The organism is Pseudovibrio sp. Ad26 (assembly GCF_001623285.1).
Lineage (GTDB): Bacteria > Pseudomonadota > Alphaproteobacteria > Rhizobiales > Stappiaceae > Pseudovibrio > Pseudovibrio ascidiaceicola.
On sequence record NZ_LMCE01000047.1, the window covers coordinates 287,745 to 344,818 of the forward strand.

The 57,074-nt window shown below is 51.7% G+C and carries 55 protein-coding genes (1 of these 55 only partly in view); 22 read left to right on the top strand and 33 right to left on the bottom strand.

Features of this window, described 5'->3' with window-relative positions; translation table 11 throughout:
- Nucleotides 1-75: 75 nt before the first annotated feature.
- From nadC to PsAD26_RS07795, 4 genes are all read right to left on the bottom strand, one after another.
- Nucleotides 76-942: a carboxylating nicotinate-nucleotide diphosphorylase gene (gene nadC, locus PsAD26_RS07780; protein ID WP_063309928.1), complete on the bottom strand. Its 867-nt coding sequence runs from the start codon at nt 940-942 to the stop codon at nt 76-78.
- Nucleotides 939-2,573 (bottom strand): L-aspartate oxidase, encoded by a 1,635-nt coding sequence (locus tag PsAD26_RS07785; RefSeq protein WP_063309929.1) that lies wholly within the window; start codon nt 2,571-2,573, stop codon nt 939-941. Before PsAD26_RS07785 ends, nadC begins: the two co-directional genes overlap by 4 nt.
- Nucleotides 2,574-2,680: 107 nt before the next feature.
- Nucleotides 2,681-3,802 carry a quinolinate synthase NadA gene (nadA, locus tag PsAD26_RS07790; protein ID WP_063309930.1) on the bottom strand — a complete coding sequence of 374 codons (1,122 nt, stop codon included), beginning with the start codon at nt 3,800-3,802 and terminating at the stop codon, nt 2,681-2,683.
- A 311-nt stretch (nt 3,803-4,113) separates the two neighbouring features.
- Nucleotides 4,114-4,806: a hypothetical protein gene (locus tag PsAD26_RS07795; RefSeq protein WP_063309931.1), complete on the bottom strand. Its 693-nt coding sequence runs from the start codon at nt 4,804-4,806 to the stop codon at nt 4,114-4,116.
- A gap of 319 nt (nt 4,807-5,125) precedes the next feature.
- Between PsAD26_RS07795 and PsAD26_RS07800 the strand changes: the two genes are divergently transcribed.
- Nucleotides 5,126-6,388 (top strand): MFS transporter, encoded by a 1,263-nt coding sequence (locus PsAD26_RS07800; protein WP_063309932.1) that lies wholly within the window; start codon nt 5,126-5,128, stop codon nt 6,386-6,388.
- Nucleotides 6,389-6,495: 107 nt separating this feature from the next.
- On the top strand, nt 6,496-7,515 hold the full coding sequence (locus PsAD26_RS07805; protein ID WP_063309933.1) for an MDR family oxidoreductase: 1,020 nt from the start codon (nt 6,496-6,498) through the stop codon (nt 7,513-7,515).
- A gap of 115 nt (nt 7,516-7,630) precedes the next feature.
- Here the strand turns inward: PsAD26_RS07805 and PsAD26_RS07810 are convergent, their stop codons facing one another.
- From PsAD26_RS07810 to PsAD26_RS07830, 5 genes are all read right to left on the bottom strand, one after another.
- The gene (locus PsAD26_RS07810) at nt 7,631-8,788 is read right to left on the bottom strand and encodes a cell wall hydrolase (protein ID WP_063309934.1); all 1,158 of its coding nucleotides are present in this window, start codon (nt 8,786-8,788) and stop codon (nt 7,631-7,633) included.
- A gap of 508 nt (nt 8,789-9,296) precedes the next feature.
- Nucleotides 9,297-10,322 (bottom strand): NAD regulator, encoded by a 1,026-nt coding sequence (locus PsAD26_RS07815; RefSeq protein ID WP_084403603.1) that lies wholly within the window; start codon nt 10,320-10,322, stop codon nt 9,297-9,299.
- 20 nt (nt 10,323-10,342) lie between these two features.
- Nucleotides 10,343-10,867: a hypothetical protein gene (locus PsAD26_RS07820; protein WP_063309935.1), complete on the bottom strand. Its 525-nt coding sequence runs from the start codon at nt 10,865-10,867 to the stop codon at nt 10,343-10,345.
- Entirely contained in the window at nt 10,867-11,508 is a 642-nt protein-coding gene (locus PsAD26_RS07825; RefSeq protein WP_063298852.1) for an HD family hydrolase, read from the bottom strand. The genes PsAD26_RS07820 and PsAD26_RS07825 overlap by 1 nt, the downstream gene beginning before the upstream one ends.
- Nucleotides 11,509-11,658: 150 nt before the next feature.
- On the bottom strand, nt 11,659-12,501 hold the full coding sequence (locus PsAD26_RS07830) for a folate-binding protein YgfZ (RefSeq protein WP_063309936.1): 843 nt from the start codon (nt 12,499-12,501) through the stop codon (nt 11,659-11,661).
- Between the two features lie 322 nt (nt 12,502-12,823).
- Between PsAD26_RS07830 and PsAD26_RS07835 the strand changes: the two genes are divergently transcribed.
- Nucleotides 12,824-14,086, top strand: a complete 1,263-nt coding sequence (locus PsAD26_RS07835; protein ID WP_063309937.1) for a DUF3419 family protein — start codon at nt 12,824-12,826, stop codon at nt 14,084-14,086.
- Between the two features lie 28 nt (nt 14,087-14,114).
- Nucleotides 14,115-14,855: a class I SAM-dependent methyltransferase gene (locus PsAD26_RS07840; protein WP_063309938.1), complete on the top strand. Its 741-nt coding sequence runs from the start codon at nt 14,115-14,117 to the stop codon at nt 14,853-14,855.
- 65 nt (nt 14,856-14,920) lie between these two features.
- Here PsAD26_RS07840 and PsAD26_RS07845 read toward each other — a convergent pair whose 3' ends face one another.
- The gene (locus tag PsAD26_RS07845; protein ID WP_208860100.1) at nt 14,921-15,586 is read right to left on the bottom strand and encodes a hypothetical protein; all 666 of its coding nucleotides are present in this window, start codon (nt 15,584-15,586) and stop codon (nt 14,921-14,923) included.
- A 170-nt stretch (nt 15,587-15,756) separates the two neighbouring features.
- On the opposite strand from PsAD26_RS07845, the gene PsAD26_RS07850 reads away from it, so the two are divergent.
- Nucleotides 15,757-16,389 (top strand): LysE family transporter, encoded by a 633-nt coding sequence (locus tag PsAD26_RS07850; protein ID WP_208860099.1) that lies wholly within the window; start codon nt 15,757-15,759, stop codon nt 16,387-16,389.
- A 107-nt stretch (nt 16,390-16,496) separates the two neighbouring features.
- On the opposite strand, the gene PsAD26_RS07855 is transcribed toward PsAD26_RS07850, so the two are convergent.
- The 4 genes from PsAD26_RS07855 to PsAD26_RS07870 all read right to left on the bottom strand — a co-directional run bounded on the left by PsAD26_RS07855 (nt 16,497) and on the right by PsAD26_RS07870 (nt 18,667).
- Entirely contained in the window at nt 16,497-16,772 is a 276-nt protein-coding gene (locus tag PsAD26_RS07855) for a hypothetical protein (protein ID WP_014284380.1), read from the bottom strand.
- 263 nt (nt 16,773-17,035) lie between these two features.
- The gene (locus PsAD26_RS07860; RefSeq protein WP_063309940.1) at nt 17,036-17,515 is read right to left on the bottom strand and encodes a TIGR02301 family protein; all 480 of its coding nucleotides are present in this window, start codon (nt 17,513-17,515) and stop codon (nt 17,036-17,038) included.
- 232 nt (nt 17,516-17,747) lie between these two features.
- The gene (locus PsAD26_RS07865) at nt 17,748-18,161 is read right to left on the bottom strand and encodes an NUDIX domain-containing protein (protein ID WP_063309941.1); all 414 of its coding nucleotides are present in this window, start codon (nt 18,159-18,161) and stop codon (nt 17,748-17,750) included.
- The gene (locus PsAD26_RS07870; RefSeq protein WP_063309942.1) at nt 18,158-18,667 is read right to left on the bottom strand and encodes a hypothetical protein; all 510 of its coding nucleotides are present in this window, start codon (nt 18,665-18,667) and stop codon (nt 18,158-18,160) included. Before PsAD26_RS07870 ends, PsAD26_RS07865 begins: the two co-directional genes overlap by 4 nt.
- A gap of 86 nt (nt 18,668-18,753) precedes the next feature.
- Here PsAD26_RS07870 and PsAD26_RS07875 point away from each other — a divergent pair, with 86 nt between their 5' ends.
- Entirely contained in the window at nt 18,754-19,521 is a 768-nt protein-coding gene (locus tag PsAD26_RS07875) for an SOS response-associated peptidase (protein WP_063309943.1), read from the top strand.
- 51 nt (nt 19,522-19,572) lie between these two features.
- Nucleotides 19,573-20,346 carry a 3-oxoacyl-ACP reductase FabG gene (gene fabG / locus PsAD26_RS07880; protein WP_063309944.1) on the top strand — a complete coding sequence of 258 codons (774 nt, stop codon included), beginning with the start codon at nt 19,573-19,575 and terminating at the stop codon, nt 20,344-20,346.
- A 3-nt stretch (nt 20,347-20,349) separates the two neighbouring features.
- On the opposite strand, the gene PsAD26_RS07885 is transcribed toward fabG, so the two are convergent.
- Nucleotides 20,350-21,762 (bottom strand): FAD-binding oxidoreductase, encoded by a 1,413-nt coding sequence (locus PsAD26_RS07885; RefSeq protein ID WP_063309945.1) that lies wholly within the window; start codon nt 21,760-21,762, stop codon nt 20,350-20,352.
- Between the two features lie 174 nt (nt 21,763-21,936).
- Between PsAD26_RS07885 and fabI the strand changes: the two genes are divergently transcribed.
- From fabI to PsAD26_RS07920, 7 genes are all read left to right on the top strand, one after another.
- Nucleotides 21,937-22,749, top strand: coding sequence for an enoyl-ACP reductase FabI (gene fabI, locus PsAD26_RS07890; protein ID WP_057464882.1), 813 nt, complete (start codon nt 21,937-21,939; stop codon nt 22,747-22,749).
- Between the two features lie 198 nt (nt 22,750-22,947).
- Nucleotides 22,948-23,574, top strand: coding sequence for a histidine phosphatase family protein (locus tag PsAD26_RS07895; RefSeq protein ID WP_057464883.1), 627 nt, complete (start codon nt 22,948-22,950; stop codon nt 23,572-23,574).
- Nucleotides 23,575-23,924: 350 nt separating this feature from the next.
- Nucleotides 23,925-25,244 (top strand): hypothetical protein, encoded by a 1,320-nt coding sequence (locus PsAD26_RS07900; protein ID WP_063309946.1) that lies wholly within the window; start codon nt 23,925-23,927, stop codon nt 25,242-25,244.
- 355 nt (nt 25,245-25,599) lie between these two features.
- Complete coding sequence (gene aroC / locus PsAD26_RS07905; RefSeq protein ID WP_057464885.1) at nt 25,600-26,691, top strand: chorismate synthase; 1,092 nt, start codon at nt 25,600-25,602, stop codon at nt 26,689-26,691.
- A 959-nt stretch (nt 26,692-27,650) separates the two neighbouring features.
- The gene (gene ribB, locus PsAD26_RS07910; protein ID WP_063309947.1) at nt 27,651-28,970 is read left to right on the top strand and encodes a 3,4-dihydroxy-2-butanone-4-phosphate synthase; all 1,320 of its coding nucleotides are present in this window, start codon (nt 27,651-27,653) and stop codon (nt 28,968-28,970) included.
- Nucleotides 28,971-29,009: 39 nt separating this feature from the next.
- On the top strand, nt 29,010-29,558 hold the full coding sequence (locus tag PsAD26_RS07915; RefSeq protein WP_208980484.1) for a hypothetical protein: 549 nt from the start codon (nt 29,010-29,012) through the stop codon (nt 29,556-29,558).
- A 155-nt stretch (nt 29,559-29,713) separates the two neighbouring features.
- On the top strand, nt 29,714-30,451 hold the full coding sequence (locus PsAD26_RS07920) for a class I SAM-dependent methyltransferase (RefSeq protein WP_063287270.1): 738 nt from the start codon (nt 29,714-29,716) through the stop codon (nt 30,449-30,451).
- A 21-nt stretch (nt 30,452-30,472) separates the two neighbouring features.
- On the opposite strand, the gene PsAD26_RS07925 is transcribed toward PsAD26_RS07920, so the two are convergent.
- The 3 genes from PsAD26_RS07925 to PsAD26_RS07935 all read right to left on the bottom strand — a co-directional run bounded on the left by PsAD26_RS07925 (nt 30,473) and on the right by PsAD26_RS07935 (nt 32,558).
- On the bottom strand, nt 30,473-30,763 hold the full coding sequence (locus PsAD26_RS07925) for a DUF1330 domain-containing protein (protein ID WP_063287271.1): 291 nt from the start codon (nt 30,761-30,763) through the stop codon (nt 30,473-30,475).
- 53 nt (nt 30,764-30,816) lie between these two features.
- Nucleotides 30,817-31,140: a hypothetical protein gene (locus PsAD26_RS07930; RefSeq protein WP_063287442.1), complete on the bottom strand. Its 324-nt coding sequence runs from the start codon at nt 31,138-31,140 to the stop codon at nt 30,817-30,819.
- A gap of 152 nt (nt 31,141-31,292) precedes the next feature.
- Nucleotides 31,293-32,558, bottom strand: coding sequence for a class I SAM-dependent RNA methyltransferase (locus tag PsAD26_RS07935; protein ID WP_063302382.1), 1,266 nt, complete (start codon nt 32,556-32,558; stop codon nt 31,293-31,295).
- A 356-nt stretch (nt 32,559-32,914) separates the two neighbouring features.
- On the opposite strand from PsAD26_RS07935, the gene PsAD26_RS07940 reads away from it, so the two are divergent.
- Nucleotides 32,915-34,981, top strand: coding sequence for a methyl-accepting chemotaxis protein (locus PsAD26_RS07940; RefSeq protein ID WP_063309948.1), 2,067 nt, complete (start codon nt 32,915-32,917; stop codon nt 34,979-34,981).
- Nucleotides 34,982-35,047: 66 nt separating this feature from the next.
- Here PsAD26_RS07940 and PsAD26_RS07945 read toward each other — a convergent pair whose 3' ends face one another.
- The 10 genes from PsAD26_RS07945 to PsAD26_RS07985 form a co-directional block, all read right to left on the bottom strand.
- Complete coding sequence (locus PsAD26_RS07945; RefSeq protein ID WP_063309949.1) at nt 35,048-35,782, bottom strand: TlyA family RNA methyltransferase; 735 nt, start codon at nt 35,780-35,782, stop codon at nt 35,048-35,050.
- 33 nt (nt 35,783-35,815) lie between these two features.
- Entirely contained in the window at nt 35,816-35,962 is a 147-nt protein-coding gene (locus tag PsAD26_RS29660; RefSeq protein WP_164845264.1) for a hypothetical protein, read from the bottom strand.
- A gap of 47 nt (nt 35,963-36,009) precedes the next feature.
- Nucleotides 36,010-36,615, bottom strand: a complete 606-nt coding sequence (locus PsAD26_RS07950) for an SCO family protein (RefSeq protein ID WP_063293796.1) — start codon at nt 36,613-36,615, stop codon at nt 36,010-36,012.
- Between the two features lie 29 nt (nt 36,616-36,644).
- A complete protein-coding gene (locus tag PsAD26_RS07955; protein ID WP_208985566.1) occupies nt 36,645-37,118 on the bottom strand; it encodes a copper chaperone PCu(A)C in 474 nt (157 codons plus the stop codon).
- A gap of 87 nt (nt 37,119-37,205) precedes the next feature.
- Nucleotides 37,206-37,619: a hypothetical protein gene (locus PsAD26_RS29310; protein ID WP_153041467.1), complete on the bottom strand. Its 414-nt coding sequence runs from the start codon at nt 37,617-37,619 to the stop codon at nt 37,206-37,208.
- Nucleotides 37,620-37,657: 38 nt separating this feature from the next.
- Entirely contained in the window at nt 37,658-39,043 is a 1,386-nt protein-coding gene (locus PsAD26_RS07965; RefSeq protein WP_063310084.1) for an MFS transporter, read from the bottom strand.
- A 128-nt stretch (nt 39,044-39,171) separates the two neighbouring features.
- The gene (gene dxs, locus PsAD26_RS07970; RefSeq protein WP_063309951.1) at nt 39,172-41,073 is read right to left on the bottom strand and encodes a 1-deoxy-D-xylulose-5-phosphate synthase; all 1,902 of its coding nucleotides are present in this window, start codon (nt 41,071-41,073) and stop codon (nt 39,172-39,174) included.
- A 779-nt stretch (nt 41,074-41,852) separates the two neighbouring features.
- Nucleotides 41,853-42,104, bottom strand: coding sequence for an exodeoxyribonuclease VII small subunit (locus PsAD26_RS07975; RefSeq protein WP_057465022.1), 252 nt, complete (start codon nt 42,102-42,104; stop codon nt 41,853-41,855).
- 40 nt (nt 42,105-42,144) lie between these two features.
- A complete protein-coding gene (locus PsAD26_RS07980; protein ID WP_057465023.1) occupies nt 42,145-43,065 on the bottom strand; it encodes a histone deacetylase family protein in 921 nt (306 codons plus the stop codon).
- A 643-nt stretch (nt 43,066-43,708) separates the two neighbouring features.
- A complete protein-coding gene (locus tag PsAD26_RS07985; protein WP_063309952.1) occupies nt 43,709-44,698 on the bottom strand; it encodes an L-threonylcarbamoyladenylate synthase in 990 nt (329 codons plus the stop codon).
- A 321-nt stretch (nt 44,699-45,019) separates the two neighbouring features.
- On the opposite strand from PsAD26_RS07985, the gene PsAD26_RS07990 reads away from it, so the two are divergent.
- From PsAD26_RS07990 to PsAD26_RS08000, 3 genes are all read left to right on the top strand, one after another.
- A complete protein-coding gene (locus PsAD26_RS07990; RefSeq protein ID WP_063309953.1) occupies nt 45,020-46,798 on the top strand; it encodes an acyl-CoA dehydrogenase in 1,779 nt (592 codons plus the stop codon).
- A gap of 71 nt (nt 46,799-46,869) precedes the next feature.
- Nucleotides 46,870-47,607: a crotonase/enoyl-CoA hydratase family protein gene (locus PsAD26_RS07995; RefSeq protein ID WP_063309954.1), complete on the top strand. Its 738-nt coding sequence runs from the start codon at nt 46,870-46,872 to the stop codon at nt 47,605-47,607.
- A 54-nt stretch (nt 47,608-47,661) separates the two neighbouring features.
- Nucleotides 47,662-48,528 (top strand): NAD(P)-dependent oxidoreductase, encoded by an 867-nt coding sequence (locus PsAD26_RS08000; RefSeq protein WP_063310085.1) that lies wholly within the window; start codon nt 47,662-47,664, stop codon nt 48,526-48,528.
- Nucleotides 48,529-48,616: 88 nt separating this feature from the next.
- Here PsAD26_RS08000 and PsAD26_RS08005 read toward each other — a convergent pair whose 3' ends face one another.
- Both PsAD26_RS08005 and PsAD26_RS08010 read right to left on the bottom strand, forming a co-directional pair.
- Nucleotides 48,617-49,606: a J domain-containing protein gene (locus tag PsAD26_RS08005; RefSeq protein ID WP_063310086.1), complete on the bottom strand. Its 990-nt coding sequence runs from the start codon at nt 49,604-49,606 to the stop codon at nt 48,617-48,619.
- Nucleotides 49,607-49,776: 170 nt separating this feature from the next.
- Nucleotides 49,777-50,175 (bottom strand): RT0821/Lpp0805 family surface protein, encoded by a 399-nt coding sequence (locus PsAD26_RS08010; RefSeq protein WP_208985568.1) that lies wholly within the window; start codon nt 50,173-50,175, stop codon nt 49,777-49,779.
- Between the two features lie 198 nt (nt 50,176-50,373).
- Between PsAD26_RS08010 and pdxH the strand changes: the two genes are divergently transcribed.
- Complete coding sequence (gene pdxH, locus PsAD26_RS08015; protein ID WP_181952034.1) at nt 50,374-50,991, top strand: pyridoxamine 5'-phosphate oxidase; 618 nt, start codon at nt 50,374-50,376, stop codon at nt 50,989-50,991.
- 369 nt (nt 50,992-51,360) lie between these two features.
- Here pdxH and PsAD26_RS29665 read toward each other — a convergent pair whose 3' ends face one another.
- Entirely contained in the window at nt 51,361-51,531 is a 171-nt protein-coding gene (locus tag PsAD26_RS29665) for a hypothetical protein (RefSeq protein WP_167550269.1), read from the bottom strand.
- Nucleotides 51,532-52,099: 568 nt separating this feature from the next.
- Between PsAD26_RS29665 and PsAD26_RS08020 the strand changes: the two genes are divergently transcribed.
- Entirely contained in the window at nt 52,100-52,825 is a 726-nt protein-coding gene (locus PsAD26_RS08020; RefSeq protein WP_208985569.1) for an HAD family hydrolase, read from the top strand.
- Nucleotides 52,826-53,017: 192 nt separating this feature from the next.
- Nucleotides 53,018-53,953 carry a DUF1499 domain-containing protein gene (locus PsAD26_RS08025; protein ID WP_063309957.1) on the top strand — a complete coding sequence of 312 codons (936 nt, stop codon included), beginning with the start codon at nt 53,018-53,020 and terminating at the stop codon, nt 53,951-53,953.
- A 306-nt stretch (nt 53,954-54,259) separates the two neighbouring features.
- Here the strand turns inward: PsAD26_RS08025 and PsAD26_RS08030 are convergent, their stop codons facing one another.
- On the bottom strand, nt 54,260-55,453 hold the full coding sequence (locus tag PsAD26_RS08030) for a MalY/PatB family protein (RefSeq protein WP_063309958.1): 1,194 nt from the start codon (nt 55,451-55,453) through the stop codon (nt 54,260-54,262).
- A gap of 62 nt (nt 55,454-55,515) precedes the next feature.
- Entirely contained in the window at nt 55,516-56,433 is a 918-nt protein-coding gene (locus PsAD26_RS08035) for an MBL fold metallo-hydrolase (RefSeq protein ID WP_063309959.1), read from the bottom strand.
- 340 nt (nt 56,434-56,773) lie between these two features.
- Between PsAD26_RS08035 and PsAD26_RS08040 the strand changes: the two genes are divergently transcribed.
- Nucleotides 56,774-57,074, top strand: the 5' portion of a protein-coding gene (locus PsAD26_RS08040) for a zinc ABC transporter substrate-binding protein (RefSeq protein WP_057464903.1). It continues 668 nt past the right edge of the window; the window shows 301 of its 969 coding nt (coding positions 1-301); the start codon lies at nt 56,774-56,776; its stop codon lies off the right edge, out of view.

Here is a 57,074-nt window from a genome sequence, read left to right on the forward strand (position 1 = left end):
TTTGGTCGGTTTTTTATCGCAAACGTTGGGCCTCTAGTGAGCAGTTGACTTTGTAGAGGCCAAACGCTCTAACGTCTAGTCGATCTCAATATCGAGCCCCAGATCCAGAATAGGAGCTGAGTGCGTGATCCAGCCGGATGAGATGATATCAACGCCAGCTTCGGCAATCGCCTGAATGGTCGAAAGCGTAATCGTGCCAGACGCTTCCAGTACGGCTTGCCCCTTGTTGATCTCAACCGCCTGCGCCAGAAGCTCAGGCCCCATATTGTCCAGCATCACCACATCAGGTTTGGCTGTGAGGGCTTCCTTCAGCTGATCGAGTGTATCCACCTCAACCTCAATGCGCACAAGGTGTCCGGCAAAGGCACGGGCACTCTCAATCGCGGGGACAACTCCACCGGCAACGGCGATGTGGTTGTCCTTAATCAGGATCGCATCATCCAGACCAAACCGGTGGTTCATACCGCCGCCACAGCGCACCGCATACTTCTCGAAACTACGCAGTCCTGGAGTCGTTTTTCGGGTGCAAACCACTTTTGCGTTGGTATGTGAAATTTTGCGTTGAAATGCGTTCGTAGCGCTCGCAATGCCTGAAAGGTGGCTCAAAAAGTTCAGGGCCACACGCTCCGCCTCCAGCAGTGCACGAGCGGGACCGTGAATGCGGGCGATAATGGTACCCGGCTCCAACTTATCCCCGTCCTGCGCCAGCACGATAACATCGAGAGTAGGATCAACCTGACGAAATGCGGATAGAGCCAGATCAATGCCAGCCAGCACGCCATCCTTACGAGCCGCAATCACACCCGTTGCAACAGCATCAGCCGGAATGGTCGCTTGCGAGGTGATGTCACCTGCGCGGCCAAAGTCCTCAAGCAGGGCAGCTTTGACAGCATCGTCGACCATGATCAACGAAAGCTCAGGCAATGAAGACGGGCGGCTCATAGCATATCTTCCTCTTCAACAGCCTGCTGGCCAACATCGCTGGCAGCAGCCTCGTTTGCCAGCTTCTCAATTTGTGCAAGCTTCACAAAGGAGCGCTTGGCAGCCTCCGCCTTCTGCGGGAAGTCAGAACGGAAATGACCGCCACGGCTTTCTTCGCGAAGCAGAGCAGACCCTGTAATCAGCTTGGCTGCAATCACCATGTTGAGAATGGAGTCGCGGCGGCACAGCGTCTCAGCGTTCTGCAATCGTGCAAGCGTCCTTGTCAGCCCTTCTGCATCACGAACCACACCAACATGGCGGGACATAGCAGAACGAACCATGGAAACAACGGCACGTTCCTGCGGATTGCGTGTGGAGGCCTGATCATCAACATCATCGATTTCAGCCCAATGATGCACCCGGTGATGCGGCATGAGGGCCTGAATGTCTTCTGCAATGCGACCTGCAAACACAACAGCTTCAAGCAAAGAGTTGGATGCCAGACGATTGGCACCATGGGCCCCCGTCGCTGCAACTTCACCTGCCGCCCAAAGGTTGTCGACAGAGGTCCGTCCAGAGGCATCGGTCAGCACACCACCCATGTGATAGTGCGCCGCCGGAGCAACAGGGATCAGACCATTGATCGGATCAATACCAGCCTTTTCGCAGGCTGCATAAACGCGGGTAAAGTGCTCAGGGAAGCTTGCCCCAATGGCCTCGCGGCAATCAAGGAAAGCACCACGGCCAGCCGCAAGTTCTGTATGGATCGCGCGCGCAACAATATCACGAGGTGCAAGTTCGAGATCAGGATGGATGCCACCCATAAAGCGGTGACCGTCATTGTTGATGAGGATCGCACCATCACCGCGGATCGCTTCACTTGCAAGCGGGGCAGGGTCCTGCTCAACATTGAGAGCTGTTGGGTGGAACTGAACAAACTCGGCATCAGAAACCAGCGCACCTGCACGGGCAGCCATCGCAAGGCCATGTCCGTTGGCTTCACCCGGATTGGTGGTTGTTGAGTAAAGATGGCCAACACCACCGGAGGCCAGCACAACAGCTTTCGCAGGAATGGTAATGCGCTGCGTCCCACCACGACGACGAGCCGTTATGCCGGTAACATAACGACCTTCTGCGATCAGCTGACAACCAATGTATCCTTCAATGATGCGGATAGACGGCGTCTTATAGGCCGCATCAACAAGCGCCTTCATAATGGCTTCACCAGCCATGTCACCACGCACACGCACCACACGGTGGCTGGAGTGGGCAGCTTCGCGGGAAAGGGCCAGCTTGCCAGCAAGGTCTTTGTCAAAGGGCACGCCATAACCCAGCAGATCGTGAATGCGGTCAGACGCTTCACGGGTCATGCCTTCAACAATGGCTTCGTCGCAAATGCCGTCACCAGCTGTCAGCGTATCCTGCGTATGGGCGGAGTGGTGATCACCCTCGGCCACAGCAGCAGCAATGCCGCCTTGTGCCCATGCAGAAGAGGTGCCACCGCCAATCGGCGCGTTGGTCACAATGGTCACTGGCCGCGGCGCAAGCTTGAGCGCGCAAAACAGGCCAGCAAGGCCACCACCTAAGATAACAACATCATCCACGCCGTTCAGGGCAACAGCAGGGGCGAGAGAAGAACCGAACTGAGACATTGCAGAGATTATTCCAGACTATGGGGACCTGATCTAAAAGGCCCGCTGTCGTTAAAGGCAGCAGGGTGCACTGAAGACTTTTCAATATGCCAGCTACACGAAAGCCTCTAGTTCTTCAAGTTGATCATGCGTTCTACGGAGGCACGAGCGCGATCCGCCACACTTTCATCAACAATCACTTCACCAGACATATCGAGTAAACAGTCCAGAATTTTGGTGAGGGTGATGCGCTTCATGTGTGGGCACAGGTTGCAGGGGCGAATGTAGTTCACACCAGGTGTGGAGGAGGCAACATTGTCCGCCATGGAGCACTCGGTGATCATCATCACCTTCTCAGGGCTGTTGTCCTTCACCCAGTCGATCATATGAGAGGTTGAACCAGCAAAGTCAGCTTCTGCAACAACTTCCGGCGGGCACTCAGGGTGCGCAATGATCTTCACATCAGGGTCAATGGCACGGTAGTCGCGCAGCTCTTCCGCCGTAAAGCGCTCATGCACTTCGCATGAACCGGCATAGGTCAACACATCAACATCAGTCTGGTTGTTCACGTTGGCTGCAAGGTACTGATCAGGGATCAGCAGCACCTTGTCAGTGCCCATGGCTTCAACAACCTGAACCGCATTGGAAGAGGTGCAGCAAATATCGCACTCAGCCTTCACATCGGCGGAGGTGTTTACATAAGTGATGATCGGAACGCCCGGATTGGCTTCGCGCAGCTTTCGTACATCCGCACCTGTGATGGATTCTGCAAGGGAGCAACCTGCATCCATATCCGGGATCAAAACGGTCTTTTCCGGAGACAGGATTTTGGAGGTCTCAGCCATGAAGTGCACACCGCACTGAACGATAACCTGAGATTCAGTCTTCGCAGCTTCTTTCGCCAGCTGCAGGCTGTCGCCAACAATATCAGCCACACCGTGGAAGATATCCGGGGTCATATAATTGTGCGCCAGAATAACGGCGTCACGCTCTTTCTTCACCTTGTTGATCGCAAAAATCAACGGAGCAAGAGCAGCCCATTCAATCGCAGGAATGAAGTCCTTTACCTTCTCATAGGCTTCTGCTGTCGCTTCTGCGACCTCAGGCGTGTAGGCAAGGTCTGGACGCTCCAAAGGGGCATACTGTTTAGGCGCTGGTGCACCAGCTCGAACAGCAGCACCATCAATGCCGGCAGTAATGTCGTTGACAGCAAGGCTGCCTGTTTCAGCGACTGTAGTCGTGGCGGACATGCGCTATCCCCTATTCTGCCGGTCAGAAACCGGATTATACTCAATGTGAGTATAAAGGGTTTATAAAAAAACACGGCCACAACGCCGATGCCAACCCTTATGCTCATTTTGAGTTTTTATAGACCTCTTCCCTCGCGTCGACAACCTATTCTTTTGCCGGATGCATATGATAGCTGCGTTTAAGCTCGATTTAGCCTTACTGAGTAATCACTTAATTTCCTAAATTTCAGGGTACAAATGAGAAAAGCCCGACATTTCCACCCATCTGGGAAAATGCCGGGCTCAAATCACTTGAGAGCAGAAAAGAGCTCTTACTTGGCTGGGACGTAGCTGGATGGGTTACCATCAGCGCCCTGATTGACCATGTAGTACTGGTTCTCACCGCTGTCGAACACGAGGAAACCATCCTGATCAGCAGGCTTGGTCTGTGTGCCCCATGGAGATTGAATGATCACTTCAGCAGCTGGGGCATAACCGATGGCAGACATGCGAACCATCTCAACAGGAACGGTCTTCAATGCACCAGTCAGGCCAGCGTCTTTTGCATTAAACAACGCAAGAACTTCTGGAGCCATATCCAGACGCTTTACAAGGCGAGTGTTTTTGGCAGCGACGTCTACCAGACCAACCATCTCATATTTGGAGGTGAACGTCTCTTTACCAATCACGTAAAAATCAGGGCCGGTCTTGCTCATCTGCAATGCAACCACAGAACCTACATTCTTGGCGATGTAAGCATCATCGTAACTGGTGGAATCCACAGAACCCAAAGGGCCACGGATCGCTTCTGGCAGGTCTGCCAGTGTGTCGCCAGTAATCTTCCAGCCGAGGATTGGGCGGTCCTTGATGTAAAGCTCTTTGGCAGGTGCATGCTTTTCAACGCGTGCAGTCAGCTCAGTCTGGCTCTGCACATCATCCTGTGCAGAGGCTGCCAAAGGTGCGCTTACAGCAAAGGCAAGCAGGCCTGCTGCGAGTGTTTTTCCGAAAGAAAATGAGTAGGTCATGGTCGGCCCCTAAATGTAGATGGGGGAATTAGGTCAGGACCCAAATCAAAGTCAAGCGTCACTGCGGGTTTCGCTAGCAATTTGAAATATATTAGTATTCTCACATATGAAGGTGTCTAACTCTGCGGTTGCATTCAAGCAAAATGCCTTAAGGATAAAAACTCATTCCAATTACTGATGGATGACCTAAGTAATTTCAATTATTGCAGAACGGAAAATTAGATTAAACCTGATTACTCCCCGCTGCTCAGCGAAAAACTGACACCATTGGTCCAGCGTCTGGTCGAAACTCTCTGCCGGATGCAGGAAAGGAAATTGCATGTCTCAAGCGACCCAGGTCGAGAACCAATCCTCTGTCCGGCGCGGCCCTAACGTCCCGCTCATTATTATCAGCGGATGTATAATCGGCATTCTCTCGTTTGGGCCACGGGCGACCCTGGGCTTGTTCCTGACGCCTATGTCCTCAGAATTTGGCTGGGGCAGGGATGTGTTTGCTTTTGCGCTGGCACTTCAAAACCTTGTTTGGGGCATGGCACAGCCTTTCGCTGGCATGATGGCAGATAAATACGGCACCGGAAGAACGCTAGTATTGGGTGCAATCATCTATGCTGCTGGTCTCTACCTTATGAGCCTGTCAGGAACACCGCTCCTATTGCAGATCTCTGCAGGTGTCTTGATCGGCTTGGGCGTCGCCTTCACGTCTTTCTCACTCGTTCTGGCCGCCTTCGCCCGGTCTGTTCAGCCCAAATACCACGGCATCGCCTTTGGCATGGGCACAGCTGCCAGCTCCTTCGGCCAGTTCCTCTTTGCTCCATTGGGCCTTGGCTTGATCGAAAGCTTTGGCTGGTCCAGTGCACTGATTTACATGGCTGCTGTCGTCGCCATCGTCCCCCTGTTCGCGTACATCCTGCGTGGCCGTTCCGCAGCTCCATCAGCAGGCAGTTCTGCCAACCCACAGGACAACATGACCTTGTCTCAGACATTGGGTCTGGCCTTCAAAACTAGAGATTACATCCTGCTGGTCTTCGGCTTTTTCGTCTGCGGCTTCCACGTGGCTTTCATCACCGTGCACATGCCGACCTTCATTGTGGATCAGGGCTTTGATGTCTCCGTCGGTGCATGGGCGCTGGCTTTGATCGGCCTGTTCAACATTGTTGGGTCCATGTCCTCCGGTGTGTTGGGGTCTCGCGTGCCGAAACAGTACCTGCTCTCCTTCATCTATCTGGCCCGCGCCATTGCCATCACGCTCTACATCACACTGCCAATCTCAGAGATGTCGACACTGATCTTCGCGGCCACCATGGGCATCCTGTGGCTCTCCACCGTGCCACCAACATCAGGGCTGGTCGCTGTGATGTTCGGTCCGCGTTACATGGGAACGCTGTTCGGCATCGTGTTCTTCTCTCACCAGATCGGGTCCTTCCTGGGAGTGTATCTGGGCGGTGTGCTCTATGAGCGCAGCGGCAACTACGATGCCATCTGGTGGCTCGGAATCGCACTTGGCATTTTCGCAGCCATCGTGCACTGGCCAATCCGTGAACAGTCTGCCACAGCAGGGCGTCTGGTCGCTAAGCCTGCGTAAGACGCCTATTGGGTGAACTAGCTAGGTTTGTCAGTGTGTTACACCGGAATATTGCCTAGCGTTATTTTCTTGCCTTATGGCCCTCCTTCTGCCAGCTTTCATGCAACATGAATTGGCGAGAAGGATTGGCCATGAGCGAGTTTGATGCCCTCTGGATTGAAGCAGATGAAAGCGGCCGCAAGCCACTGCCTGCCAAATGGAACAAGGTCAGTGTTGATCAGCTCTCTGCAGGAGACGTGACAGTCAAAGTCACGCACACCACCATCAACTACAAGGATGGGATGGCCCTTGCAGGCGCACCGGGCATCACCCGTAAATTCCCCATGGTGCCGGGTATCGATGTGGTTGGCGAAGTGCTCACTAGCGAAAGCGACCGCTTCAAACCGGGCGATCAGGTTCTCCTCAACGGCTACGGTGTCGGTGAAGTTCACACCGGTGCCTACGCGCAAGTCGCCCGCTTGAAGTCCGAATGCCTTCTGCATCGCCCGGAAGAAATCTCCGCCGCCCGTGCTGCCGCCATTGGCACCGCAGGTTACACAGCCATGCTCTGTGTGATGGCGCTGGAGAAATACGGCCTGACACCGGATCACGGTCCGATCGCGGTCTCTGGTGCATCCGGCGGTGTTGGATCAGTTGCAATCAGCCTGCTCTCCAAACTCGGCTTTGAGACCATCGCCTTCACAGGGCGCACCGAGGAAGCTGACTTTCTCAAAGGCCTCGGCGCAACAGAAGTGCTCGATCGGGCTGAGCTGGTCGAAAAAGGCAAGCCACTTGGCAAAGAACGTTGGGCTGGCGCGGTTGATGTTGCGGGCAGTCATACACTCGCAAACCTGCTGGCACAGACCAACTACGGCGGTGCTGTCGCAGCGTGTGGTCTGGCACAAGGCATGGATCTTCCAGCATCCGTCATGCCGTTTATCCTGCGCGGTGTAGCTCTGCTCGGCGTGGATTCTGTTATGGCGCCTATGGCTCTTCGCGAACAGGCTTATCGCCGTCTTGTGCAAGATCTTGACCTTGCCAAGCTGGACACCCTGTCAGAGATCATCAAACTGGCAGATGTCGAAGAACGTGCCGCCAAGCTTCTAAAAGGGCAGGTGCGCGGACGCACAATCGTGGAAGTCGAATAACGCCACAACAAGCAGATTTAGACAAAAAGAAACCCCGCATCAGCCAATCGCTGGTGCGGGGGTAAATATTGGAGCGGTCAGGCCACCAAAATTCTCTCACATACGAGGTCGTGGATTAGCTCCAGCCACCTCGATAGGTCTTGTAGAAGATGTGCTTACCAATACGCTTCTTACGCTGCATGGTCGGTGCCCAGTTCGGGTGAACATAAGTTGCATGGTAATGAGTGGAGGCATCAACAGCCGGAATGCTCACTTCACCCTTTACGATTTGCTGCGCGATCTTCTTCGCTTTGGCCCATGGACCAGCCTCAGTCACACGCTCAGGAATACCATCACACGCAAAGGAGAACTGGCAGGCGTTCTTCATGCCCTTGTTCTGATAAACCACACCACACACCGTGTTCGGGTAAGCCGGGTTCTTCAGACGGTTGAGAACAACCTGCGCAACGGCTATCTGCCCGTCACGTGGTTCACTGCGCGCCTCAAAATAGATCGCCTCAGCCAGACAGCGCATTTCCTTCTTGGATTTCTTCACAGAACTTGGCAACTGGCGCATGTACCACCAGTGCGGATTGGTCTCTGAAGTAGAGGCCAGCTCCTTGTCGGAAAGAGTTGGCTTGCCGGAAGGCGTAATCGAAACTTTAGGCTTGCTCAGCAGCGCATCAAACGGTGCTTTGTTGGTCTGCGGTGTTGCTGGAGCATAGGCGGTTGCCAAAGCAATTTCGTTTTGCTTGGCGATGGAAAGCGTCGCTGGCTTAACTGTCTTCTGCGCAATCTGTTTGCGAGCTGCCAGTGCTGCACGGCGCGCTGCCTTGCCAAGTGGCGAAGTGTCGGTCTGCCCATTGTTGTCGGCAAGTCCAGCTAGCGCATCTCCGCCGTAATGGCCGTTGAAAGCCATTTGCGGCAGCTGTGAAACAAATCGGTCGGAGCTCTTCGGTTTGCCTGCATTCTGGATGAAGGCCACAACACGGCTCGGCAGAGTAGTGACGAGCATGTCACTCTTGCCGGTGCGGTTCACCGCATGGCGTTGTGGAGCTTTCTTCTCAGGAGGTACGAAGTACTTTGCGAATTTCTGGCTGTCTCGCGCGGAGACAGATTGCATCCAGCGCGGCATTTCCTCGTCGAGGTTTCCGGTAAGCGCCGGAATATCCTGCAACGCAACTGGAGACGCAGCAAAGGTTCCAACTGCAAGCCCTGCAGCTAGAATAGGGTACTTAAAGTACATGAGGACAGCACGGCGTCCTGCATTCTTCTTCATCCCATGGCCCGACATACGCAATCTACTCCAAATCAACGCCCCAAAACTCAGCGTCTCTCAGTCCCTCAAAAGGGAACCCCAAACTCTGAGATCGACAGGATGAAGAAGCCCGATAAAACACTCCCACCCGTCAATTTTCCGGATGAGTGCATTTTTCGCTTTTAACCTTGATATAAAGTTAAGCCCGCCAAAACCCCAGTTATTCTGCCACAGTTCACGCCGCTGACAGTCAGCATATGGTTAATATGCAGGGACGGTACTCACCAAAAAACTAGGGCTATTTCATGTCTGGGTGGATTTTTCAGTTGGCCAAAAATCATAGGAAACAAAAGGCGTCATGCAGGAAATGACACCTGTGATATCTTGGTGCGGCTCTGGGATATCAACACAATCAAAATCTTAACAAGATTAACCATAAGGCTCCCTGTTAAATCCACAACTCCGTTTTTCCTATGAATTTTTGCCGAGAAAAAACTCAAAAAAATTGTAGATAACCTAACGTCACTTAAGGCGAAAATGTGAATCAGAGCAAGCTAACGCGCAATCCCGGGGCAGGACGCTCCTTTAAAATGTCTCTTCTGAACCGGTAAAGGGCCGCTGGACGTCCGCCCGTCGCGGTTGAGGTTCTACCTGTCTGTTCAACCAGCTGTCCTGTTTCCACCAGACGGCGGAAATTCTGCTTATGAATATGACGACCAGAAATAGCCTCCACCGTCTGCTGTAGATCGGTCAGGGTAAACTCAGGTGGCATCAATTCGAAAACAACGGGCCGATACTTCAGTTTTGCCCGCAGTCGGGAGAGAGCTGTTGCCAGAATACGGCGGTGATCATGGGCGAGGCCCTCGCCAAGGTCTGGCAAGGTGCTGCGTTCTAGTGCAGTTGGCTGTTTATCGCGTAAGGCCTCACGCATAAGACCAGAGCCATAAAGCAACTCGTAACGGTCCAGAACGCGTTCCTCATCCCATTTCAGAGAGCCCACACCAAAGGCGAGCTGGTAACGATCTTTCCGGCTCAGCTCATGGTAGGTCTTGGCATCATCGTCCGGGGCCTTGCTGAAGGTCTCCATGCTGGGATGAATAATCTCTTCCAGCATCTTCGGCTGACCGCCACGCCAGTCTTCCCAGGGAAAAAAGTCATACCAGGGACGCCAGCGAGCACCTTGTCTGGCAAGCAGCCGTTCAGATTCTGGTGTCTGACGCGTCAACGCCAGATAGCCAACAGAAACCATATGCGGCTCACCAATCCGCGCCAGAGAATACCTGTCGCGGTCACCAAAGGTGTAAAGCTGTTCCACATGGCCAATATGAAGGGCAGTCTGTTCTTCAACAAACGCACGCAAACCCAGTTCAAAGGTGCGGTGCACGCGTGGGTCAAACGGGCCGGAGGGCAGGCCAGACAACTCGTCAGGCACTTTTTGCGGCACAGTCAGCACAAAGGGCACTTTGTCTTTTACGGAAACAATGACAGCACTCAGACCAATGCCAAGCTGGACAGGCTCCATGTCAGCACCGCGTTGGGCTGCATTTCCTGTTTCCACTGCATTGCTCATCAATGTTTGCTCCGTATCCGTCATGCCAGTTCAACAAGTGCGGCAGGATCAAGCGAGAACAGGTTGCCCTCAAAAGTCTCTGCACCACGACCAAGCTCGATGATTGATTGTATCATGCGCCCATCTCGCTGCAAAAGAGTGTCTGCCAAAGAGATAAGCAGCGGGTTGGGTGTGGCTACAGGAGAAACCTTGCGCAAATGTTGGGCCAGCGCACGTTCATCTGTATCCGGCATAATCGCACAGGCAATGATGTAGGCAGCAGCTGTAGACCGGCTGACACCGGCCCAGCAATGCACCAGCAATGAGCCGTTGCGTGCAGCATCACGGGAAAAATCCAGCAATTGCTTCACATGCGTCGCATCGGGGGCAAGCAGACCTTCACGTGCCTCAGTAATGTCGTTGAATTCCAGCACCAGATGGTGAGCAGGCTTTGTCTCGGCAGGCAAGATCACCTCTGTTCCCGGAGAAACGAGAGAGAGCACATGGCTCGGCCTTGCTGAGGTCAACGTGTCTTCCAGCTTGGAAAGTGGACAGACATGCAGCATCAGCGGCCTCCAGCTTTCTTGCGAGCGTCATCAAGCTCAGCAAACCGGGCCAGAAAGACCTCTTGCGCATCCTTGGTTGGCAGCGGCTCAATGCTTATTGCCAAAGCGTCAAGTTGTTCCGCTGTAACCTTTGCAGGCTTTCCGAAAATCTTGTCAGCTTCTTCCTTGCTAAAGCCCGCCAAATGGATTGCTTCCAGATAGGCGCTGATAATGTCAGCCTTCTTGGCAAGCTTGGCAATGCTGACTGGCAAGTCGGGGGGCAGATTAAATGCTCTGTGAATGGCATGGTGCAGCCGCTCTTCAACGGCCTTGTAGGTGCCACCCATCACGTTCTTGAAAGGGGAGATCATATCCCCGATCACATACTCAGGCGCGTCGTGCAGCAAGATTGCCATACGCCATTGAATATCAAGATCAGGCTTGAGCATCAGCGCAATCTCTTCCACCACCACGCAGTGCTGGGCAACAGAGAACGCATGATCTCCAATTGTTTGCCCATTCCACCGTGCAACGCGCGCAAGGCCGTGCGCTATATCAGAGAGTTCCACATCCAACGGAGACGGATCAAGAAGATTAAGTCGTCTGCCAGAAAGCATCCGCTGCCAGGCACGGGGGGAAGATGAGGAAAGCTCTGCACACATTAGTCAATCAAGCCAGTCGTCAAGGTTAAGGTGGTGTCTACAGTGTATTTCCGAAAAGTGGAAACCGGTTTTCGGATAAAGATACGCAAAACAAAGGCTAAAGCAGTCCATGTGTTCCAGCTTAAATGCGAACTGCTTTAGCTGTATCTCTTAATCAGATGAAGGCCAGTTGAAACTTGCCCATTCTTGAATGGAAGGGGTGAGGACAACACCATCACATGTCAGCGACACACCTGCATCCATCGCAGTTTTCACACGGTCCAGTCTCAGCAGGGCGAGCCCATCGCTATCCTGCGAAGACCCCAATGTTCCAACGCTCTTCTCTCCAACCAAAACATCACTTCCAGCGGCAGGAAGAGCACTTTCAGCGGAAACTTTGATGATGCGCTTGCGGGCGGTTCCGCGGTGCTTCATGCGGGAAACAACTTCCTGCCCGATAAAACAGCCTTTGGAGAACGCCACACCATTGAGACTGTCCATGTCCGTATCATGCGGAAACACGTCTGCCAGCTGAAAGTCCAGCCCACTCTGCGGAATGCCAAGTTGGATGCGGTGCGCATGATAGTCAGCTTCTGAGGCAGTCTCTGCAGCTTCGCCAGAGGAAACATAACGAACACCCATGTCAGCATGGCGAGGATCGCGCGGTTTATCCGCTGGCAAATCATCTCCCCAGTCTGCGATCACATGCATGGTCTCATCAGCAGGTTCCACAATCACCTTGGCGCGAAGCTTGTAGAAGCCAAGACGCTTGGCAAACGCATCGAGTTCATCAGTGCTCACATCAATCAGGAAACCACCCGTGCTTTCATCTGCAAACACAATGAAGTCCCAGAGGATCTTGCCCTGAGGTGTGAGAAGGGCGCCGAAACTGCTGGATGTCGCATCAATCTCGCTAATGTCACAGCTGACGAGATTTTGCAGAAACTCCTTGGCATCTTCGCCAAAAACCTTCACGAGCCGACGCGAAGTGAGAATGGTACGTTGTGATGCCATGGGTCCGTCCTTCCAATGAATAAAACAACAAGAGTGTTTCATAACCCATCAGCTATGCGCACACCACGGAAAAAGAATAGTTTCTGTGGGTGAAGCTGGAACACCACACACGCATTTTATCGCCTCTGAGGGGATCAAAAATTACGAAAGATGAGGCAGGTAAATAGAAATGGAAGTGCATTGAGTTGTTTACCAGCACAATCCAGTATTACCGCTTTTCTGAGGTCATTCTGCAAATAACATCGATGTTTCGACGTCGCAAAACTGTCGTGTGCGTGAACTAACTCTTTCTCTCGATTGATTTCAGTTCTTGATTCTGGAGATGCACGTGACATCAACTATCAGGCAGTCAAAGAAACGTTTGGATCGTGCAGTACATCGTTCAAAACTGATCTCCATGGAAGGCGTGCTGGAGCGCCTGTTCACCTTTGCATTTAAGGGGCTGGTTTATCCGCAGATCTGGGAGGATCCAGAGGTGGATATGCAGGCACTGCAACTCAAGCCAGATTCCAAAATGGTGACAATCGCCTCCGGTGGCTGCAATGTCATGTCTTATCTCACCGCAAACCCGCAGGAGATTACGGCAGTCGACCTCAACCGCGCGCATGTGGCTTTGAACCGCCTGAAATTGACCGCGCTGGAAGAGTTCCCCGATTATGAGACGTTCTATCGGTTCTTCGGTGAGGCTGATGAAAAAGCCAATATTGCCGCCTATGAGAAGTATCTGAAGCCCGCTATTGATCCTGAAACCATGGCCTACTGGGAAGGGCGAGACATGACGGCGTGGGGCCGCAAGCGCATCACCCTGTTCTCACGAGACCTCTACCACCACGGCATGCTTGGCTACTTCATCGGTCTTGGTCACTTCATTGCGAAAATCTACGGCGTTGACCTGCGCAAAATAGCTGAAGCGCGTGATCTGAACGAACAGCAGTCATACTTCGACAAGGTTCTGGCGCCGCTCTTTGATAAACGCCTGATCCGCTGGGCGACCTCTAAAAAGATGTCGCTCTACGGCCTCGGCATCCCTCCTGCGCAATATGAGAGTCTTGCCGCAGAAGGCGGTGGCAACATGGCAGGCGTTCTCAAACAGCGCCTTGAAAAGCTGGCCTGCGACTTTCCAATGGAAGACAACTACTTCGCCTGGCAAGCTTTCACTCGCGGATACGCGCCATCACAGATGCAAAGCGGAACCGGTCTTTCCGGCCCTTTGCCGCCCTATCTGAAACCGCAACACTTCCCGGAAATTCGGAAAAGAGCCTCTCATGTGCGCGTTGTTAATCGGTCTTTCACAGAGCATCTGGATAATCAGGATGCAAACAGCCTTGATGCCTACGTCCTGCTGGATGCGCAGGACTGGATGACAGACAGGCAACTGAACGATCTATGGGCAGGAATATCCCGAACGGCACGACAAGGAGCGCGCGTCATCTTCAGAACGGCTGGCGAGCCAAGCATTCTGCCGGGGCGGATCAATAACGAAATACTGGGGCAGTGGACCTATGAAGCGGCTGAAAGTGCACGCCTCAACAAGCTGGACCGCTCCTCCATCTACGGTGGTTTCCACCTCTACATCTATAACTGAACAAGAATAAGTATGTGAGGGAAGTGAAATGGCGAATGTAAAGTCCTCAGCCTCACTGATGGATAAAATCTATAAGAACCAACGGCATTTTTATGATCTGACCAGAAAGCATTACCTTCTTGGCCGGGATCATTTGATCAAACATTTGGCAGCACCGCGCGGCAGCACAGTGCTGGAGCTCGGCTGCGGCACTGGTCGCAATCTTATTGAGGCAGCAAGGGCTTACCCAACCTGCCAGTTCTTTGGCGTCGATATCTCAGCAGAAATGCTGAAGACAGCAGAAGCCAACATCCACAAAGCGGACCTGTCTCACCGGATTCATCTGGCTCAGGGCGATGCAACGAGCTTTGATCCGTTCGAGAAATTCGGCATCGACACATTCGACCGTGTCTTCCTGTCCTACTGCGTCTCAATGATCCCGCCATGGGAAGACGCTCTGCGCAACGGCACAAAGCTTCTGGCGAAAGGCGGCCAGTTGTCCGTTGTCGATTTTGGCCAGCAGGAAAGACTGCCCAGCCTGTTCAAGCTGATGCTCAAAAAGTGGCTCGGCAGGTTCCACGTCTTACCGCGTGAAAACCTCAAGGATGTCCTTCATGATATCGCGCAGGACAAACGCGCCAAAATGCGTTTTCTGCCACTCTATCGCGGATATGCCTATTACGCGGAACTCGACAGCAGCTTCTACACCCGCTTCATGGAAAAGCCGGAGCAGATGGACCTGCTGAAAGCGGAGAACGAAAGCCACCGCGAAATCCGCAAGGCTGGATAAGGCATCAAACGTAAAGCCCACCAGAACTTCTGATGGGCTTTCATCAACCGGTCATCGAAGACGGTTTAGTCTCCGGCAATAAAGCTTCGCACATCCCCATCCTTGGAAATGCCAAGGCGATAGAAGGTCCATGCACCATAATCCAGCATTTCAAAGTAATCTGCAGCAGTGACGATCTGGTACATCTCAACCTTTTGAGACGGGGACAGGTCATGCAAAGGGTAACGGGCAAAGTAAGGCCAGATATAAGTCTCCTCTTCTGTTCCCTCGTTGAGCCGCACATACCCGGCTGTCACAATGTCCAGTAGGATTGCGAGGATCTCGTGCCCTTCACCGTCTCCAGAGCTGTCTTTCAGAAAACTGACCGGATCGCGTACAGGTGTGAACGAGAGTTCCGGTGGTTGCTCTTGCTTGGCAAACAAAGGCGCCAGCGCAGCAACATCGCCGCTACGAGCAATCTTGATCAGTGTCGCGCGAGTTGCTCTGACAGCCTCCGGCAATTCTGTATCGTCATAAAAGACGTCCAGCTTTGGCAACGGAGGTTCCTCCGCAAACTCACTGTCCAAAGCATCTTCACCGCTGGTATCTCTGTTGAAACCTTCATCAAGCAGAGGAAATTGCTCAGCCTTGGGGCGTTGAATGCGAATCGTTTCGGTCTTGATAGCCTGTGTTGCAGCCATAGCCGGAGCTGTAGTGCAAAGTAACCCTATGATGAGTAGGCGAAAATACATGAAGTGCTCCGAAACGGACGTAGGGCTTGTGCTTTGCTCCTAGTTTAAGGGCTTGTGAGGAATCAAGAAAGAAACGGACCCTAACCTATGCACAAGCTAAAGGGCCTTTAGAGAATTTATAGGAAGATCTGACAGGTCTTCTGCGTAGTTGGGAAGTTTGGATTAAAGCGTTGAATATTGAACTCTTCATTACAGGTATGATTATCGGGCTCGTAACGTCTGCACCGATTGGCCCTGTAAACGTGTTGGCAATCAGAAGGGCAGTGCATTACGGCTTCCTTCCGGGCCTCATTGCTGGCTTTGGGGCAGTCCTGGCCGACGGTGTATTTGCAACCGCTGCTGCTTTCGGCGTGACAGCAATATCAGAGTTCGTTGAACGGCATGAATTCTATATCCAGACCATAGGTGGTCTTCTTCTAATCATCTTCGGTATTGTTGTGTTCCGCTCTCATCCGCACCTGAAGGGGGGGAGCGATGGTGGTCCAACGATCTGGCGCGGTATGATTGTTTCTTTCGCCATGACGGTGACCAATCCGGGTGCGATCCTGGGCTTTATCGCAATTTTCGGCTCGCTGGGAGAGCATGCGCCCGAGAAGGGGGACTATGTCGGTGCTTTGGCGCTCGTGCTGGGCGTGTTGACTGGTGCGCTTTTGTGGTGGGCTTGCCTGTCGGCGCTGGTGTCCAAGCTGCGAAATCGCATGAATGACAACTGGCTTTCCACCATCAACCATGGGGCAGGCATCATCCTACTGCTTTTTGCAGCGCTCATCCTTGGCAAGGTCGCAAGTGATTTGATTTTCTAGAGTATGTTCCGCGAATGTAAATGAACGTGACGTGCTCTAAAACACCGAGCTGGAATCAAAAAAGCCCCGATCAATCGGGGCTCTTTGAAAAAACAGCTGTGCTGAAATTAGTGCAGACGACGTTCCAAAGAGTAGTCACCACGCTCAACGCGCTGTGGCAGTTCCTGCGCAAATTTGGAAACAGCTTCTTCTCCATAAAGAGAAACCAGATCCATCATTGCAGAGAACAGCGCAGCATGCGCAAGAGCTGTACTGTCGATGCCGTGGGAAAGACCATCCTCCCAAGCTTCCTGAATGAAGCTCAGAGCCAGTCGGCGGATGTCTGCATCAGATGCATCGATCTCTTCTGTGAATTCGCCGGCGATAGCGTCGTCCTTGATCATGCTGGCTCTCATGTCCCTCTATGTGCTGCTTCTTGTTATTTGCCGTTACATGTAACGGGCAAACGAAAACAAATGAAGCGTCGCATGCCTTATCTGTTAAACGGAAGTTAACACGCAAAACGGCAGGAACAACCGACTCACTGATGTTTTGGTAAACTCGTCCAGAGCTTCTGTAAGTTATGGTTAATATTTGTGGCGAAGCCGAGTTATCCAAAAAACACGCAATAATTGTCTGTGGAAAACGATTACAACCGGCTTTTCTATCAATCGCGGCTGTACTTGCCCGTTACTTCTTGGGTGATAATTACACCTTCATCGGCGAATCTGCGAGAGGCCTCAACAGCCGCTGGAGTGCAGGTTTGATAGACCGATGCGAAGCCCCGATAGCTCTGATTAAATCGCTCCACAAGACGCCTGCGTCTCAGCTCGTTCTGCACTTCTGCACCCAACAAGGAGTACATGCGCTGGCGCCATTCGTCCGCTTCATCATGACCGCAAAGCGGGCGCAAATAATGAAGCGCACCAAGAATTTCTGAGAGGCGGATAAGTTGTTGCTCGTAGGGAGGTTCTTTTAACTCTGGCTGAATGGGTTGGCCCGGAGATTGCGGGGAGCTTTGAGCAACTGCAGCAGGGGCCGCAGCAACACTCAAAAGCATCAGACCAAGGCAAATCCCACGGCCCGTCGGCCCAGCAGGTTTCGCAAAGGTACGTGTCCAACCTTTAAGTCTTGCAATGTCAGTCAAGCTAGATCCCACAGCATGCTGGTTGCTTCAGATTCTGTAAGGATGGCCGTCTCCCGGCACTCTGTCCACTATGGAACCTTGGGGATTTCCGGTTTTCCCTTGTTGCACAGCTCACTGCTGGACTGACGCTTGTGCGTATTCTCAAAAAGTAGTTCCGGTTTTCGGATAAGAACACGCGTAAAAATTAAGAAGTCAGAGCTTGAGGCGTCAATGTAAATGCACGGGATCTGCTCTAACTACATCTTAGAAGATTTAGAATGTGCTGTTGCATGCCGGGCGCGAGAGGCAGGTTCATGGATTCTTCCCAAGTGTACCAGCCAAGTTCAGCGGCATCAGAGCGTGCTTCTTCCGCACCCGTGACCTGCGTGCAGCTAAAGACATGAATGCGATATTGCACCTTGCAGTCTTCCGCAGAAGGATAGGAGACCGTCCATTCCTTCAGGTCTGATGTGCACAAAGATGTTTCTTCTTTAAACTCTCTTTGCGCGGCATCCTTAAGGTCTTCACTGGGAAGAACCTTACCGCCAGGAAAACTCCAGAGACCTTTGGAGGGCGACTGGGCTCGCTTTACGAGCAGAACTCTTTCGTTCTGCACACAGGCAACGCTGGTTGCCTCAATGTATTCCGGAATAATTTTTTTGCTCATGAGAACAGGGCGTCAACATCCGCTTGAGTGCTTTCCTCAGTGCTGATTGTCTCATCCGGCAGGTGTCCATGGATGATCGACCCAGCTTGCGAAAGCAGCGGCCTGATGACGGTAACGGCTTTATCCTGAACGATTTGCAGCAGTTCACCTGTTACTTCAGCGGAGCCTAGCATTTTTTGTAAGGAGATAACTTCCTGATCAACTTCGCCAATACACTTCTCCAGAGCATTCCGCAGCGGTAAATCAACAGCTCCGTATGCACGGATAGCCAATTCTTTTGCTGAGAATTTAGAGGCACTGAAATGTGTGATATAGTCAGCTGGTTCCCAGGCCAGAACATCTTCTGCGCAATCGGGAATATCAGGAAGCATTTCAAGAAGCATAACAACCTCATTGAAATGATTAAGATAGTCAGTTGCAAGACCCGTGGATGGATTGATGTTTGCATGCGCCAAAAGCTCAGGAGAAAGTTCTCCTACGCCGATTTTATCGCAGTACATATCCATTGCAGCCTCCCAGCTTCCTATCTGTCGCGCGGAACCTATCTCTCGATTGGTTGCAATTTTACTAAAATGCGAACAGAGTAATCTGCATGTGTGGTAGATATAGCCTGTCAGCGTCTCCGGAAGAAGTCAAAGCGTTGTTTGATTATATCGAACAGCCAAATTTTCCACCAAGATACAACATAGCACCGACTCAGCCAATTGCACTCGTAAAACACGAAAATGGTGGGCGCCACTTTGGGTTAGCACGATGGGGCTTGGTCCCATCATGGGTCAAAGACCCAGCAAGTTTCACGCTTTTGCTCAATGCCAGAGCCGAAACTTTAGAAGAGAAACCCTCGTTTCGTGCAGCCGTTCGTCACCGTAGATGCTTGATACCTGCAAATGGTTTTTACGAGTGGCAACGCAAGGGTGCGGCAAAGCAGCCCTATTGGATTGCGCCAGCCGATGGACGCCTTCTTGCCTTCGCAGGCCTGTGGGAAACTTACTCCCATCCTGATGGTGGAGACATTGATACCGCTGCTGTAATCACGGTTGAGGCCAATGGGACGGTGAAGCCAGTGCATCATCGCATGCCCGCAATCATCCCTCCAGAGCATTTCAATGACTGGTTGAGTAACGGAACTGTGATGTCACGGGACGCAGTTAAATTGCTGCAACCTGTGGATGATGGGCTGCTAATTGCAACACCGGTCTCAACGCGTGTGAACAGCGTGACCAATGATGACCCGTCTTTATGGGAGCGGGAGGTCATTCCAACTCCTCCTAAGCCACTCAAAACACCAGCCAAGCCAAAACCCCAAAAGAAGGTTGCAGGTGGCTCTTCGGGAAACAACGGGCAGTTAGACTTGTTTTAGCCTCTGCACAACATACTCAGGCCAACACCATGAGACTATGAGGGATAAACGATGTTGGCGTCGCTTAAAGGGAAATCTGTCATTATTACGGGTGGCTCCCAAGGGATCGGCTTGGGCATCTCGCTGGCTTTTGCCCGTGCAGGTGCCTTTGTCACCATCGCTGCGCGTGGAGAAGAAGCAGGCGCCAACGCTGTAGAGGAAATCGCTCTGGCAGGTGGGGCAGGGCAATTCCTTCAGTGTGATGTCACCCAGTGGCAAGCAGTCAAGGCCATTGTCGATGAAACGGCAAACGAAAACGGGCTGGATGTTATATGCGCCAACGCAGGCATTTTCCCGAAGCAGACGATTGAGGAGATGGAGCCTGAGCAGTGGGATCATGTGCTTGATACAAACTTGCGCTCCTCCTTCTACTGCGTAAAGGCAGCTCTTCCGCACATGAAACAAGCAGGGCACGGGCGGATTATCCTTACCTCTTCAATTACAGGTCCGATTACTGGAGATGCCGGCTGGTCTCATTATGCAGCCTCCAAAGCAGGGCAACTGGGCTTCATGCGAACAACTGCCTTGGAGTTGGCCCCGCACAAGATCACAGTGAACTCGGTTCTGCCCGGCAATATCAGGACAGAAGCGCTGGATGATCTCGGTGATGAATATCTGAAGAAGATGGGGCAAACGATTCCGCTTGGCCGATTGGGTGCACCACAAGACGTAGCAAGTGCTGTGCTCTTCCTCGCCAGTGAGGAGGCAGGTTACATCACTGGTCAGCAGATTGTCGTTGATGGAGGACAGGTGCTCCCGGAAGGACTGGAAGCACCTGAGCATTAATGTCTAGAGAACACGGCCCGGATTGAACATGTTGGTTGGGTCGAGAGCATTTTTAACAGAGCGCATCATGTTCATCTCTGTGGCGCTCTTTACCTCTGCCAGCAAATCACGCTTCAAAATGCCGATGCCATGTTCTGCAGAGATTGAGCCGTTGTAACTGGCAACAATCCCATGCACGATACGGTTCACATTATCCCATTTGGCAAGATACTCGGCTTTATCGGCATCCTTCGGCTGGGTGATGTTAAAATGGATATTGCCGTCGCCCATATGGCCAAACGGAACCGGACGACATCCCGGCACAGCCTCTTTAACAGCGGCGATCGCTTCTTCCAGAAACTCGGGAACCTTTGCAACAGGCACAGAGACATCGTGCTTGATGGATCCGCCCTCAAATTTCTGTGCCTCTGAAAGCCCATGCCGCAACCGCCAGAAGTCAGCAGCCTGCGCTTTACTCTGCGCCAGCAATCCGTCACGCAGCAGATCAGCCTCAAACGCCTCGGTGAAGATGGTCTCTGTCAGGCTGGCAAGGTCGATGTCTTTCGTACCCGCCGAAATCTCGATCAGCACATACCACGGATGCTGTTCTTCAAACGGATCGCGTGACTGTTCCATGTGCTCACAAATGAACTGCATGCCGGTCTGCGGCATCAACTCAAATCCGGTAAGCATGTTCCCGGCGTGACTTTTTGCCAATGAAAACAGTGAAAGTGCCTTAGCAGGCGAATCTAGCGCGACCAAAGCCACCTCTACCGACGCCGGAGCTGGGTATAATTTGAGGCTGGCGCCCGTAATGATCCCCAAAGTGCCCTCTGAGCCGATAAATAATTGTTTCAAATCGTAACCGGTATTGTCTTTGCGCAGGGTCCGAAGCCCTTCCCAGACCTCACCATTTGCGAGCACAACTTCAAGCCCGAGAACAAGGTCTCGCGTGTTCCCATAGGACAGGACGGCAGTGCCTCCGGCGTTGGTTGCAATGTTGCCACCAATCTCACAGGAACCTTGCGAAGCGAGCGTCAAAGGGAATAATCGATCATGCTTTTCAGCCGCATCATGAACAGCCTGCAGCGTAACGCCTGCATCTGCTACCATCGTATAACCTTCAGGGTCGATGTGGCGAATTTTATTTAATCTAGAAAGGGATAGCACGATTTCGCTACCGTCTGGATTGGGGATTTGCCCCCCAACCAAACCCGTGTTGCCACCCTGTGGAACCACAGTGAGACCGTGCTGAGCCGCAAGCTTCACGCACTCTGCAACCTCTGATGTGGAACCGGGCCGCAGCACCATGGGAGTGGCGCCTCGAAATTTGTCCCTCCACTCAACAAGAAATGGGGCCTTGTCCTGGTCGCTGACAAGCACATTTGCGTCCCCAATGATCTTTTGAAACGCGTTCACCAAATTTGGAATAGTCATGTTTCCGTCGCAGTGTTGGAAGTTGATCTGGCTCTAACTATCAGATAATGGGAGCGCAAGAACACGTCCATGTCTGATTGGACTTTTTTCGACGGCTTGAAGCCAAATGAACAGTATGCCATAGCATTTTGGGGCTGTTCACTAGATTAAGTGATATTCACTCAGGAGAAAAACATGGCAGAAGCGCAAGGATTGATGGCCGGCAAACGTGGTCTCATCATGGGACTGGCCAACAATCGGTCCATCGCTTGGGGTATTGCAACAGCACTACACGATGCCGGAGCTGAAATCGCACTCACCTATCAGGGTGAAGCGCTGAAGAAGCGTGTTGAACCATTAGCAGAAAAGCTCGATGCACTTGTTGTAGGTGATTGTGACGTTACGAACGAAGCAAGCATTGATGCAGCATTTGAAGTTCTGGAGCAAAAATGGGGCAAGATCGACTTCGTCATTCATGCGATCGCTTTCTCTGACAAAGAAGAACTGACTGGCCGTTATCTGGATACCAGCGCTGACAACTTTGCAAAGACAATGCAGATTTCCTGCTACTCGCTGGCATCCGTTGCCCGCCGTGCAGAAAAGCTGATGACCGAAGGTGGTTCCATTGTAACTCTCACCTACTACGGTGCTGAGAAGGTCATGCCAAACTACAACGTCATGGGCGTTGCAAAGGCTGCATTGGAAGCAAGCGTCAAGTACCTCGCAGTTGATCTTGGTCCTAAGAAAATCCGCGTGAACGCGATTTCTGCAGGTCCAATCAAAACACTGGCAGCAGCTGGTATCGGCGATTTCCGCTACATCCTCAAATGGAACGAGTACAACGCACCCCTGCGTGAAACCGTAACCATCAATGATGTCGGAAATTCCGCTCTCTACCTCACATCCGACCTGTCCCGTTCTGTCACCGGTGAAACTCACCACGTTGACAGCGGCTACCATGTGGTTGGCATGAAGGCTGTAGACGCACCGGATATCTCCGTCGTCTAAATTGCTTCAGCAATTAGGTTTGAGAAAAGGCGCTTCTTGGAGCGCCTTTTTTGCGCTTGAGAGGCTGGTAAAGATACATATGACTTAAATCAAGAATGTGTGCATAACTGTTGTTTTCTAACGAGGAATGACACATGTACCTCGTAAGAAGCCGCTACAAATCGGTTGCCGACTAATCTCCTGCAGAAGGCCCATGGAATGACTGGCTCGTTGATGCCCCTTGCGAAAACCACACCAACTCCGCTTCTGTATGTCCGTCATGGACAAACAGACTGGAACCTGGAAGGGCGTATGCAAGGCGGTCAGGATATTCCGCTCAACGACACTGGTCGCAAGCAGGCCCGGCGCAACGGTATGGTGATGAAGGACTTCCTCCCAGACCTTGGCAAGACCGCAGATGATTTCATCTTTGTCAGCTCACCGATGATCCGCGCGCGGGAAACCATGGAAATTCTGCGCAAGGAAATGGGGCTCGACCCATACGACTACAAAGTCGACGAACGCCTGCGTGAAATCACATTCGGCAATGTGGAGGGAATGACCGTTCCTGAAATGATGGTCGAGCGTCCTGAAGTCGTTCGTATGCGACGCGAAGATAAATGGGGCTATGTGCATCCCGAAGGGGAGAGCTACAAAATGGTCTCTGATCGCATCTTCGATTGGATGTCAGAGCAAAAGGATCCCATGATCATCGTGGCACACGGTGTGGTCATGCGGGTACTGCGCGGATTGCTCTGCGGATATGCACCAGCTGAAATCCCGGATCTGGAGACGCCACAAGACCAGTTCCTTCTCTGGCGGGACGGTTCTGAGGCGTGGATCTAAAGCTCGCTGTTTAAAAGAACTCGCAGACACGCAGGTTCATTCTGATCAATGGACGCATCAATGCGTGCTCTCACGTCCAGCGCTGCACCAAGCCTTTAAGATTGGGGGCTTACAACGCAATTCCTGGTTGTTAAATTGATCAGGTTTTTGCGTCAGCGATAAACTGTGACACATAAAGTGAATACTACAGCAAAGGCAGTCCACGACATTTTGGAGTGCTTTGCTACAATCTGCATAAAGACCAGCTAAACAGGCTACCTAAATCAGTTGTAACTCGTTATTTTTAGGCAACAAGAGCAGAACGCTCACCTATGAAATCTCGACACTCTTAAACTTTTTGGAAGATCTTGATGAAGACGTCTCGACCACTCAAGGCAATCAGCAGCAACACCGTTTTTGGAGAGGGCGATGTCTTCGTACTCTTCGGCGAACTTTTTGGTCGCGGATATGCGACTGGCTTGATCGATCAGGCAAAGGCAGCCGGGATGACTGTGATCGGCATTACTGTCGGTCGTCCCGATGAAAACAACAAGCCACGCGCCCTGACACCAGAAGAGCTGGCAGAAGCCGAAGCCAATCTGGGTGGCAAAATCATCAACGTGCCTCTGCGTGCGGGTTTTGAGTTGGATGCGCCGGAAGGTACTGCGACGCCAACTGATCTGGTCAACGAAATGACCATTAAAGATTGGCAGGATCACAAGCTCGACTGGGATCATGTTGAGATCTGCCGCGATCTTGGCTCCAACCGTTTCAAAGGCGCTCTTTCTCAGGTCATGGAACAGCTGGATACCATGATCCCAACAGGCAAGAATGTCTTCTTCGCCCACACAATGGCAGGCGGTATTCCGCGTGCAAAAGTGTTTATGGCAATCGCGAACCGCATCTATAAAGGCCGCGGCGCACGCTACATGCCATCTCAGTCTCTTATCGAGAGTGATCTGGGCAAGCTGATCCTCAAAAACTTCGAGGAAGTAACCGCAAACAGCTTCGGATACCTGCTGGAAGCCAGTAAGACGCTCCGCGACCGCGTGGAGGCAGCTGGCGGCGAAGTGCGCTACACCGCCTATGGCTATCACGGCACCCGCATCCTGATCGAGGATGAGTATCGCTGGCAGACTTACACAAACTACACGCAGGGCTACGCTAAAATGGCTCTGGAGAACTTTGCTGAAAGCGCGTGGAAAGACGGCGTGAAGGCAACAGTGTTCAACTGCCCTGAGATCCGCACCAACTCTTCAGACGTGTTTGCTGGCATCGAGCTGTCACTCTTGCCACTGCTGCAAGCTTTCAAGAAAGAAGGCGGCGGCGCATGGGTGGATGCACTCTGGCAGAAATGCGAGGGCATGCTTAAGCCAGAAGCGTCTCTGGAAGAGGTGCTGCAAAAGGTATCCGATTATCAGACCAGTGAGGCAATGCAGCCATTCTACAACTTCGAAGCTTGGCCAATGCCAAACTCAGCGGAGCAGGTAGACAAGACTGTTGGCACCTCGCAGGAAATCGTGGATATGCATAGTGAACGCAATGTTCTGGTTAGCGATGAGCTCAGCCAGCACGTTGTTGCAGCAACTGGCATGCTCATGTTTGGTGAAGCCAGCCAGCCAGAAGGCCCGGCTCTTTGGCTCGACCACGACTTGGTTGCGAAAAGACTTATTCAGGAACACGGCGCCTAAGGTTTATCCAAGGCCAAGGTTCTGAATGAAAAGTTTGAATGAATGAGAAAAGCCCGAGCACGTGCCCAACACGTTACTCGGGTTTTTTGCATGAAATGGAGCTTACGCATTAAAGTGGGGGTGTCTGAATGTGCATTTCACGCCTTGAGATTTCCCATTTCCAGACCTGCATCTGGGAACAAGCCTAAATCCAGCTTGTTCATTCGGGAAATTTACGCAAGTGCTGCAAGGCTCTCAATTGACCTGCCGTCGGAACCCACCTAAAACCACTGTAATTCTCAGAGCGCGTTCCGTTTGATTGAAGAGAGTCAGCCGGACAGGACGTGCTCATGCTCTAAAAGTGAACTGCTAGAACATGTCCCACAACACCTTTGGTCATCTGTTTCGCGTAACAACATGGGGCGAAAGCCACGGACCAGCGCTTGGCTGCGTCGTCGATGGTTGTCCGCCTCTGCTTCCAATCACAGCAGAAGAGATTCAGGTGTATCTGGACCAGCGCAAGCCGGGGCAAAACAAGTTTACCACCCAGCGCCGTGAACCGGATCAGGTCAAAATTCTCTCTGGTGTGATGGTGGATGAAGACGGCGTACAACGTACGACCGGTACACCCATCTCCCTGATGATCGAGAACACTGATCAACGCTCCAAAGATTACTCCGAAATCAAAGAGCGCTACCGTCCGGGTCACGCAGATTACGCCTACGATGCCAAGTACGGTATCCGCGACTATCGTGGTGGTGGACGTTCATCAGCACGCGAAACAGCATCCCGCGTGGCTGCTGGTGGTTTGGCGCGCAAAGTCATTCCAAACATCCTGATCCGTGGTGCTCTGGTCCAGATGGGCCCGCACAAGATCAATCGCGACAACTGGGATTGGAACGAGGTGGGCAACAACCCGTTCTTCTGCCCGGATGCGGAAGCCGCCAAGTTCTTCGAAGAATACCTCGATGGTATCCGCAAGGAAGGCTCTTCAATTGGGGCCGTGATTGAAGTCGTCGCAGAACATGTACCAGTGGGTCTCGGTGCCCCGCTTTACGGCAAGCTGGATCAGGACCTCGCATCAGCCATGATGTCCATCAACGCTGTGAAGGGTGTTGAGATCGGCAACGGTTTTGAAGCTGCATGTTTGACTGGTGAAGAGAACGCTGACGAAATGCGTATGGGCGAAGATGGCAAGCCTGACTTCCTGTCCAATCAGGCAGGTGGCGTGCTGGGCGGTATCTCTTCCGGTGCGCCGGTTGTGGTCCGCTTTGCTGTAAAGCCAACCTCTTCCATCCTGACACCACGCAAATCCATTACCCGCAGTGGGGAAGAGGTCGACGTGATGACCAAAGGTCGTCACGACCCTTGCGTTGGCATCCGTGCAGTTCCGGTTGGAGAAGCTATGATGGCGTGCGTTCTGGCAGACCATGTCCTGCGTGACAGAGGCCAGTGCGGCGAACGCTAGAGCGTGTTCCGTTTGATTGGATGCAATCAAACGACAAGACTTCGCTCCACCAAAGGTGTTAGAGTTTGGTGCATGAATGCAAATGAACGCGACGTGCGCTAAGAAGCTATTCAACCTCTGATTTTATTCTTATTGAAAAGGCGCTGGCAAAACCGGCGCCTTTTTTACTGCGGGCAATAACAAACACATTGCAGCTGTGAGATGTTGCCTGTCTTCAAGCATGTGGCGGTCTCCAAAAAACTTATCCCCCCAGCTTCAAACCCTGCCCATACTAAGCGCATGCCTACGTAACGGGCTGCTGGCGGAGCGACCGTCAGTTTGTCGTAGGTTGGGCGGGGCTTCTGGAAGACGTAACGCACCTTTCAGAGGTCCGGTGAACCGAACTTCAAACGTGACCGCATGGTTTGAGGGAAAGGGCCCAGGACTATAGGGTATCACGCGGTGATAGATGCAGATGTACCGGCAGTAAAACCTGCTTTTGTAGATATGTCTATCAAAGACGGAGGAACTGTCTGGCTAGGGAAACCTGACTGGGTAAGCCACTGTCTTTTCAGGAAACTGACTATCGTGCCTTATAGGCAAAAGAGGCGAGGTTGTTCATTATAAAAAGCCCGGGCAAGGCGTGTAGCCAATGCCGAAGACTCATTACTAATAAATAGCGCAGGTATTGCCTGCCGCCTTGCTCATCCCGATTATCGGGAACTCTGGTCCAACACTGCATGGGATGCCATGTGGTGATTTCAGTGCTTGCTCTCCTAAAATACGGGGCCGAGGCAGGGCAGTTAGTTATAACCGAGCGCGTTCGCGCAAAGCCGCAAACCGTTTATTCACCTCAAGATGAGGAACAGATACGACCTAGGTAGAAAGCGGTAAGCTTTTTTCAGTTTGCCTCTTGATTTCCAGCGGCAAAAGCGCGATTTCAGTATCACTGAAAATTACATAGCCAAGGGGCTAGGATTATGCGCTTGACTGAATGGTTGGAAGACGCTGGTGAAAGCAGGAGTGCCTTTGCACGCCGCGCTGGTTTGTCTCCTGCATCTGTAACGGCTCTGTGCAACGACCCAAGCGCATGGATTTCTCGAGAAATGGCCCAGAAAATCGCTGAAGCGACGGGCCATCAGGTGACCCCCAACGATTTTCTCGGACTAAAAGAAAACAAGGAGTACGTCGTGTCTCAAACAAGAGTAGCCGAAGCCCTGCGCGCTTTCGAAAACGGCGAGATGGTTGTTGTAACCGACGATGATGATCGCGAAAACGAAGGTGATCTCATTGCAGCAGCCAACATGATCACCCCTGAGCAGATGGCATTCATCATCCGCCACACCTCCGGGATCGTGTGTGCTCCAATGACGCTGAAAGAAGCAAAGCGCCTGCACCTTGAGCCGATGGTCGCCAACAACGACGCTCCACTGGCAACTGCGTTCACCGTCTCCGTTGACTATGCGCCAGGCCTGACAACAGGCATTTCTGCTGAGCAGCGCTGTGCAACAGTTCGTGGCCTTGCCAATCCAAATGCTGGCGCAGCTGATTTCGTCCGTCCGGGCCACATCTTCCCATTGGTCGCAAAAGAGGGCGGCGTCCTCATGCGCTCCGGTCACACGGAAGCAGCGGTAGACCTGTGTAAACTGACTGGCCTGCCGGAAGTTGGCGTCATCAGTGAATTGGTCAACGACGATGGCACCGTAAAGCGCGGTGAGCAGGTTGAAGACTTCGCCCGTGAGCATAACCTGAAAATGGTTTCTGTCGCGGATCTCATCGCATGGCGTCAGCGTCATGAAAACCTTGTGAGCCGTATCGACGAGTTTGATGTAGAGACCACAGCAGGCAAAGCACGTGCCATCGTGTATTCTACTCCGTTCGACAATGTTGGCCACTTGGCGTTGGTTTACGGCGACGTGCGTGATGGTCAGGATATTCCGGTCAGACTCCATCTGGAAAACGTTCTGGATGATGTGTTTGGGCAAACCAAACCTCTGGAAGCAATCATGGAAGACTTTGCGGAACGGGGCCGAGGCATTATTGTTTACCTGCGTGAAGGTGCGGTAGGCGTTGCAAGCAAGTCCAACCGTCATCGTGATAACCTGGAAGCTGCTGAGCATGAGCAGCACGTTTCCGCTCAGGGCCGGTCTGAGGACTGGCGCGAAGTTGGTCTCGGTGCGCAGATCCTGAAAGATCTGGGAGCCAATTCCATTCGGGTTATTGCATCGCGTGAGCGCCACTATGTTGGCCTTGAAGGCTTCGGCTTGAAAGTTGAAGCAACAGAAACTCCGGCGGACTAATCAACAGGCCCCCGGCGCAATATGGAAAGTGGCGGGGGCATGTCTCAGTTTGATCTTGATCCATGGCAGGAAGAGCAAAGCTCGGCTGAACCATTCACACTGGGCTATCGAAAAGGGACGGGCGAGCCTGTTGTCTACGGCAGCCTGTTGCTCGGGGCAGCTCTTCTTGGTACGGGCATTGTAAGCGGTTCACTGATCCCTGCATTGGCATCACTACCCGTTTTTCTCAGCGTTCACTGGCACTACCCTTTCGTTGATAAACGCCCTCAAATCGCAGCCAATGAGACCGGGCTCTATCTGGAAAGGCTTGGTGTTCTGCGCTGGTCCGCAATTGCTGAGCTTTCCCTTTACAAAACAGCTGTCCGCACCATGGAATTCAACCAGCTGCACATCAAACTCAAAGGCCCGATTGACGACTGCCTCGTAAAGCGAGAGCCCCAGTCTATGCCGAGACGGGCTATGAGAAAGAACTGGCGCTTGAAGCAAGCCAAGTCGAACGCACCAGTACTTGAAGTGGATTTACATCTCCTTGCATGTGACCCTGAGATCCTCTTGCAAAGAACTAGACAGTTCTGGCGGGGGCAATGATGTTTCTCTGCAACACTGATCTATAAACAATCATTGAGCAGATTAAATACCTCAGAATTCTTTGTTTGGCCGCAAATCCGCTTATCCTGTTACAAGACGTTAACACTCTTAACCTAACTTTTATTAGGAAGGACAGCACCCGGAAGGCAATTATCATGCAGCTGAACCGCACGGAGACAAAGGGAAACACATGCAGCTTTACCAGTCTGGATAAGGATTGGGGGGCAGATGATGACTATCTTTTCAACTTCGCTTGCACGCCGGGTGGAAGCGTTTTGCAAATTGCATGCGGCACAGGTGCGCTGTCCAACGCGCTTTCCAGACAAGGTGTAAACACTGTTGGTGTTGACCGAAATCCGAAGAAAATTGCACAAGCTGTTAAACGCTCAGAGACGGTAACATGGTTGGAGGCAGATGCCCGAACGGTGCACCTCAATCAGAAATTCGACCGCATTATCATCACTGGCAATGCTTTCCAGGCCTTTGCAACCAATACGGATCAGATCCTCGTTCTCCAAACCATCGCCGCTCATCTGAAACCAAATGGCAAATTCGCTTTTGGCATGGAAAACCCGAAAGCGCGCCCATGGGAGAAGTGGGGCCAGAAAGGCAAACCTCTTTTGGTCCGCTCGGTTGAAGGGCAAAGAGTGTCTCTGTGGCAGGATACAGCCGGGCCAGACAAAAACGGTCTCGTGTCCATGCAAACCCACTACGACAGCGATGGACAGCATTACTCCAGAAACAACATGCGCCGCTTCGTGCATCGCGATCATATCCGCGACCTGTTGGAAGCCGTTGGCCTGCGCGCAACAGCTTCCTATGGGGACTGGTCAGCACTCAACCTGAATGATGCTGCACCTTTCATTATCGTCAGCGGTGGCCTGAGCACCTAACGCTCCTCAGGCTCCCAGAACTTACACCCCATCAATAATCGTCAGGCTACACTTAGCAGCACCATGACGGATTTTGGCAACAGGGGCATACTCCGGACAATTCAAAAACGCCTGCGCCTTTTCCATGCTTGGAAACTCCACGATGACGAGACGGTGTGGTGTCCATAAATCACTCTCAACCACATCCATATCACCGCCACGTGCCCTGTAGATGCCGCCGAAGCTCTCAGCAATCGGGCGAGCCTGAGCCTTGTAATCTTCATAGACGACAGGATCTTCAATTTTTGTATCAACAATGACGTAAGCCGGCATATACTTCTCCTGTAATTGGAAAAGATCCTATCTGATTTGCTTGCTCTGGGAAATCATGCTGCGGACTTAGTATTGTTATCTTTAGGCGAGGGTTGACCTTTACCCTGACGCTTCCTGAAATAGCGTGGACGCGTTCGTCTGATGATCTTCTTAAACCGCCCGCTGGAACGCACCTCAATCCAATGCAGAGCCTGATTGAGCCAAACAAAGTTTTTCCGATGCCGCCGCACGAACTTGGCAAACCTGCGGCTTGTAGCGATCAGTAGAACCGTCCCCAGAGCCAGCAGCGGTACGCCGGTAGGGATGGGCGTCCAGACCGTCAGCAGGCCCAGCACAATGCAAATGATAGCTGCAAAAACCGAAAGGCCCTTGATCAATAGCTCGGCCACCTGTTCGTGTTAACAACAAGTGAGAGTATATTCAGTACTCGTGAAACTTACGTAACACGCTCTTCCCAACTTAGGGCAAATATTGAAAATTCAGGGAAGACGGCAAATTACTCGCAACTTGCCGCCTGCATAATTACCCCTTATGCGCCGCGTTCCAGCAGGGCAACCACTTCAACGTGAGGGGAGTAGAGGAACTGATCAATCGGTACTACGCGCTTGATCTGATAGCCACCGTCCAGCAGCTCTCGAATGTCACGAGCAAAACTGGCAGGGCTACACGAAACAGCAACGATCTTCTTGACTGGAGACTTCGCAAGTTCCTGTGCCTGGGCAAGCGCACCAGCACGCGGTGGATCAAACACCACGCCATCAAACCCCTTGCCGAAGTTATCGAGCTCTTTTGCAACAATTGGTCGGCGGAACAGATCCCGGCGTTCAGTCGTAACCTTCTTAAGGCCCTTGGCACGGCGCAATCCAAGATCAAGCGCTTTCAGCGATGTTGCTTCGCCTTCCACCGCATGCACATTGGCAAACTGCCCGATCTTGAAAGTCAGAGTACCCGCACCGCAGAACAAGTCAGCCACGCGTTTGCAACCACTCAGACCCTCTGAAAGAAGATCACCCATGGTTTTTTCGGCGCTCAAGGCTGCCTGAATAAACCCGCCGGACGGAATTGGAACAGCCACACCACTCATATCCAGCAGAGGAGGGCGGATCTCGATAATTGTTTCACCATCGACAGTCAGGCGCGCAAAGTTATTTTCAACAGCAGCCTGTGAGAGTTCAAGGTAATGCTTGTCTTTGTTTTTACCCAACCCACCAATAGCAACATCAAGGCCGCTCTGTGTTGTCGTCACGGTGAACTTCAGTTCGCCCTTACGCGGCAGAATTTCGCCGGCAAGCTTGCGAAGTCCCGGCACAGCCTTCATGAGCTCAGGTGCAATCACAGGGCATTCTTCAATGTCGACAAGGCGGTTGGACTTGGCTGTGTGATAGCCAAACAGCACTTTATGGCTTGCCTTCACAGCTGCAAAGACTGCACGGCGGCGACTGCCCTTGCCGCAAACCACGACATCTTCCACTGGCGTTTCGATGCCACGGGAGGCCAGAGCGTCCACCACTTGTTGGCGCTTGAAGTCCTTATAGGAAGCCTCATCCATATGCTGCAAAGAGCAGCCACCACATGTGCTGAAATGCTTGCACACGGACGCGACGCGATGCGGGCTCGGCTCAATGATCTCGTTAAGTTCCGCACGAGCGCCTTGCACTTGGGCGCTGACAAGCTCGCCCTCAAGTGTATAGGGAACAAAGATCTGTCCGGCATCGGTCTCAGCAACACCGTCACCCTTATGGGCAAGGCGTGCAATACGGAGGATTTCTACAGTGGCTTCAGGCTTCTTAGACATGGCACTGCGTTTACAGCGCCGCTCCGATACATGCAATGCTTGATGTCGCGAAGTTTGGCATTCCGTTCGAGCGTGATTGGATGGCGATGTTTAGTCTTCGATTTGATCTAGGGGAAGTCATCGTCTGTGACGCAAAGGTAATGTGGAAAATTACTGTATAGGCGTGCTGAGCGACACTTTATACTGAGTTTCTGAATAGATTTTGCCGATCTATTTAAAATGTTCTCTGAAATAAACTTTTTGTTTGTCTATTTGATCGATTTCCCAACGGAATATGCGGGTTGCATGCGTATGGTGATACATTCTATGGCTGCAACTTTCCCAAAAAAATCGGCGATGTTCTGTAGGAGTTTTCAATGCCGTCTTTAAAATTAAAAGGGAAATTGACATTTTGGGTTGTCGTGATTGCACTGGTGTCGATGGTTGCCTCATCGGGGTCTGTCTTGTTCATTGGGGCAGGAGTTATCGAAGAACAAGCAATCAGGCTCTCAAACGAAATTGCCAAGGAAAGTGCAGCCGTCGTTAAAGCTGAACTGGATCAATCTTTTGCTGTTGCGCGCAATACAGCCAATGCATTGGACGCACTCAGAAAAAGCGGGGACGCCAATCGCGCAGCTTCAGCAGAGATCCTCAAAGGTGTCCTCCAGAGCAACGAGCAGCTGATTGGCAGCTGGGCCGCTTGGGAACCTGATGCGTTTGATGGCAAGGATCAGGACTGGGCCAACAAGCCGTTTCATGACCAGACCGGACGATTTATCCCATACTGGTTCCGCTCAGGTGGACAGATAGGCCGGGAAGCACTCGTCGATTATGAAAAGGATGGAGCAGGTGACTACTACTTGCTTGCTCAAAGAAGTGGCGATGAGATCATCCTGGAGCCCTACATCTATTCTGTTGGTGGCGTCGATACCCTAATCACGTCTCTTGTTGTGCCGGTGGATGGCTTTGGCGCTAGAGACGGTGTTGCTGGTGTTGATATCGCTCTTTCTGATATTCAGGAGCGACTGAATGGAATGCATCCTTATGAGGAGGGCTACCTCACACTGATCAGCTCTTCCGGAACAATTGTTTCCAATCCAGACAGTCTGCTTGTGTCCAAAGCTGCTGATACAGCTGGTTTTTCAAAAGCAATTCTTGAGCCGTTAACCTCTGGAAAAACGCGCATTCTACCCAACACGGAAGTCGGTAATGTTGAAATGTTGCAAGTGGGCGTTCCAATCAGTATTGCCAAAACCGAAGAGCCATGGCTGCTGGTCATCACCATCCCACGCAGTAAAATCCTTGAGGCATCCAATCAGATGTTCTCACTTGTCTCTGTCTTGGGCGTTGTACTCGCGCTCCTTGCAGCTCTGGGCGCATGGATATTTGCCAGTTCGTTGAGCAAGCCAATTTCTTCTCTGACCCAGGTTATGGGTGAGTTGGCATCAGGAAATCTGCAAGTTGATATCTCGGAGCGCCGCCAGAAGGATGAGATCTCTGACATGATCACAGCTGTGCGTGTGTTCAAAGACAACGCCATCAAAGTCAAGGAGATGGAGGCAGACAAAAGAGAGCAGGAAAACAAGCGCATAGCCGCTGAGAAGGCAACGCGGATCAAGATTGTCTCTGATTTTGAAAAGAGCGTAGGCAGTGTTGTTCAAACTGTTTCATCTGCGGCCACAGGCATGAAGTCACATGCAGAGGTGCTGGAGCCAGCTGCCTCAAGAGCACAATCGCGTGCCCAGGCAGGGGCAAATGCGGCTGAGGCAACCTCTGTTAACGTGCAAACCGTGAGTTCTGCTGCGGAGGAGCTGACAGCATCCATTCGCGAAATTGGGATGCAGGTTGATCTGGCCTCAAGAACGGTTGCGGTGGCTGTCTCTAAGTCTGAACAAACCAACATCACCGTGCGTGGTCTTTCCGAGGCCGTGCTGAAAATTGGCGAAGTGATTGACATCATCAATGCGATTGCCGATCAGACCAACCTTCTCGCCTTGAATGCAACCATCGAAGCAGCCCGCGCTGGGGAATCTGGCAAAGGCTTTGCCGTTGTTGCCAATGAAGTGAAAGATCTGGCCAATCAAACAGGGCGGGCAACCCAAAGCATTGCTGAACAGATCAGCGGCGTTCAGGAAGCAACGCAAGGCGCTGTTGATGAGATCGCAGGGATCTCCAAAACCATCAGCGAGCTTGATGAAGTGGCATCCAATATTGCCGCAGCAGTTGAAGAACAAGGCGTGGCAACCAGTGAAATTGCCCGCAGCGCTGAACTTGCGTCCAATGGGACCAAGGAAGTCTTTGCCAGCGTGAATGACATTGGCAAAGCGGCTGAAGACACCAGCAACTCTGCTTTGAGTGTGAAAAAGGCATCTGTGGATCTGACGGATCTTGCGGATGAACTCAAAGACCGCGTGGAAGGCTTCGTGTCTCAGCTGCGCGCATAACTTAAAAGCACACAGGACCACCTTTTCCCGAGACCTCTATGCCTCGGGAGAAGGGTTTCACGAAAACTATAATGGCTTCTTTTGGCAAGCCATCAGGTACTCGGCATTTCCATCACCACCCTTGATCGGGGAGGAAGTAATACCAAGCACGGACCAGCTCGGCTGTGCATTCATCCACTCTTGAAGCTCTACAGAGATCTGTTCTGCAAGCTCTGGTGCAACAAGACCACCTTTCCCAATCCGCTCACGCCCAGCTTCAAACTGTGGCTTGACGAGGAAGACCCCTAAGGCACCATCAGCAGCCAGCTCAAGAGCTGGTGGGAGGGCAAGCTTCAGAGAGATAAAGCTCACGTCGGAAACTAGAAACTCCGGATGCTGGCCTTCAAGATGCTCAAGCGTCAGCTCACGGGCATTCAGGCCGTCTTTACGGACAACGCTTGGGTTATTGGAAATCTTATCTGCCAGTTGATCATGCCCAACATCAATGGCATGAACGATCTGAGCATCATGCTCCAGCAGAACCTGCGTGAAGCCTCCTGTAGAGGCGCCAATATCGAGGCAAACCTTACCAGCAGGGTCGAGCTCAAAATGCTCCAGGCCTTTGATGAGCTTCAATGCGGCGCGGGATACATAGTCAGAGGCCGGATCATCGATAGTGATGTTGGGTTTGCCTGAGATCTTCTGCGAAGGCTTCTTTGCAGGCATACCATCTATAACGACCGTGTTGCGCAAAATTGCATCACGAGCACGGGCACGCGTTTCAAAATAGCCATGTTCGACGAGGAATTGATCAAGCCGCATATGTCACCTGACTGGGATGATTAAAAGCTTAGCCTAAAGGCCGAAGCAACCAGCCAGTGCATTTAACAGTTTGTCTGAGAAAAGCAAATTGCCATAGCGCATCCAAAGGAATGCGGTGGCTGCGATCAGCAGAAGTCCAACGGCAGCTGTGCCAGCATAGAGAGCTGCATGATCTTTCATATCTTCATCCAAAAAAGGGTGCCTGAATTCCCAGACACCCTAAACTTTTATGAGCTACCAAGCAACTTTCTGATTTTTGGAAGCGCTGTTTCTTCAGGTTCCTGATAGCTGATGGTTCCCACGAAATCCAAGTCACCATTCAGCATGTAAACCGCTGCGGTGTGGTCCATGGTGTAATCTCCGTCTTCCAATGGTACTTTTCTCGCATAAACGCGGTAGTCTTTAACGACTTTTTTAACCTGGTCGACGGAGCCAGTCAGTGGAACGACGTGAGACCCAAACGCAGCAACATAATCTGCAATAACGTCTGGTGTATCGCGTTCAGGATCAACGCTGACGAAAACGAAGTTCAGATCATCTGCCTTCGGACCCAGATTATCAATCCATCCCTGCATATCAGAGAGGGTTGTTGGGCAGACATCAGGACAGTATGTGAACCCGAAGAACATCAGAGTTGGTTTGCCATCAAGGTTCTTGTCTGTAAAGACTTGTCCCTTGCCATCAACCAGCTCAAACGGGCCACCGATCTGCACTGTGGCAGCCTGCGGGACATCCTCTTTCACAAATTTCATCACTGTTACAGCAGAAACTGCGGCAACGAGCAATGCGACTGCAGCCCACGCTCCATATCGAATTGTTTTCGCAACGTTCATCTTAATCCACCCGTGCACAGTTCAATTGGTTAGTGGTGCATTTTGCCGGATTTTGCACCCATTTTCATAACTGGGAATGTCACTTCTACTGGACCGGCTTTTTCGAATTCCAGAGTAACTTTGAGCTCTTCACCCATTTTGAATGCTTGGTTCAGGCCCATAAACATGACGTGGTAGCTGCCAGGCTTCAACTCAAGTGTCTCGCCAGCAGGAATAACAATTCCATCATCCAGCTTACGCATTTTCATTACGCCATCATTCACAGCCATCTCGTGAATTTCTGTACGCTTAGCATAGCCGGAAACTGCACCAGTCAGGTGTGCATCTTCATTGCCATTGTTAGTGATAGAGACAAAAGCGCCTGCGCCTTTTGCTTTTGGAGGTGTCGCGCGGGACCATGCGTCTTTAATGGTCAGGTCGCCATGCTGAATGCTGTCCGCGAGAGCAGCCGAACCAGTAAACGCAACAAGAGCTGCTGCAACAAGAAGAGCACGTGTTTTCATAATATCCATCCAAGGAATAGCTCCCTACCTGTAAACTCAGGCAGAAGAGATCAGTCAAATCAGGTTTTGTTGATCAAGAAGAAAAACTTAAGCGACTGGAGGAGCTCGGATGAGGAAATTATGACCACGGAGGCTTCTGTCATTTACGAGAGCACTATCAAGGGAGAGAGAACCAGCAACCACGAGGGTAGGACTCTGCCAGCTCTCAGGCTCTATCGAAAAATAAGTCGCCTGTTTGGACGTATGCGGGCACATGAACGTGCAATCGCAGCCTATTCCCAGCGGATTTTCGGTGTGAGTGGAGCCTTCGACCTTTGCAATCTGCGAGCCGCCTGAAGGGGCACACAATTGCATGAGCGCAGCAACTGAAGGATCAGCAGTCGCGCCGGAAAAACTCAAGACAAGCAATAGCACTCGGGCCAGCATCGCAACGCCAGCAAGCAAGACGAGCGGATGTCGCTCGCTTCTGAGTACATGTAATGTATTACTCGGCTTGACCATGGGTCTTTCTTAGTTGTTTCCGCTGAGTGTGTCTACACTCAGCCAGAAGGGAATCTGGAATTATCCTGAGTCTCATCAGTTGTAGGCGGATTTTCATCCTCATCATTGCGATTTGGCAAATCACCAACTTCTTCTGACGCCATGCCCTCATCCTGTTCATAGGCAGGGAACTCTTCAGGCGGAATAACGTAAGGATCTTCGATATCTAGCGGATCAGGCGTAAGCACAGCACCCATGTTGGATGTTGCACCGTATTCGAAGTCTGTCTTCTCCAGATCCTCGTCCGCAGGGCGAATAACCAGGCGGCTGACAACGAAGAGGGCAAGAGTGACTTCAACAAGTGCCACCCATATGAATAGCCCTTCAGGGCCGATACTGAACATCAGGCCTGCTGCAACGGTTGGTCCAATCATCGACCCGATTCCGTTCGACATCAGAACACCGGAAGATGTCTCAACGTAGTCTTCTGCTTCCACATAGTCGAAGGCGTGGGCAGCAACAATCGCGTATGTCGGCTGACTGGCCATGCCCAGGATCAGGAATACGGTGAATGTAGTCCAAAAGTTTCCACTCTCAAGCGTAAAGAGGACCAGAGCTGCCGCTGCCGCACCAAAGCCCAAGAGCAAAATAATGATACGACGGTCAACGCGGTCAGACAGACGACCAATCGGCCACTGCGTAATCGCACCACCTAGAACGATGGCCGCAGCAAAATACGCTGCTTCGTTGGTGCTGTAGCCGATCTGCTTGGCGTATAGCGGCGCCAGTGCCCACATGGAGCTGTTGGCAAGACCAATCAGCAAACAACCAATCAGCGCCACAGCTGAGGTCTGATAGAGGTTGATTGGGCGGAACCGTACCAGAGTAATTGGAGCCGGCTGTACTGCCTTGGTGAGCACAACGGGAACCACCGCAACACTGACAAAAATTGACGCAATTGCAAATGGCACAAAGGTACTAACGTCAAAGCCCACAATCATCAGCTGGCCACCCATGGTCGCACCCAGATAGCAGATGATGTAAAGCGACATGACTGTGCCACGGTTCTCATTAGTTGCCCGGTCATTCAACCAGCTTTCAACAACCAAAACGATGCCAGCAAAACACACACCAGTAATGATGCGGAAAAGCGCCCACGCCAAAGGGTCCACCAGGATAGGGTGGAGCAGTGCGGCGCCAGACATCAAAGAAACCAGTGCAGCAAATGCACGGATATGACCGGCCCGCAAAATGAGAAACGGACCAAACAGACACCCAATCACAAAGCCAATGTAAAAACTGGACGAGATCAGACCAATCTGGAGGTCTCCAAATCCGGCCAAATCAGCTTTGAGGGGGATAAGCGTCGAAGAAAGTCCATGCCCTGCAAGAATCAGGGCGGTGGACAGCATCAAGGACGCAAAGGTTGCAAGCAGCAGTATCATGCGCGCACCAGCCAACGATGTAAAACTGGAGTCACACTACATATCATATGCAAAAAGAAAATAAGGAGAGCAGCGAAAGCTGCCCCTCATTTAATTTTTTGATGAGTTATGAACACAAATACAATGTTCTACACCAGCCTTAACGGCAAATCCTCTGCTTTACCAAGGGTTTCAAAGACCCGGTGTACAATCCCTGATGCATCTAATCCGGCATCTTTGTACATGGTCTCAGGCTTTGCGTGGTCCTGGAAAACGTCCGGCAGGATCATGCTGCGAACTTTAAGAGAGCCATCAAGCAAGCCGTTGTCAGAAAGGAACTGAAGCACCTGGCTTCCGAAGCCGCCAATAGAGCCTTCTTCGATGGTGATTAAGACATCGTGTTCTTTGGCAAGGCGCCCGATCATCTCTGTATCAAGCGGTTTGGCAAAGCGTGCATCAGCAACCGTTGTTGAAAGACCCGCTGCATCAAGTGTATCGGCAGCCCTCAAGGCTTCCTGCAAACGACCGCCCAATGAAACCAGAGCAACGCGGGAACCTTCTTTTACGATACGACCCTTGCCGATCTCCAGAGGCATACCGACTTCCGGCAGATCAATGCCAATGCCTTCACCGCGTGGATAACGGAAGGCAATCGGGCCTTCATCATAAGCCGCAGCAGTGGAAACCATATGAACCAGCTCTGCTTCATCACCAGGTGACATGATTACCATGCCCGGCAGGCAGGAGAGGAACGCAGTATCAAATGAACCAGCATGCGTTGCGCCATCCGCACCAACCAGACCAGCGCGGTCAATCGGGAAGCGCACAGGCAGCTTCTGGATTGCAACATCATGGATGAGCTGATCGTAGCCACGCTGAAGGAAGGTCGAGTAAATCGCACAGAACGGTTTGAAGCCCTCAGAAGCAAGGCCAGCAGCGAATGTCACAGCATGCTGCTCAGCAATACCCACATCGAACATGCGGGTTGGATGAACTTTCTCAAACACATCCAGGCCAGTTCCGTCCGGCATCGCGGCTGTGATGCCAACGATCTTCTCGTCTTTGTTTGCTTCTGCAATCAACGCATTGGCAAAAACGCGAGTGTAGGCAGGTGCATTCGGTTTCGGCTTGGACTGTTCACCTGTCACAACATCAAACTTGGCAACAGCGTGATACTTGTTGCTGGCGTTCTCAGCAGGCAGATAGCCTTTACCCTTTTGGGTCACCACATGAACGAGGATTGGACCTTCTTTAGCGTCCCGAACGTTTTTCAGGACAGGCAAAAGATGATCCAGATTGTGCCCATCAACGGGGCCAACATAGTAGAAGCCAAGCTCTTCAAACAATGTGCCGCCGGTAAAGAAGCTGCGGGCAAACTCTTCTGCCTGCGCTGCTTTTTCCTGCAGAGGTTTTGGCAATGCGCTCGCGACCTGCTTAGCTGCCTCGCGGAAGCCCTTATAAGTCTTGCCGGAAACAAGACGCGCGAGGCTCGCGGAAAGGGCACCAACAGGTGGAGCGATCGACATGTCATTATCGTTCAAAATAACGATCAGGCGCGAGTTCAGCGCACCCGCATTGTTCATGGCTTCATAAGCCATGCCAGCGGACATCGCGCCATCACCAATCACAGCGATCACGTTGTTGTCGCCACCGGCAAGGTCGCGGGCCACAGCCATGCCAAGGCCAGCTGAAATAGAAGTGGAAGAGTGTCCAGCGCCAAATGGGTCGTAATCACTCTCGGAGCGCTTGGTGAAGCCACTCAAGCCGCCATCCTGACGCAGTGTGCGAATACGCTCTTTGCGGTCAGTCAGAATTTTGTGCGGGTAACACTGGTGTCCTACATCCCAGATCAACCGATCTTTGGGCGTGTCGAAGACATGGTGGAGTGCAACGGTGAGTTCAACAACACCTAATCCAGCTCCTAAATGCCCTCCTGTAACAGAAACAGCATCAACCATCTCCTCTCGAAGCTCTTCAGCAACTTGTTGAAGGCGGTCCTCGGGGACCTTTTTGAGATCAGATGGGTTTTGAATTTGATCTAGCAGGGACATCAGGGTCTTCTTAAGTCTTTTGACTATTTGGCAGCTTAACACAGAACGACCCGACCATGGCATATGTTCTAAATTATGGCCGAAACGACTGTCTTCCGTAATTGACCACGATTATAGCAAGCCTGCCCTCTGTGCAATTGCCTGTCATGAATAATTGATCGTTTATGCTAGGTCCTTTTGTAGGGATGCCTCTTCAAAACCTGTGTCAATAGGGGATGAGAACGTATTTTTTTTCATTTGCTAGTATTAATTGCGCTTTTGTCACCCCATGGGGTGATGCAATCTGCGACGAAACGTCCTATGTCGAATGTGTGGTCGATGGGGCCACGTGCACAGTGATCGACTTGGGGCTACGGTTTTCGTAGCCCCCTTTTTTTTGCCTATACCAATATCCGGCGATAAATGAAGAATACTTGTCGATTTAAACTAGACCGTCCGGTCGGTTATACGATCTATCCAGTGCTTTGTATTCTCTGTCTTGAAATAATATTCTGTGAAATATCTCCGGTTAAGTATTGTTCCAATTAAAACTTATCGGCTCACTAGAATAACAGGTGTGTTATATGCTCAATAGTTTTTGTCCAATTTTATTTAGTAGGCTAAATAATAAATTATCACGAAATTTTTATCATTTAAGTAAAACAGCATTCCTGATGAATCAGGTGCAAACAAAAACCCCGCTCAAGGCGGGGTCTGTTGAAAAAATGAACGCGTGTACTGGAGAGAGAATTCTAGTTATTGTGTTTGGAACTAGAATTTCAATTCCATATTGGCTAAATTTATTGCTCGTCCAGCGCTTCTGTGCCAACTGCGTTTCCAGATGTGTTCATCTGGATTTTCTCTACCTTCTCTTCAGCAGCTTTGAGCAAGCCATCGCACTTCTCACGCAAGGCTTCACCTCGAGCATAAAGCTCAATGCTCTTTTCCAGAGGCACGTTGCCTTGTTCCAGATTGCGAACAATGGTTTCCAGCTCAGCTAATGCTTGCTCAAAGGAAAGGTTTTCAATGGAACCGGCTGCTTCTTCTGTCACCAAACTGTCCTCGCTCAGTCGGGAGTAGGTGCACTCCCAATTAGTAATCCATCAATGTCATTACATGAGCGGCGGCAGATCGCGCAAGACCTTCCAGATCATACCCACCTTCTAAAAGCGAAACGACACGTCCCTGACAACAATCATCTGCAATTTCGATGAGTTTGCGGGTCGCCCACGCAAAGTCCAGCTCTGTGAGGCGCAGGCCACCAAGTGGATCACGCTCATGAGCATCAAAACCTGCGGAGATAATGATCAGATCTGGTGAGAATTCACGGATGCGCGGCAAAATCGCGTAATCAAGGGCTTCACGGAACTGGGTTCCATCATCGCCTGCCGTGAGTGGGGCGTTGACAATGTTGTTGTGCTCACCCGTTTCATTCACGGCACCGGTGCCTGGAAACAGCGGCATCTGGTGAGTGGAGGTGTACATCACTGTTGGGTCGTTCCAGAAGATTTCCTGAGTGCCGTTTCCGTGGTGAACGTCAAAATCCATGATCGCCACACGCTCAAGCCCATAAACGTCCTGTGCATAGCGGGCTGCAATTGCGGCATTGTTAAACAGGCAAAAACCAGAGGTAAGAGCTGACTCCGCATGGTGTCCTGGAGGCCGGCATGCCGCAAAAGCGTTGGAAACGCGTTTACTCATCACCTCATCCACACAGCGTGTAGAGCCACCCACAGCTCGCATCGCCGCCTCCCAGCTGCCCGGAGACAGATTGGTGTCTGGCGCAAAGTCGATGAGCCCCTCTTCAGGATTCATGTTGTGGATGGAGTTGATGTAGTCAGAGCTGTGAACCCGGGCAATATCTTGAAACGTTCCGAATGGCGCAATATCGCGATCCAGCATGAAGAACCTTTCGTTCTCCAGCATACGATCAATAGCCCGCAAACGGTCGGGACGTTCTGGATGACCAAGCGGAGTAAGATGATTTAAAAAAGCCTGATGGTGCAGCAGCAAAGTACTCAAGATATTGAACCCGTTAAAAATGAAGTCAGGTACACAGCCAATTTTAGAGCTCGTTCCAGTAGCGAAGTTGGAGCGTGAAGTGAGCACACTTACTCTAGTGTGATGGCACCTAAATCCAATCCTGTGAAAAATTGGGCGAATTACATATACAAGTCCACATTGCCGAGCAGTCTGTCAATTGTACACCCCTCCAGTTTATCTCGGTAATTGGGATGAGGTGCCGATAAATCTCAGTGGTTATGCCTGCGTGGAATGCCCAGCTGTCCCGTGAGTAAGACAAGAAAAATCCGGAGTGCGTGTATAACACGCAACCCCGGATTAAAGGTGCGAGCAATCTGTGTTGCTCGTGGGGGAGGTCCGCTGCATCTCTAAGAAATACATGACTGTAATATTGAGCCAATTCTTTAAATTTGCACGCTGATTATTCGTCCTCTCCTTGAATTCATACTGAGTGGAAAGAGAAAAGGTTAACACCTATTCTTGTAGTGTTGCATAAATACAATAAATAGTACAATAAACCCAAAGTATTCAGGGGGAGTTATCCTGTGCTCTCAACGGCTTGCGGCGGAGAGGGTTTGGGTAAATACCAAGAAGAAGGCAAAGCGCTACCTGTTTTCAGTACTCAAGAGAGTCTTTAATCGCGGGGAGCGGCAGCGCGAGCAAGTCGGTCATTAATAGCTTCGCCCAGTCCATGATGAGGGATTGGCATGACTGCTATTTTTCCGTTTTCTCCAAGATCGGCCTGACGGAGTGCTGTAAACAAACGCGCAGCAGCCTCTGTCAGATCTTTTGAGTCGCTGAGTGGAACCAGCTTGGCAGCTTTATCTGAGCCTTCGGGCAGGTCAGCACCGAAGGTAATCAACGCTTCCCCTTCAGCCACATCCTCTGCATTCAGGCGAATGTGAGAGTTGGGGGCGTAGTGGGATGTCAGCATTCCCGGCGCCATCGGGGCGCTGTCGTCTGTTCCTGCCCGCACCAGTGTTTCACCAAGCACAGCTTCAATATCTTCACGGGCAAGGCCGCCAGGTCGCAGAAGTGTTGGGCGGTCGCCCACAAGCGAAACGATTGTTGATTCAACCCCAACAGAGGTCGCCCCGGAATCGATGAGGTAAGACAAGTGATCTTTAAGATCGTTGATAACATCTTCTGCAGTCGTGCCGCTGATCCGTCCAGAAAGGTTGGCCGAAGGTGCGGCCAGCGGGCGTCCCGTATGCTTGCACAATGCCCGCATCACCTCTGAACGAGGTACTCGAAGCGCAATCGTTTCAAGGCCTGCCACTGCAAGGTCAGAGACCGGGCTGGTTGGTCGCTTTGGCAACACAAGAGTCAACGGACCCGGCCAGAAGGCCTCGGCGAGTTTGAGAGCACGGTCATCAAAAAAAGCGTGGGTTTGTGCAGCTTCCAGACTATCTATATGAGAAATTAAAGGGTTGAAACTTGGGCGTCCTTTCGCCTCATATATACCAGCACAGGCTTTACCGTTGGTTGCATCTGCTGCCAGTCCATACACAGTCTCAGTAGGTATCGCGACGAGTTTACCATCGCTCAGCGCACCGCAAATATCCTGGAAAATTTGTGTGTCTTCCAACTGGGTGTCAGATGGGTTTAAGCGCCAGAGTTTCATACCTTTTCTTTCTTACTAAGACGAATGTAGGGGGCTACCTGCCTCTAAGGGACGCTTGACGTATAGGTTAATCACACTACTGTCCCAAACAGGAAAAATTCTGTAGCGGCCTTTTGATGGGCAAAAGCCAATTCGTCAAGTCGCTATAGCGTATTCCCGAGAAGTGAGCGTCGGTTTTCGGATGAGAGTATGCACGAACATACGTGTATTTCCGAGGAGTGACCGCCAGCTGTCGGCAAGGACTACGCATAAATACATCTCTAAGGCAGTTTGCTGGCCCTATATGGAAGGCAGGCGGCTTTAGAAGGGGAGGAAAACAAAATGTATCGTGCACCACTGAGTGAAATTGTATTCACGCTGAAAGAAGTAGCAGGTTTAGGACAGCTTCAGGCGCAGCCGGGACAAGAAGAGCTTTCAGATGATTTGATCGAAGCTATTCTGGGCGAGGCCGCAAAGTTTGCAGAGGAAGAGATTGCACCTCTCAACAGGGTTGGAGATGAAAACCCGGCACAGTTGATCGATGGAAGCGTCAAAACCTCTCCGGGCTGGAAAGAGGCTTACACCAGTTGGCGACAGGGCGGTTGGAGCGCGCTGACAGGTGATCCGGAGTACGGAGGGCAGGGCCTTCCAAACATGCTCCACGTTGCCGTGTTCGAAATGTGGAATGCGGGCAGCATGGCTTTTACCTTGTGCCCAACACTTACCACAGGCGCTGTAGAAGCTATTGAGAAGCACGGCTCCCCGGAACTCAAGGCAAAGTACCTCGAAAAGCTCACCAGTGGCGAGTGGACAGGCACAATGAACCTGACTGAGCCACAAGCAGGCTCAGACCTGAACGCTCTACGTGCCAAGGCAGAGCCAGTGGGAGACGGGTCCTACAAAATCTCTGGCCAGAAGATCTTCATCACCTATGGTGACCATGACATGACAGACAACGTGGTCCATCTGGTGCTGGCTCGTTTGCCGGATGCGCCAGCTGGCACGCGTGGTATCTCGCTGTTTGCTGTGCCAAAGTATTTCGTCAACGACGATGGCAGTTTGGGCGAAAAGAATGACGTGACCGTAGCTGGTGTGGAGCACAAGCTCGGCATCCACGGCTCTCCAACCTGCACCATGTCTTTTGGCGATAAGGGCGGTGCCGTTGGGTGGCTCATCGGTGAGGAAAACAGAGGCTTGGCCTGCATGTTCACCATGATGAACAACGCCCGCCTCGCAGTAGGTGTGCAGGGCCTCGGCATCGCAGAGCGTGCCTTCCAGGAATCCCTGGCATTCTCTTTGGACCGCAAACAGGGCCGCGGCGTTGGGTCAAAGACCGATGGTATGGACCCGATCGCGGTTCACCCGGATGTTAAACGTACCCTTCTTTCAATGAAGTCGCAGACGCAGGTTGCCCGAGCAATCTGTTATGCCTGTGCGCATGCGCTGGACATGGCGAAAGTTGCACCAGATGCGGACCAAAAGAAGTTCTGGGCAGAGCGTGCTGGCTTGCTCACACCAATCGCAAAAGCACTCTCCACCGACTTTGGGGTGGATGTCGCCTCGCTTGGTATCCAGATTCACGGTGGTATGGGCTTCATTGAAGAAACCGGCGCAGCCCAACATCTCCGTGATGCACGCATCGCTCCTATCTATGAAGGCACCAACGGTATTCAGTCCATCGATCTTGTGATGCGTAAGCTGCCAATGTCCGGTGGTGATCAGGTGCGCAGCCTCATCTCTGAGATCAAAGAGATCGCAGCGAGTGTGAACGCCGACAACACCGGCGAGCTGGGTGATCTTGGCACCAAGCTTGATGCAGCCGTTGCTGATCTGGAAACCGCCACCGAATGGATGTTGGCCGCGCAGGCCGATGGGAAGGTTCCTGAAGCGCTTGCAGGCGCGACGCCATACCTGCGTCTGGCAGGTATCACCCTAGGCGCAGGCTTGCTGGCAAAAGGCGCGCTGGCATCCAAGGATGCACCGGAGACGCTGAAGAAGCCGCGCTACCTGATGGCGCGCAGCTTTGCAGAAACTGTTTTGGGTGAGAGCGCTCCGCTGAAAGACGACGTAACACGCGCAGCTGAAGCAATCCTTGCATTCGACGCTGCTGAACTTGCCTGATCCAAGAGGCAGTCAACCGTATTTAAAGGGTGAGGCTGAACAGGCCTCACCAATCAGTTTGGGAGGGACACATGATCAGTATTGAACGGGACGGCGCAGTCCAGATCATCCGCATGGACCGCGTAGAAAAGAAAAATGCACTGACACAAGCCATGTACATGGATATGGCAGACGCGCTGAAGACAGAAGACGAAAGCATCCGCTGCCATGTCATGCTTGGCCGTCCGGGTGTCTTCACCGCAGGCAATGATATTGCAGACTTCCTCAAGGCCGCAATGTCCGGCGAAGGCTTGGAAGCTGGCGGCGTAGGCAAATTCCTCGGTGCACTTCACGAGCCATCCAAACCTGTCATCGCGGGTATCGATGGTCCTGCTATCGGCGTAGGCACCACCATGCTGTTCCACTTCGATATGGTGTTTGCTACGGAAAATGCGCTCTTCAAAACACCGTTTACCGATCTCGGCATCATTCCTGAAGCAGGCTCAACGCTGATCGGCCCAGAGACAATGGGCTACCACAAAGCGTTCGAATTGCTGGCACTGGGTGAGAGCTTCACTGCCGAGATGGCAAAAGAAGCAGGCTTCGTAAATCACGTGGTCTCTCCTGATGAGCTGGAAGACCGTGTGCTTGCGATAGCGCAGAAGGTTGCATCCAAGCCTCAAAACGCCTTGCGCATTTCCAGAGAGCTGCTGCGTGGCAAGCGTGAGCCGCTTGAAAACCGCATTTTTGAGGAAATCGGTCTCTTTGCTGAGCTGCTTAAATCTGATGAGGCTCGCGAAGCCTTCATGAAGTTCATGAGCAAAGCTTAACTCGTTCAGATGCGGTTTTACCGCCGCATCTTATTTCAGGAATTTGGGGGAAACATGGGAAATCTGAAGGGTAAAACACTGTTCATTACCGGTGCATCTCGTGGAATTGGTCTCGCGATTGGCAAGCGGGCAGCGCAAGATGGCGCGAACATTGTGATCGCTGCAAAAACGGCAGAACCGCATCCGAAGCTGGAAGGAACGATCTACACAGCGGCCAAAGAGGTTGAGGATGCCGGAGGCCAGGCGCTCCCGCTCGTGGTTGATGTGCGCAGTGAAGAGAGCGTCGACGATGCAATGAAGGCAGCTGCTGAGAAGTTCGGCGGCATCGATATTGTGGTCAACAATGCCAGTGCGATCAACCTGACACCGGTTCAGAAAATCGACATGAAGCGCTTTGACCTCATGCACCAGATCAACACACGCGGCACCTTACTCTGCTCTAAACTGGCGATCCCGTATCTGAAAGAAGCGGAAAACCCGCATATCATGATGCTTTCTCCGCCGCTGGATATGCAGGAGAAGTGGTTTAAGAACCATACACCGTACTCCATTGCCAAATACGGCATGAGCCTTGTTGTACTGGGACTTGCCGGAGAACTGCGCTCTAAGAAGATTGCTGTAAACGCTCTTTGGCCGCGCACGACCATTGCCACGGCTGCTGTTCAGAATCTGCTTGGCGGCGATATGATGGTTCAGGCAAGCCGGACGCCAGACATTTTGGCAGATGCCGCGCATCTGATCTTCACAAAACCGGCAGCAGACACCACTGGCAACTTCTTCATTGATGATACATTGCTGGCGGAAAACGGTATGACCGATTTTGACAAGTACCGCGTGAATCCGAAAGTGAATCTGCAGCCAGATTTCTTTGTTCCAGATGACAGCGTAGCGCCAGTCAGCTTAGCTGCAATCGAAGCTTAGCTTTGCTCGTTGAAGCACATAGCTTTTGAGAAATTCAAAGCGTGGCAAAATAAAAGGCGGGGTGACCCGCCTTTCTCATTGGTAATGATCAGTCGAACTCTGGACCGCGTGCCGAATACGGCTTCACTTCTTTCCAGACGCGCATCAGATTTTCAAGTTCTTCATCTGTCTGTTCTGGCAGGACAATCTCAAGCCCAACAAGAAGATCGCCATGGCCACCTTCTTTCTTAGGCAGACCCTTGCCTTTCAGGCGCATGGTCTTTCCGCTGCTGGTGTTGGCAGGAATTGTCAGGTTAACCGCACCGCTGAGAGTTGGAATGCGTACTTTGCCACCAAGAACGGCTTCATAAAGGGTGAGGGGGACATCAACACGAACATCCTCTCCATCCACTTTGAAGAGCTTGTGCGTGGAAATGCGAACTTCTACCAGTGCATCACCAGCCTGACCACTCTTGGCAGAAGCAAAACCTTGCCCTTTCAGGCGGATCTTGTCGCCGCTCTGCGTACCAGCCGGAATTTTTACATTCACAGTCTTGCCGCTTGGCAGCTTCACCTGAACCTTGCCGTGGTGGGCAAGATCTTCAAGTGTCACCCGTGCAATCAGGTTGGCATCAGCTCCCTTGGTCGGGCCAGCATGGAAATGAGATTCACCACCGCCTGCGCTGCGACGTTTGCCGCCGCCAAAGCCACCAAGAATATCATTTAGGATATCGTCAAAACCGCCGGCATCCTGAGGTCCGCCTGGACCGCCGTGACCTTCGCCAAAGCCCTGCTCAAACCGGAAACCACCACGACGTCCTGAATTACGGAAACCTTCGAAGCCACCGCCACCACCCGGGCCGCCATAAAACTTCGGTTTGCCTTCCGCGTCTATCTCACCGCGATCAAACTGTCCGCGCTTATCTTTGTCGCCCAAAACTTCATAGGCTTGGTTCGCTTCAGAGAAGCGCTCCTTAGCCTTTGGATTGTCTGCATTCTGGTCTGGGTGGAACTGTTTTGCCAGTTTGCGAAACGCTTTCTTGATCTCTGCCTCACTGGCATTTTTGCTAACACCAAGAACAGAATAGGGATCTCTCATCGTCATCCATCAAATTGAAATAAGGGCAGTTTATTACTCACCCATTACATAACCTTGAGTTCGATGAGGCGCAAGCAGCCGTAGCCGAACTTAGCTAATCAGACGTGAGTATTTCAGTGGTTTTAATCTAGTAGGCTACATCGCATTTGCGAAACTGAAGCGAGGAAGAGTTATTCAGTGACCGTTGCATCTGTTTGGAACGGAGCAAGTTGGACAATCTTCATTTTATGATTGGTATCAGGGCAGCTGCGCCCCTGATAGGCTCTGACGCCGCCAACAGTGTTCGCGCTGGTCACAAAATCGGTACAACCCGCAATGCTTTCTGTTTTATCAACAGACATGAGAGAGGTGATTGTGCCGCTATTGCCGCTGACAGGATTCGTCCAGGCCATAGGGGCAAACCGGTGCTTGGTTTGCCTGTTCTCGTTCAGAGCTTCCTCAATGGTATTCGTAATAACCGTACGGTCGGTGCGATGAATCTCGCTATCCGCGACCTTTTGCTTGGTATCAACTGTCTCTGTCAGGTTCAGAGGTTCTTGATACTCACTGTTGTTCACAGATATGGACATTTGAGTGCATGCAGGAAGTGTCAGCAAGAGCGCAGCCGAGACAAAACACGACTGGCGTAAACGGGTTTTTTTGCTATACAAAACTGCCATATTACTACTAGAGCCTCAGGTTGAATCCGTTGCTTTAACGAATTCCGGTTCATCCACAGTGTGAGGATCCTAAAGGGACTATTAACTATGAATGGTGACATCCAAAATCTGGAAGAAAAGTTTACAAATAGTTACTCCGAAAGCGTAGAGGTTCCTTTTCAACTATTTGGTGAATGGCTTGCACTTGCAGAAAAGAACGAGCCTAATGATCCTAATGCCATGTCAGTCGCGACTGTAGATGAGAATGGCATGCCCAATGTACGGATGTTACTCCTTAAAGGTTACAGTCCACAGGGTTTTGTGTTTTATACAAATTTTGAAAGCACAAAAGGCCGTGAAATTCTTGCTCACCCTAAGGTTGCTTTGTGTTTTCACTGGAAAAGCTTGCGCAGGCAAGTCCGGGTACGTGGCAACGTTATCCACGTAACTGAAGACCAGGCCGACGAATACTATAACTCACGGCCACGAAAAAGCCGCATTGGTGCCTGGGCGTCCAAACAATCCCGTCCATTGGAAAGCCGTTTCGCGCTTGAGAAAGAAGTTGCCAAATACGCTGCCAAGTACGCTGTTGGTGACATTCCGCGCCCCGAATATTGGAGCGGCTGCATTTTGGAACCATTGGAAATCGAGTTCTGGCACGACCGTGCCTTCCGTCTGCATGACAGATTTGTCTTCAAAAGAGACAGCGCAGAAGATCAATGGGATAAAGTGCGTCTGTATCCATAATGCATTTCAGATGAAGGCTGAGCGCATCTCAAACGTGGTGCGCTTCGTCATTTATCAGCACCAGAACATGAGCCGCTATATAAAGCATATATAGATATGGGGCAGGGCTGCGAGATCGTTACGCAGAAGACGTAACGGTTGATGCTTCTGCAGGTCAGGCAAAAAATAAGGCGGCTCGCAATCCTGCGGGTCGCCTTTTTTATTCAGATAACCAGATGTCCGTTCAGGCCATCAAGTTTCTGGAAAGCCATGTCCAAATAAGACGTGACTTACGCATTGAAGCAGTTATCAATGTGATTGGAATACATAATCAAGCAATTCGGTTCTTGAAAAACAAGCTGGAATTTCTGATTTGTAGCCCCTGACGCATCAGTCAGTCGGAAGAGGGTATTCTTCCTGAACCTTAGGCTGATATGCCTCTTTCTGCTTACCGTTACAGCAGTTTGCAGCATTGACAGCCTGAATGCCCACTGGACGATAAAGTTTGTCCAGATCAGGTTTAGCGTTTTTCTTTTGTTGCTCAGTCGTTCCGAAGGCCATTTTAGTCCGTCCCCTTGGGACAAGTTGTGTTGCAGAAATCGCGATGCTTATCCGGAATGAGTAGCCGGATAGCCCGATATAAGCGTCAGCTCATATGCAGGAGTGATACTCAAATCGGGCATGAATATGTTAGCGCCAAAAAAACTAAAAAAGCCAATCTAATTTCGAGGGGGGAATTTCCCAATAAACTCAGCAATTTGAATGCATGAAACATGACGTTAACTAATTGCTCAGCAGGCTTTCCGTAAATTATTATTATTATACAAAAGGATAGGATCTCAGGTTGTGAGCTAGTTAAAATTATCGCGACTAAACCATTAATGTATCAGGCTATTTTGAGTGACATTTGGCCGCGATTTCCCTGACTGCGAAACTGACAAAAAACTGTGTATTTAGTGTGCCAAGAAGCTTGTGGCCGATTGATTAGCATCGCTCATAGTGATTGGTGCTCGTAATACTCTGTATAAGTGCGTAGATTGAGCCGCTTGCATAAGAACTATTCTGCTCGGGTAATCGCCCGAAGACGGTCTCCCATATAAGCCGTCAAATGCGCTGAAGGAAAATGACAATGAACGTGCGCGCCGTACTGTTTGATCGCGATGGAACTCTCATTGATTTCAATAGGACATGGGGCACGGTGCTCCAACATGTTCTGATGGATCTGGCAGATGGAAATCTGAAGCTGGCTACTGAACTGGGTCGTCTCGTGAAGTTTGATTACGCCAGCTGTGCCTGCGAACCGGGCAGCCCTATTCTGACCAATCCGCCAAGCGGTTACAGCGAACCATGGGCCAATCATCTTGGTGTTGAGTTCAACCGCGCGTTTCTGGATCGTATAGAAGACCTTATTCTGGACCATGCGGCAGACTGTGTTGCAGCATTTGATGATACAGCATCATCAATCAAGGCTCTGGCTGCAGCTGGTTTGCCGATCGGTCTGGCGACAAATGGCACAGAAGCAAGCGCCGTTGCGCAGCTGAAGCGCCTCGGCATTCTCGACTACTTCACCTTCGTTGTGGGCTACGACAGCGGACATGGTGAAAAACCAGAACCGGGCCAGCTTTTTGGATTTGCAGAGCACACAGGTATCGAGCCTCAGCACATCGCCATGGTGGGTGACAGCCTTCACGACATGCATGCAGCCCAAAACGCTGGCATGGTACGGGTTGCCGTAACAACTGGCGCTTTGACTGCCGAAGAGCTGAAGGATCACTGTGATCACCTGCTCGACAGCCTGACTGATCTTGTAAACCTGGTTGGCCTGAAGGCGGCAGGTGAGGGCGCTGCTGCTTAATAACGTCTCCCGAATGCGGCGGTTCACCCGCCGCAACTCCCTCTTTCAAAATCTGCGCGAAAATAATAGCAGTATTCAACCCTCGGTAATTCTGAACTGCTAGTATCTGGTATCGTAAAGTAAAGAGCTGTAACCTTCATGCCGAATGGTTACATTAAACTCTGAGCTGCAGATTGAAGAGAGTGGGATAGAATGACCCTGCAATTGCCCTCAAGACATTCCCGCACTGCCTTGCGCAGTCGTCGTATCGGCGCAATTGCGATTCCGTTTCTTATTCTCTCCGTTGCAGGCCATTACTTCGAGCTGTTCAACACAGAGGTGCTGCTCGTTCTCTTCGTGATCGGCTTTTTCATGGGGGCTGCTGCCATTGTGCTGGCCGCCATGGCCGTGGTTGATCTGTGGAGCAACGGCGGCAAAGGGTTTGGCAACAGCTTTCTGGGCACGTTTTATGGTGCCATCGTCCTCGCCCCGCTTTTCATCGCCACACTGGGACTCTACCTGTTCCCGCCACTCAATGATGTCTCAACAGATATGGATGAGCCGCCTGCGCTGATTGCCGGAGATCGTATTGATGATGAAATCGGGCAGGACAAGCAGCTCATGCAAAAGGCCAGCTATCCAGACATCGTCCCGCGCCGGTTCCGCCTGCCTCCTCCTGAGCTGCACAACGCCGTTTCCAGCGTCGCCTCCAGCATGGGGTGGAAGGTGATTTACGAGTTACCCGCGGGTTTCCCGGATGAGCCCACCTACCTGCTCATGGAAGCACGCATGCCTTACTTCTCTTTGAAGGATGATGTCGCCATTCGCATCCAGCCCGATAGAGTAGGTACACTTTTGGATATCCGCTCTGCGTCCCGTTTCGGCAGCCATGATTTTGGCACCAATGCCCGCCGTATAAGAGGATTTCTGGCAAGTCTGGATAAAGTGCTCTTGCAAAACTACGGCATCACAGCCCGGGTTGAAGAGCCTGAGCTGGTCCTGCAGGATGAGACCGAGGAGTCACCACGCGTGAAAGTCTCAGAGAGCGTGCCACTGCTGGAAGTTCCGCTAGAACTGCCACCTTCAATTGCATCCATGTTGAAAGAGCGTGGGACCGCGCCAATTCCCTCACAAAAGCCTGCACAGTAAACTGCCTGCACCTGTCAAAGGAGCTGCTGCCAGTTTGGTAGAGTGTGATCCGGAGATAAAAGCAGACCCAGAAACGACATAACCAGCGCCGGGGAAGCACTGGTTATGAAAGCTTGCGTGAACAACGAGTACCGCTTTAAGGCTATCGCGAAACTCTGAGAGTTCTGAAGCCGGGGAAGCCGTTGAACTCTATAAATTCAATATGACTCATTTAATAGCATATGTGTGTGATAATTGTCACGACCTCACAAAAAAATACGCCCAGAAATGGGCGTATCTTTGATAACTCAAAATATAGATTTGAAATCAAGCGTTTGTTTGGATGCGAAGGTCTGCAAAAACATCTTCCAAACGTTTGATAGCCTCTTCAACAGTCGATTTTGGACAGGCCAGATTGAAACGCAGGAACGTTTCTCCGCCTTTTCCAAACGTGCTGCCGATGTTGACAGCGACCTTCGCTTGCTTCTGGATTCGAGCGACGATCTCATCAAACGGCAGGTCAACATTTTTAAAATCGACCCACTGCAAATAGGTGCTCGCCATGCGCATCACTTTAGCGCCGGGGATAGCAGCTTCCAGCCCTTCAATCAGCAGCTCCTGATTGGCTGCAATGTAATCGCAAGCCTCAGTGAGCCACTCATCGCCATGGTTGTACGCCTCAGTTGTAGCCTGTGAGCCGAGCGGGGTGGCGTGAACTCCACAAGCTGTAAAGACCTTGCGGATTTTATCACGCAGCTCTTTGTTGCTGATGATGCATGCAGCTGTCGCAAAACCGGCCAGATTGAAGGTCTTGGAGGCAGATGTAAATGTAATCGTCCGCTCTGCAATCGCCTCAGACAAGGTCGAGGTGACCACATGCTTGGAGCCATCCAGAATGAGATCGTGGTGGATCTCATCAGAGATGATCAAGATGTTGTGCTCAAGGCAGAACTCGCAAATGCGGGTCAGTTCCTCTGCAGTCCAAACACGGCCACCCGGGTTGTGAGGGCTGCACAGCAACAGGATCTTGGTGCGTTCATCAACCTGATCAGCCAGATTGTCGAAGTCCATGTAATAAGCACCATCACGCTCAATCAGCTGGCTTTCTACAAGGCGGCGGTTGTTGTCCCGCACAGCGCGGCCAAATGCGTGGTAAACTGGTGAGAACACCAGGACGCCATCACCTTCCTCAGAAAACGCCTGAATAGCCATGGAGTAACCAGCCACAACACCGGGCACTGTTGTGATCCAGTCTGGAGAGACATCGAACTGGTGACGACGCTTCATCCAGGAAATGACAGCCTCTTTGTAAGGCGCATCATTGCCGTAATAGCCGTTAATGCCGTGCTCCGCAGCACGGGCAACCATGTCGTTCACGGCTTGCGGGGGGCGGAAATCCATATCTGCAACCCACATCGGCAAACCGTCATCAGGACTGATGCCATAGCGACTTTCCATCTCATCCCATTTAAGAGAATGAGTGTTTCTGCGATCGATCTTCTGGTCAAAAATACTGGTCATTGCGTCTCTAAGTGTTGGAGAGATCGGTTTCTCTGGGGTGTCCTGACAGTGTGTAAGCTGAGCTATGTCAGCTCACGCAGCGTGAATTTTGCGGAGAGTGTAACCTTCGCATCGCACATGACAACCCCTTGAGCGATGAGATCATCCAGTTGTGCAAGAACATTGAGCGCCGCTGCGCCATGCAGCTTTGGGTCCACATCCGTGTAAATGGCTTTCACCATGGTCATGACGTCATCATCCCCAGCGTGCAAACGTTCAAGGATAGCATCGGAGCGCATCTGGCGGTGCTGCTTCAACTGAGGAAGAAAGACCTTCGGGTTGTTCACTTCGCCGCCATGGGACGGGAAATAGCGAGTTTCACTGCGCGCTATGAGCTTGTCCAGCGACTTCATGTAGGCGTTCATGGACCCGTCTGGAGGCGCCACAATGGTTGTAGACCAGGCCATCACGTGATCCCCGGGCAGCATCACACCTTGCTCAGGAAGAGCGAAAGACAGGTGATTCTCTGTGTGCCCCGGCGTTGCAACCACTTCAATTGTCACACCATCAACAGAGATTTTGGCGCCATCTTCCAGCTCTTCGTCGGGTGCAAAGTCCTTCTGAGAGCTCGCATCCATTGGCGTTTCTGCCATATCAGCAAATGAAACAGCTCGTTTGTGAGGCCCGCATCCCATCACAGGAGCCCCCGTCTTTTCCTTCAAATGGCCTGCAAGTGGGGAGTGATCCACATGGGTGTGGCTGACGAGAATGGCCTTCACGGGCCGGCCATCAATGGCCTTCATCAAAGCGTCCAGATGCTCCAGATCCATCGGGCCCGGATCGATGACAACAACCTCGTTTTTACCAACAAGGAAAGTGTTAGTTCCTGCAAACGTTAGGGCACTCGGGTTATTGCAGGTTACGCGCGACAGCTCATCGGTGATTGCAACAAGCTCACCGTGTCGTGCATCAAATTCGCGATTGAAGTCCATCTTGCTCATGTCAGGTCTCTCCCATTGCTCTTATAAATAAGCCTTTGGCAAATAAGAGGCAATGGCAACTAGGCCTGATTGATGGTCGACTTTCTGCTCACGTCCCACAGTTCATCAAAGAGAGGGCAAAATACCGATTTTCAGAAACTTTCATTTTTATATTGCAATTAAGAATGAGTTGCAACTAGACTGCAGGAAGAAACAGGATGCCCGCAGAAATTCTGATGGTATCTTTATTTAAAGAGCTCAGGGCGAAGATATTGGCCAGGAACAAAGTGGCTGGGTCGGAGAACTGCGATAGATGAAGAGCCGGAAAGTTTGCTCTAGTCGTTTTAGAAAGTTGGATTTTATGCGCTACTTCAAAGCTGCTGTGTTTGCAGTGACAGTGATGGTTCTCGCAGGCTTTTCCAGCCTGTCAGCGGCACTTGCCAAGGCTCCGATCAATGCAGTTGCCACAGTGGGCATGGTTGCTGACGCTGTGCGTGCCGTTGGCGGTGACAACGTCACTGTGGAAGCGCTGATGGGAACAGGCATTGATCCGCACTCCTACCGCCAGACCCGCTCTGACGTGGTGAAGATGGGCCGCGCAGATGCGATTTTCGCAAACGGTTTGTTTCTGGAAGCGCAGATGGAAGATCTGCTGCTGAAGC

Excerpts from the sequence above, each read along its gene's own strand:
- PsAD26_RS07820 (WP_063309935.1), bottom strand. The coding sequence starts at position 10,867 with ATGCTGCATGTCTGTCCACTTTCCAAGCTGGAAGACACGTTGACCTCA.
- fabI (WP_057464882.1), top strand. The coding sequence starts at position 21,937 with ATGGCAGAAGCGCAAGGATTGATGGCCGGCAAACGTGGTCTCATCATG.
- ribB (WP_063309947.1), top strand. The coding sequence starts at position 27,651 with ATGCGCTTGACTGAATGGTTGGAAGACGCTGGTGAAAGCAGGAGTGCC.
- PsAD26_RS07995 (WP_063309954.1), top strand. The coding sequence starts at position 46,870 with ATGATCAGTATTGAACGGGACGGCGCAGTCCAGATCATCCGCATGGAC.
- PsAD26_RS07795 (WP_063309931.1), bottom strand. The coding sequence starts at position 4,806 with ATGACCTACTCATTTTCTTTCGGAAAAACACTCGCAGCAGGCCTGCTT.
- PsAD26_RS08010 (WP_208985568.1), bottom strand. The coding sequence starts at position 50,175 with ATGTCCATATCTGTGAACAACAGTGAGTATCAAGAACCTCTGAACCTG.
- PsAD26_RS07940 (WP_063309948.1), top strand. The coding sequence starts at position 32,915 with ATGCCGTCTTTAAAATTAAAAGGGAAATTGACATTTTGGGTTGTCGTG.
- PsAD26_RS08025 (WP_063309957.1), top strand. The coding sequence starts at position 53,018 with ATGACCCTGCAATTGCCCTCAAGACATTCCCGCACTGCCTTGCGCAGT.
- PsAD26_RS07895 (WP_057464883.1), top strand. The coding sequence starts at position 22,948 with ATGACTGGCTCGTTGATGCCCCTTGCGAAAACCACACCAACTCCGCTT.
- PsAD26_RS07785 (WP_063309929.1), bottom strand. The coding sequence starts at position 2,573 with ATGTCTCAGTTCGGTTCTTCTCTCGCCCCTGCTGTTGCCCTGAACGGC.
- PsAD26_RS07965 (WP_063310084.1), bottom strand. The coding sequence starts at position 39,043 with ATGATACTGCTGCTTGCAACCTTTGCGTCCTTGATGCTGTCCACCGCC.
- PsAD26_RS08035 (WP_063309959.1), bottom strand. The coding sequence starts at position 56,433 with ATGAGCAAGATGGACTTCAATCGCGAATTTGATGCACGACACGGTGAG.
- PsAD26_RS07945 (WP_063309949.1), bottom strand. The coding sequence starts at position 35,782 with ATGCGGCTTGATCAATTCCTCGTCGAACATGGCTATTTTGAAACGCGT.
- PsAD26_RS07810 (WP_063309934.1), bottom strand. The coding sequence starts at position 8,788 with ATGTCGGGCCATGGGATGAAGAAGAATGCAGGACGCCGTGCTGTCCTC.
- nadA (WP_063309930.1), bottom strand. The coding sequence starts at position 3,802 with ATGTCCGCCACGACTACAGTCGCTGAAACAGGCAGCCTTGCTGTCAAC.
- PsAD26_RS07985 (WP_063309952.1), bottom strand. The coding sequence starts at position 44,698 with ATGAAACTCTGGCGCTTAAACCCATCTGACACCCAGTTGGAAGACACA.
- PsAD26_RS29665 (WP_167550269.1), bottom strand. The coding sequence starts at position 51,531 with ATGGCCTTCGGAACGACTGAGCAACAAAAGAAAAACGCTAAACCTGAT.
- PsAD26_RS07840 (WP_063309938.1), top strand. The coding sequence starts at position 14,115 with ATGGCGAATGTAAAGTCCTCAGCCTCACTGATGGATAAAATCTATAAG.
- PsAD26_RS07855 (WP_014284380.1), bottom strand. The coding sequence starts at position 16,772 with ATGATCAAGGACGACGCTATCGCCGGCGAATTCACAGAAGAGATCGAT.
- PsAD26_RS07870 (WP_063309942.1), bottom strand. The coding sequence starts at position 18,667 with ATGGATATGTACTGCGATAAAATCGGCGTAGGAGAACTTTCTCCTGAG.
- PsAD26_RS29310 (WP_153041467.1), bottom strand. The coding sequence starts at position 37,619 with ATGGTCAAGCCGAGTAATACATTACATGTACTCAGAAGCGAGCGACAT.
- fabG (WP_063309944.1), top strand. The coding sequence starts at position 19,573 with ATGTTGGCGTCGCTTAAAGGGAAATCTGTCATTATTACGGGTGGCTCC.
- PsAD26_RS07990 (WP_063309953.1), top strand. The coding sequence starts at position 45,020 with ATGTATCGTGCACCACTGAGTGAAATTGTATTCACGCTGAAAGAAGTA.
- PsAD26_RS07950 (WP_063293796.1), bottom strand. The coding sequence starts at position 36,615 with ATGAACGTTGCGAAAACAATTCGATATGGAGCGTGGGCTGCAGTCGCA.
- PsAD26_RS07805 (WP_063309933.1), top strand. The coding sequence starts at position 6,496 with ATGAATTGGCGAGAAGGATTGGCCATGAGCGAGTTTGATGCCCTCTGG.
- PsAD26_RS08020 (WP_208985569.1), top strand. The coding sequence starts at position 52,100 with ATGAACGTGCGCGCCGTACTGTTTGATCGCGATGGAACTCTCATTGAT.
- PsAD26_RS07865 (WP_063309941.1), bottom strand. The coding sequence starts at position 18,161 with ATGAGCAAAAAAATTATTCCGGAATACATTGAGGCAACCAGCGTTGCC.
- PsAD26_RS08005 (WP_063310086.1), bottom strand. The coding sequence starts at position 49,606 with ATGAGAGATCCCTATTCTGTTCTTGGTGTTAGCAAAAATGCCAGTGAG.
- dxs (WP_063309951.1), bottom strand. The coding sequence starts at position 41,073 with ATGTCCCTGCTAGATCAAATTCAAAACCCATCTGATCTCAAAAAGGTC.
- PsAD26_RS07875 (WP_063309943.1), top strand. The coding sequence starts at position 18,754 with ATGTGTGGTAGATATAGCCTGTCAGCGTCTCCGGAAGAAGTCAAAGCG.
- PsAD26_RS07925 (WP_063287271.1), bottom strand. The coding sequence starts at position 30,763 with ATGCCGGCTTACGTCATTGTTGATACAAAAATTGAAGATCCTGTCGTC.
- PsAD26_RS07915 (WP_208980484.1), top strand. The coding sequence starts at position 29,010 with ATGTCTCAGTTTGATCTTGATCCATGGCAGGAAGAGCAAAGCTCGGCT.
- PsAD26_RS07845 (WP_208860100.1), bottom strand. The coding sequence starts at position 15,586 with ATGTATTTTCGCCTACTCATCATAGGGTTACTTTGCACTACAGCTCCG.
- PsAD26_RS07835 (WP_063309937.1), top strand. The coding sequence starts at position 12,824 with ATGCACGTGACATCAACTATCAGGCAGTCAAAGAAACGTTTGGATCGT.
- PsAD26_RS07825 (WP_063298852.1), bottom strand. The coding sequence starts at position 11,508 with ATGTGTGCAGAGCTTTCCTCATCTTCCCCCCGTGCCTGGCAGCGGATG.
- PsAD26_RS07830 (WP_063309936.1), bottom strand. The coding sequence starts at position 12,501 with ATGGCATCACAACGTACCATTCTCACTTCGCGTCGGCTCGTGAAGGTT.
- PsAD26_RS07815 (WP_084403603.1), bottom strand. The coding sequence starts at position 10,322 with ATGAGCAATGCAGTGGAAACAGGAAATGCAGCCCAACGCGGTGCTGAC.
- PsAD26_RS08000 (WP_063310085.1), top strand. The coding sequence starts at position 47,662 with ATGGGAAATCTGAAGGGTAAAACACTGTTCATTACCGGTGCATCTCGT.
- nadC (WP_063309928.1), bottom strand. The coding sequence starts at position 942 with ATGAGCCGCCCGTCTTCATTGCCTGAGCTTTCGTTGATCATGGTCGAC.
- PsAD26_RS07900 (WP_063309946.1), top strand. The coding sequence starts at position 23,925 with ATGAAGACGTCTCGACCACTCAAGGCAATCAGCAGCAACACCGTTTTT.
- PsAD26_RS07955 (WP_208985566.1), bottom strand. The coding sequence starts at position 37,118 with ATGAAAACACGTGCTCTTCTTGTTGCAGCAGCTCTTGTTGCGTTTACT.
- PsAD26_RS07935 (WP_063302382.1), bottom strand. The coding sequence starts at position 32,558 with ATGTCTAAGAAGCCTGAAGCCACTGTAGAAATCCTCCGTATTGCACGC.
- PsAD26_RS07885 (WP_063309945.1), bottom strand. The coding sequence starts at position 21,762 with ATGACTATTCCAAATTTGGTGAACGCGTTTCAAAAGATCATTGGGGAC.
- PsAD26_RS08030 (WP_063309958.1), bottom strand. The coding sequence starts at position 55,453 with ATGACCAGTATTTTTGACCAGAAGATCGATCGCAGAAACACTCATTCT.
- PsAD26_RS07920 (WP_063287270.1), top strand. The coding sequence starts at position 29,714 with ATGCAGCTGAACCGCACGGAGACAAAGGGAAACACATGCAGCTTTACC.
- PsAD26_RS07800 (WP_063309932.1), top strand. The coding sequence starts at position 5,126 with ATGTCTCAAGCGACCCAGGTCGAGAACCAATCCTCTGTCCGGCGCGGC.
- PsAD26_RS29660 (WP_164845264.1), bottom strand. The coding sequence starts at position 35,962 with ATGAAAGATCATGCAGCTCTCTATGCTGGCACAGCTGCCGTTGGACTT.
- aroC (WP_057464885.1), top strand. The coding sequence starts at position 25,600 with ATGTCCCACAACACCTTTGGTCATCTGTTTCGCGTAACAACATGGGGC.